The 55135-nt window shown below is 63.0% G+C and carries 53 protein-coding genes and 5 pseudogenes (1 of these 58 only partly in view); 26 read left to right on the top strand and 32 right to left on the bottom strand.

The window, feature by feature from the left end; genetic code table 11:
• The 4 genes from KDK82_RS10485 to KDK82_RS10470 all read left to right on the top strand — a co-directional run.
• Window positions 1–506, top strand: partial view of a CaiB/BaiF CoA-transferase family protein gene (locus KDK82_RS10485; protein WP_088165487.1) — the final stretch only. It extends 784 nt beyond the left edge of the window; 506 of the gene's 1290 nt are visible here — the last part of the coding sequence; the start codon falls outside the window, past its left edge; the stop codon is at window positions 504–506.
• Entirely contained in the window at window positions 491–886 is a 396-nt protein-coding gene (locus KDK82_RS10480; RefSeq protein ID WP_034393376.1) for a cupin domain-containing protein, read from the top strand. Before KDK82_RS10485 ends, KDK82_RS10480 begins: the two co-directional genes overlap by 16 nt.
• 57 nt (window positions 887–943) lie before the next feature.
• Complete coding sequence (locus tag KDK82_RS10475; protein ID WP_013802491.1) at window positions 944–2107, top strand: acyl-CoA dehydrogenase family protein; 1164 nt, start codon at window positions 944–946, stop codon at window positions 2105–2107.
• 167 nt (window positions 2108–2274) lie between these two features.
• Window positions 2275–3228 carry a LysR substrate-binding domain-containing protein gene (locus KDK82_RS10470; RefSeq protein WP_088164820.1) on the top strand — a complete coding sequence of 318 codons (954 nt, stop codon included), beginning with the start codon at window positions 2275–2277 and terminating at the stop codon, window positions 3226–3228.
• Here KDK82_RS10470 and KDK82_RS10465 read toward each other — a convergent pair.
• The 3 genes from KDK82_RS10465 to KDK82_RS10455 all read right to left on the bottom strand — a co-directional run bounded on the left by KDK82_RS10465 (window position 3209) and on the right by KDK82_RS10455 (window position 7369).
• Window positions 3209–3529 carry a hypothetical protein gene (locus tag KDK82_RS10465; protein ID WP_088164819.1) on the bottom strand — a complete coding sequence of 107 codons (321 nt, stop codon included), beginning with the start codon at window positions 3527–3529 and terminating at the stop codon, window positions 3209–3211. The two genes, KDK82_RS10470 and KDK82_RS10465, sit on opposite strands and share 20 nt — an antisense overlap.
• A 195-nt stretch (window positions 3530–3724) precedes the next feature.
• Window positions 3725–4456: a hypothetical protein gene (locus KDK82_RS10460; protein ID WP_088164818.1), complete on the bottom strand. Its 732-nt coding sequence runs from the start codon at window positions 4454–4456 to the stop codon at window positions 3725–3727.
• 420 nt (window positions 4457–4876) lie between these two features.
• Window positions 4877–7369 (bottom strand): PAS domain-containing sensor histidine kinase, encoded by a 2493-nt coding sequence (locus tag KDK82_RS10455; protein ID WP_088164817.1) that lies wholly within the window; start codon window positions 7367–7369, stop codon window positions 4877–4879.
• Between the two features lie 598 nt (window positions 7370–7967).
• Between KDK82_RS10455 and KDK82_RS10450 the strand changes: the two genes are divergently transcribed.
• Together KDK82_RS10450 and KDK82_RS10445 are read left to right on the top strand one after the other, a co-directional pair.
• Window positions 7968–9068, top strand: a complete 1101-nt coding sequence (locus KDK82_RS10450; protein WP_088164816.1) for a porin — start codon at window positions 7968–7970, stop codon at window positions 9066–9068.
• 130 nt (window positions 9069–9198) lie between these two features.
• Complete coding sequence (locus tag KDK82_RS10445; RefSeq protein ID WP_088164815.1) at window positions 9199–10779, top strand: esterase-like activity of phytase family protein; 1581 nt, start codon at window positions 9199–9201, stop codon at window positions 10777–10779.
• Between the two features lie 234 nt (window positions 10780–11013).
• Here the strand turns inward: KDK82_RS10445 and KDK82_RS33140 are convergent, their stop codons facing one another.
• On the bottom strand, window positions 11014–11196 hold the full coding sequence (locus tag KDK82_RS33140; RefSeq protein ID WP_088164814.1) for a hypothetical protein: 183 nt from the start codon (window positions 11194–11196) through the stop codon (window positions 11014–11016).
• A gap of 304 nt (window positions 11197–11500) precedes the next feature.
• Between KDK82_RS33140 and KDK82_RS31975 the strand changes: the two genes are divergently transcribed.
• Window positions 11501–11824 carry a hypothetical protein gene (locus KDK82_RS31975; protein ID WP_143343449.1) on the top strand — a complete coding sequence of 108 codons (324 nt, stop codon included), beginning with the start codon at window positions 11501–11503 and terminating at the stop codon, window positions 11822–11824.
• A gap of 30 nt (window positions 11825–11854) precedes the next feature.
• Here KDK82_RS31975 and KDK82_RS10435 read toward each other — a convergent pair whose 3' ends face one another.
• The 4 genes and pseudogenes from KDK82_RS10435 to KDK82_RS33130 all read right to left on the bottom strand — a co-directional run bounded on the left by KDK82_RS10435 (window position 11855) and on the right by KDK82_RS33130 (window position 13829).
• Entirely contained in the window at window positions 11855–12280 is a 426-nt protein-coding gene (locus KDK82_RS10435) for a hypothetical protein (RefSeq protein ID WP_081816289.1), read from the bottom strand.
• Entirely contained in the window at window positions 12268–13044 is a 777-nt protein-coding gene (locus KDK82_RS10430; RefSeq protein ID WP_256974445.1) for a LysM domain-containing protein, read from the bottom strand. Before KDK82_RS10430 ends, KDK82_RS10435 begins: the two co-directional genes overlap by 13 nt.
• Window positions 13045–13456: 412 nt before the next feature.
• Window positions 13457–13588, bottom strand: a pseudogene (locus KDK82_RS33135) (IS5/IS1182 family transposase); the annotation flags it as partial.
• A gap of 7 nt (window positions 13589–13595) precedes the next feature.
• Window positions 13596–13829, bottom strand: coding sequence for a hypothetical protein (locus KDK82_RS33130; protein WP_256974444.1), 234 nt, complete (start codon window positions 13827–13829; stop codon window positions 13596–13598).
• Between the two features lie 695 nt (window positions 13830–14524).
• On the opposite strand from KDK82_RS33130, the gene KDK82_RS31965 reads away from it, so the two are divergent.
• The gene (locus KDK82_RS31965) at window positions 14525–15310 is read left to right on the top strand and encodes a hypothetical protein (RefSeq protein WP_143343448.1); all 786 of its coding nucleotides are present in this window, start codon (window positions 14525–14527) and stop codon (window positions 15308–15310) included.
• A gap of 366 nt (window positions 15311–15676) precedes the next feature.
• Here KDK82_RS31965 and KDK82_RS10415 read toward each other — a convergent pair whose 3' ends face one another.
• On the bottom strand, window positions 15677–16489 hold the full coding sequence (locus KDK82_RS10415) for a hypothetical protein (RefSeq protein ID WP_143343447.1): 813 nt from the start codon (window positions 16487–16489) through the stop codon (window positions 15677–15679).
• 287 nt (window positions 16490–16776) lie between these two features.
• Between KDK82_RS10415 and KDK82_RS31960 the strand changes: the two are divergent.
• Window positions 16777–17020 (top strand): annotated as a pseudogene (locus tag KDK82_RS31960) (IS5/IS1182 family transposase); the annotation flags it as partial.
• A gap of 18 nt (window positions 17021–17038) precedes the next feature.
• On the opposite strand, the gene KDK82_RS10410 reads toward KDK82_RS31960, so the two are convergent.
• Both KDK82_RS10410 and KDK82_RS10405 read right to left on the bottom strand, forming a co-directional pair.
• On the bottom strand, window positions 17039–17788 hold the full coding sequence (locus tag KDK82_RS10410; protein WP_218827069.1) for an HNH endonuclease signature motif containing protein: 750 nt from the start codon (window positions 17786–17788) through the stop codon (window positions 17039–17041).
• A gap of 166 nt (window positions 17789–17954) precedes the next feature.
• The gene (locus KDK82_RS10405; RefSeq protein WP_088164809.1) at window positions 17955–18203 is read right to left on the bottom strand and encodes a helix-turn-helix domain-containing protein; all 249 of its coding nucleotides are present in this window, start codon (window positions 18201–18203) and stop codon (window positions 17955–17957) included.
• Between the two features lie 229 nt (window positions 18204–18432).
• Between KDK82_RS10405 and KDK82_RS10400 the strand changes: the two genes are divergently transcribed.
• Window positions 18433–18738 (top strand): hypothetical protein, encoded by a 306-nt coding sequence (locus tag KDK82_RS10400; RefSeq protein ID WP_306417380.1) that lies wholly within the window; start codon window positions 18433–18435, stop codon window positions 18736–18738.
• Between the two features lie 109 nt (window positions 18739–18847).
• Here the strand turns inward: KDK82_RS10400 and KDK82_RS10395 are convergent, their stop codons facing one another.
• From KDK82_RS10395 to KDK82_RS10355, 9 genes are all read right to left on the bottom strand, one after another.
• Window positions 18848–19393 carry a PepSY domain-containing protein gene (locus tag KDK82_RS10395; protein WP_088164807.1) on the bottom strand — a complete coding sequence of 182 codons (546 nt, stop codon included), beginning with the start codon at window positions 19391–19393 and terminating at the stop codon, window positions 18848–18850.
• A 142-nt stretch (window positions 19394–19535) separates the two neighbouring features.
• On the bottom strand, window positions 19536–20747 hold the full coding sequence (trpB, locus tag KDK82_RS10390) for a tryptophan synthase subunit beta (RefSeq protein ID WP_088164806.1): 1212 nt from the start codon (window positions 20745–20747) through the stop codon (window positions 19536–19538).
• 424 nt (window positions 20748–21171) lie between these two features.
• Window positions 21172–22068 (bottom strand): 3-hydroxyisobutyrate dehydrogenase, encoded by an 897-nt coding sequence (gene mmsB, locus KDK82_RS10385; RefSeq protein WP_088164805.1) that lies wholly within the window; start codon window positions 22066–22068, stop codon window positions 21172–21174.
• A gap of 37 nt (window positions 22069–22105) precedes the next feature.
• The gene (locus tag KDK82_RS10380) at window positions 22106–22585 is read right to left on the bottom strand and encodes a DUF488 domain-containing protein (protein WP_088164804.1); all 480 of its coding nucleotides are present in this window, start codon (window positions 22583–22585) and stop codon (window positions 22106–22108) included.
• 22 nt (window positions 22586–22607) lie between these two features.
• Window positions 22608–23072 (bottom strand): TfoX/Sxy family protein, encoded by a 465-nt coding sequence (locus KDK82_RS10375; protein ID WP_088164803.1) that lies wholly within the window; start codon window positions 23070–23072, stop codon window positions 22608–22610.
• A 23-nt stretch (window positions 23073–23095) separates the two neighbouring features.
• Window positions 23096–24262 carry an acyl-CoA dehydrogenase family protein gene (locus KDK82_RS10370; protein WP_016446004.1) on the bottom strand — a complete coding sequence of 389 codons (1167 nt, stop codon included), beginning with the start codon at window positions 24260–24262 and terminating at the stop codon, window positions 23096–23098.
• Window positions 24263–24364: 102 nt separating this feature from the next.
• A complete protein-coding gene (locus KDK82_RS10365; protein WP_034367521.1) occupies window positions 24365–24754 on the bottom strand; it encodes a lysozyme inhibitor LprI family protein in 390 nt (129 codons plus the stop codon).
• A gap of 73 nt (window positions 24755–24827) precedes the next feature.
• Window positions 24828–26351 (bottom strand): CoA-acylating methylmalonate-semialdehyde dehydrogenase, encoded by a 1524-nt coding sequence (locus KDK82_RS10360; protein WP_012205523.1) that lies wholly within the window; start codon window positions 26349–26351, stop codon window positions 24828–24830.
• 190 nt (window positions 26352–26541) lie between these two features.
• A complete protein-coding gene (locus tag KDK82_RS10355; RefSeq protein WP_088164802.1) occupies window positions 26542–27102 on the bottom strand; it encodes a MarR family winged helix-turn-helix transcriptional regulator in 561 nt (186 codons plus the stop codon).
• 113 nt (window positions 27103–27215) lie between these two features.
• Between KDK82_RS10355 and KDK82_RS10350 the strand changes: the two genes are divergently transcribed.
• Both KDK82_RS10350 and KDK82_RS10345 read left to right on the top strand, forming a co-directional pair.
• Complete coding sequence (locus tag KDK82_RS10350) at window positions 27216–28196, top strand: tripartite tricarboxylate transporter substrate binding protein (RefSeq protein ID WP_088164801.1); 981 nt, start codon at window positions 27216–27218, stop codon at window positions 28194–28196.
• 49 nt (window positions 28197–28245) lie between these two features.
• Complete coding sequence (locus KDK82_RS10345; protein ID WP_088164800.1) at window positions 28246–29484, top strand: flavin-dependent oxidoreductase; 1239 nt, start codon at window positions 28246–28248, stop codon at window positions 29482–29484.
• A gap of 14 nt (window positions 29485–29498) precedes the next feature.
• Here KDK82_RS10345 and KDK82_RS10340 read toward each other — a convergent pair whose 3' ends face one another.
• The 5 genes from KDK82_RS10340 to KDK82_RS10320 all read right to left on the bottom strand — a co-directional run bounded on the left by KDK82_RS10340 (window position 29499) and on the right by KDK82_RS10320 (window position 34322).
• Window positions 29499–30536 (bottom strand): tripartite tricarboxylate transporter substrate binding protein, encoded by a 1038-nt coding sequence (locus KDK82_RS10340; RefSeq protein WP_088164799.1) that lies wholly within the window; start codon window positions 30534–30536, stop codon window positions 29499–29501.
• Between the two features lie 116 nt (window positions 30537–30652).
• Window positions 30653–31294, bottom strand: coding sequence for a maleylacetoacetate isomerase (maiA, locus tag KDK82_RS10335; RefSeq protein ID WP_088164798.1), 642 nt, complete (start codon window positions 31292–31294; stop codon window positions 30653–30655).
• A gap of 19 nt (window positions 31295–31313) precedes the next feature.
• Window positions 31314–32021, bottom strand: coding sequence for a fumarylacetoacetate hydrolase family protein (locus KDK82_RS10330; protein ID WP_088164797.1), 708 nt, complete (start codon window positions 32019–32021; stop codon window positions 31314–31316).
• 38 nt (window positions 32022–32059) lie between these two features.
• Complete coding sequence (locus tag KDK82_RS10325; protein ID WP_088164796.1) at window positions 32060–33097, bottom strand: cupin domain-containing protein; 1038 nt, start codon at window positions 33095–33097, stop codon at window positions 32060–32062.
• A gap of 16 nt (window positions 33098–33113) precedes the next feature.
• Window positions 33114–34322, bottom strand: a complete 1209-nt coding sequence (locus tag KDK82_RS10320) for a 3-hydroxybenzoate 6-monooxygenase (protein WP_088164795.1) — start codon at window positions 34320–34322, stop codon at window positions 33114–33116.
• Between the two features lie 204 nt (window positions 34323–34526).
• Here KDK82_RS10320 and KDK82_RS10315 point away from each other — a divergent pair, with 204 nt between their 5' ends.
• From KDK82_RS10315 to KDK82_RS10295, 5 genes are all read left to right on the top strand, one after another.
• A complete protein-coding gene (locus KDK82_RS10315; protein ID WP_012205532.1) occupies window positions 34527–35063 on the top strand; it encodes a MarR family winged helix-turn-helix transcriptional regulator in 537 nt (178 codons plus the stop codon).
• 14 nt (window positions 35064–35077) lie between these two features.
• Window positions 35078–35980, top strand: a complete 903-nt coding sequence (locus KDK82_RS10310; RefSeq protein WP_013802476.1) for a LysR family transcriptional regulator — start codon at window positions 35078–35080, stop codon at window positions 35978–35980.
• A gap of 66 nt (window positions 35981–36046) precedes the next feature.
• Entirely contained in the window at window positions 36047–36325 is a 279-nt protein-coding gene (locus KDK82_RS10305) for a type II toxin-antitoxin system RelE/ParE family toxin (RefSeq protein WP_013802475.1), read from the top strand.
• A 12-nt stretch (window positions 36326–36337) separates the two neighbouring features.
• On the top strand, window positions 36338–36640 hold the full coding sequence (locus KDK82_RS10300) for a HigA family addiction module antitoxin (RefSeq protein WP_013802474.1): 303 nt from the start codon (window positions 36338–36340) through the stop codon (window positions 36638–36640).
• A gap of 114 nt (window positions 36641–36754) precedes the next feature.
• Complete coding sequence (locus tag KDK82_RS10295; protein WP_043821927.1) at window positions 36755–37813, top strand: patatin-like phospholipase family protein; 1059 nt, start codon at window positions 36755–36757, stop codon at window positions 37811–37813.
• A 21-nt stretch (window positions 37814–37834) separates the two neighbouring features.
• Here the strand turns inward: KDK82_RS10295 and glyA are convergent, their stop codons facing one another.
• The 4 genes from glyA to KDK82_RS10275 all read right to left on the bottom strand — a co-directional run bounded on the left by glyA (window position 37835) and on the right by KDK82_RS10275 (window position 42564).
• The gene (gene glyA / locus KDK82_RS10290; RefSeq protein WP_088164794.1) at window positions 37835–39109 is read right to left on the bottom strand and encodes a serine hydroxymethyltransferase; all 1275 of its coding nucleotides are present in this window, start codon (window positions 39107–39109) and stop codon (window positions 37835–37837) included.
• A gap of 46 nt (window positions 39110–39155) precedes the next feature.
• Complete coding sequence (locus KDK82_RS10285; RefSeq protein WP_179217882.1) at window positions 39156–40382, bottom strand: aspartate aminotransferase family protein; 1227 nt, start codon at window positions 40380–40382, stop codon at window positions 39156–39158.
• A 69-nt stretch (window positions 40383–40451) separates the two neighbouring features.
• Window positions 40452–41303, bottom strand: coding sequence for a YggS family pyridoxal phosphate-dependent enzyme (locus tag KDK82_RS10280; protein ID WP_088164792.1), 852 nt, complete (start codon window positions 41301–41303; stop codon window positions 40452–40454).
• Window positions 41304–41307: 4 nt separating this feature from the next.
• Window positions 41308–42564, bottom strand: coding sequence for a benzoate/H(+) symporter BenE family transporter (locus KDK82_RS10275; RefSeq protein ID WP_088164791.1), 1257 nt, complete (start codon window positions 42562–42564; stop codon window positions 41308–41310).
• A 191-nt stretch (window positions 42565–42755) separates the two neighbouring features.
• Between KDK82_RS10275 and KDK82_RS10270 the strand changes: the two genes are divergently transcribed.
• Window positions 42756–44270, top strand: a complete 1515-nt coding sequence (locus tag KDK82_RS10270) for a PLP-dependent aminotransferase family protein (RefSeq protein ID WP_034393446.1) — start codon at window positions 42756–42758, stop codon at window positions 44268–44270.
• A gap of 30 nt (window positions 44271–44300) precedes the next feature.
• On the opposite strand, the gene KDK82_RS10265 is transcribed toward KDK82_RS10270, so the two are convergent.
• Window positions 44301–45581 carry a serine hydroxymethyltransferase gene (locus KDK82_RS10265; RefSeq protein WP_170962038.1) on the bottom strand — a complete coding sequence of 427 codons (1281 nt, stop codon included), beginning with the start codon at window positions 45579–45581 and terminating at the stop codon, window positions 44301–44303.
• A 495-nt stretch (window positions 45582–46076) separates the two neighbouring features.
• Here KDK82_RS10265 and KDK82_RS10260 point away from each other — a divergent pair, with 495 nt between their 5' ends.
• From KDK82_RS10260 to KDK82_RS10245, 4 genes are all read left to right on the top strand, one after another.
• Complete coding sequence (locus KDK82_RS10260) at window positions 46077–47039, top strand: diiron oxygenase (RefSeq protein ID WP_088164789.1); 963 nt, start codon at window positions 46077–46079, stop codon at window positions 47037–47039.
• Entirely contained in the window at window positions 47036–48115 is a 1080-nt protein-coding gene (locus KDK82_RS10255) for a 2Fe-2S iron-sulfur cluster-binding protein (RefSeq protein ID WP_088164788.1), read from the top strand. The genes KDK82_RS10260 and KDK82_RS10255 overlap by 4 nt, the downstream gene beginning before the upstream one ends.
• 50 nt (window positions 48116–48165) lie before the next feature.
• Window positions 48166–48870, top strand: coding sequence for a glutamine amidotransferase (locus tag KDK82_RS10250; protein WP_088164787.1), 705 nt, complete (start codon window positions 48166–48168; stop codon window positions 48868–48870).
• Between the two features lie 95 nt (window positions 48871–48965).
• On the top strand, window positions 48966–49334 hold the full coding sequence (locus KDK82_RS10245) for an antibiotic biosynthesis monooxygenase (protein ID WP_012205544.1): 369 nt from the start codon (window positions 48966–48968) through the stop codon (window positions 49332–49334).
• A gap of 213 nt (window positions 49335–49547) precedes the next feature.
• Here KDK82_RS10245 and KDK82_RS10240 read toward each other — a convergent pair whose 3' ends face one another.
• Window positions 49548–49889 (bottom strand): H-NS family nucleoid-associated regulatory protein, encoded by a 342-nt coding sequence (locus KDK82_RS10240; protein WP_034393459.1) that lies wholly within the window; start codon window positions 49887–49889, stop codon window positions 49548–49550.
• A gap of 192 nt (window positions 49890–50081) precedes the next feature.
• A pseudogene (locus KDK82_RS10235) lies at window positions 50082–50300 on the bottom strand (sugar O-acetyltransferase); the annotation flags it as partial.
• Window positions 50301–50775: 475 nt separating this feature from the next.
• On the opposite strand from KDK82_RS10235, the gene KDK82_RS31955 reads away from it, so the two are divergent.
• The 4 genes and pseudogenes from KDK82_RS31955 to KDK82_RS32730 form a co-directional block, all read left to right on the top strand.
• Complete coding sequence (locus KDK82_RS31955; RefSeq protein ID WP_143343446.1) at window positions 50776–51717, top strand: hypothetical protein; 942 nt, start codon at window positions 50776–50778, stop codon at window positions 51715–51717.
• 115 nt (window positions 51718–51832) lie between these two features.
• Window positions 51833–53962 carry an RHS repeat protein gene (locus KDK82_RS10230; RefSeq protein ID WP_088164786.1) on the top strand — a complete coding sequence of 710 codons (2130 nt, stop codon included), beginning with the start codon at window positions 51833–51835 and terminating at the stop codon, window positions 53960–53962.
• Window positions 53932–54000, top strand: a pseudogene (locus KDK82_RS33435) (hypothetical protein); the annotation flags it as partial. The gene KDK82_RS10230 and the pseudogene KDK82_RS33435, both read left to right, overlap by 31 nt.
• Window positions 54001–55135 (top strand): annotated as a pseudogene (locus tag KDK82_RS32730) (hypothetical protein); the annotation flags it as partial.

Here is a 55135-nt window from a genome sequence, read left to right as displayed (position 1 = left end):
GGCACAGCTTCTTCAACGCCATAGGCCAGCCCGAGCGCATGGCCGAGCCCATCTTCGCCACCCACAGCCAGCGCGCGCTGCACATCGATGCCGTCTATGCCGAAGTCTCGCGGCTGATGGCAGGGCGCACCACCGCCGAATGGCGCGCACTGCTGGACGCGGCCGATGTGCCCAACATGCCCATGGCCTCGCCCGAGGATCTGATCGCCGACCCCCAGCACCAGGCCACCGGCTTCGTGCACGAGATCGACCACCCCAGCGAAGGCCGGCTGCGCACCACGGCCAGCCCTACGCGCTGGAGCGCCACGCCGCCCGCAGAACGCGCTGCCCCCGCGCCGCGCCTGGGCGAACACACCCTGCAGGTGCTGCGCGACGCGGGCCTGACCGAGGCCGAACTGGCCGCCTTGCAGGCCAGCCGCGCCTGCAGCCAGGCTGCCGCGCTGCAAGACGCCCCACCACAAACACAAGCACAAACAGAAGGAAACCGCCCATGCCCCGCTACCTGATCCGCGAACAAGACGTGCCCGGCTACAGCCCCGCCAACCACCACGGCACCGTCAACCGGCGCCTGGTCAGTGCCGCCAACGTGGGCGCGCGCCACATGGAGCTGGTACTGGGCACGCTGGAGCAGGGCGGCGGCGCGCTGCCCCATGCCCACCCCGGCATGGAGCAGGCCTGCTACCTGCTGGCCGGCACGGCAGAGGTGGAAATCGACACCCCGGACGGCAAGGAACGCTTTGCCATGCAGCCCGGCGACACCTGCTTCTTCCCCGAGGACTGCATGCACATCTTCCGCGTGACCAGCGCCGAGCCCGTGCGCCTGCTGGTCTTCTACAGCCCGCCTTACGCAGAGAACCCCGAGCGCGTGCGCCGACCGGCAGCCTGAGCGCAGTCACCCCACAGACACAACAAGCGAACAGCAACAAGCAACGGAGAACTCACCATGGACTTTCTGTGGAACGAAGAACAGGAACAGATACGCGACGCCGTCGAGCGCGCCTGCGCCCCCTTTGACGCCGACTACTGGCTGCACAAGGACCACGAAGGCGGCTTCCCGCACGACTTCCACAAGGCGCTGGCCGACGCGGGCTGGCTGGGCATTGCCATGCCCGAAGAGTTTGGCGGCGCGGGCCTGGGCATCAGCGAGGCGGCGCTGATGATGCACACCATCTCGGCCACGGGCGCAGGCCTGTCGGGCGCCTCGGCCGTGCACATGAACATCTTCGGTCTGCACCCCGTCGTCGTCTTCGGCACGGACGAGCAAAAACGCCGCTGGCTGCCCCCGCTGATCGCGGGCACGGACAAGGCCTGCTTCGGCGTCACCGAGCCCAATGCCGGCCTCAACACCCTCAAGCTGCAGACCCGCGCCGTGCGCGATGGCGACGTCTACGTGGTCCATGGCCAGAAAGTCTTCATCTCCACCGCCCAGGTCGCCAACAAGATCCTGCTGCTGGTGCGCACCAAACCCGTGGAAGAGTGCAAGGGCACGGAAGGCCTGAGCCTGTTCTACACCGACCTGGACCGCGAACGCATCGAGGTGCGCGAGATCGACAAGCTGGGCCGCAAATGCGTGGACACCAACCAGCTGTTCATCGACGGCCTGCGCATCCCCGCCGAGGACCGCATCGGCGAAGAGGGCAAGGGCTTCTCGTACATCCTGCACGGCCTCAACCCCGAGCGCATCCTCATCGCCGCCGAGGCCGTGGGCCTGGGCCGCGCCGCCCTGGCGCGCGCCACCCAGTACGCCAAGGAGCGCGTGGTCTTCGACCGCCCCATCGGCCAGAACCAGGGCATACAGCACCCGCTGGCCCAGGCCTGGATGGGGCTTGAGGCGGCCCACCTCATGGTGCAAAAGGCCGCCTTCCTCTACGACAGGGGCCTGCCCTGCGGCGCCGAGGCCAACGCCGCCAAGTACCTGGCAGCCGAAGCCTGCGCCAAGGCCTGCGAAACCGCCATCTTCACGCACGGCGGCATGGGCTACGCCAAGGAATACCACGTGGAGCGCTACATGCGCGAATCCTGGATACCGCGCCTGGCGCCCGTCAGCCCGCAGCTCATCATGTGCTTCATCGCCGAAAAGGTATTGGGCTTGCCTAAATCGTATTGACCCCCTGAGTCGCTTCGCGCCTTCCCCCTTCTCGCTGCGCGGAGGGGGACGACACCCTCGGTGCGGGGCGGCCCTTCCTCGGTGTCTCAAAGTTGAGGTGCGCGGGTTTTGTGGCTGCGAACCATCTGAAGTCCCATGATTTATCAATCTGTATTTCAGAGGTAGCCATGGTGCAAGATGCCATCTCGCTTGCTCCCCATCCGCCGCCTCTCATGAAGACCCACCTGCTGCGCTATTTCGTCGCCCTGGCCGAGGAACGCCACTTCGGCCGCGCGGCCCAGCGGCTGTGCATCACCCAGCCGCCGCTGAGCATGGCGCTCAAGACCCTGGAGCAGGACCTGGGCGCCAGCCTCATGGACCGCGACGCCAAGAACGTGCGCCTCACCCCTGCGGGCGAGGTCTTCCTGGTCGAGGCACGCAAGGTGCTCGCCCAGCTGCAGCACGCGGCCGACGTGGTGCGTGGCGTGGCCGAGGGCATGCAGGGCCGGCTGGACGTGGGCATCACCGGCTCCATGGTCTACCGCCAGGTGCCCGACTTCTGCCGCGCCTTCCGCGCAGAGCGCCCCCTGGTCGAAGTCTGCCTGCATGAAATGTCCACGCGGGAGCAACTGCAGGCCATTGCCAGCGGCCAGATCGACTGCGGCTTTCTCAACATAGCCAACCCGCCAGACGGCCTGCAGACCCTGTCGATCGGCGAGGAACCCTTTGTCTGCTGCTTGCCCGCCACGCATGCGCTGGCGCAGCAGCCCGCCATCGACCTGCGCGAACTGGCCCGCGACACCTTCGTCATGTTCGCCCGCGAAGTGGCTCCGGCCAACTACGACAACGTCATCTTCTGCCTGCAGCAGGCCGGCATCCACCCCCATACCCGCCACGCGGCGCGCCAGTGGCTCACGGTCATGGCCCTGGTCTCGGCAGAACAGGGTGTGGCCCTGGTGCCCAGCTGCATGCAGCGCGTGGGAATGAACGGCGTGGTGTTCGTGCCGCTGCGCGGTCCGCAGCAGGCCATGACGCCCGCTGTCATGGCCTGGCGGGCGGACCAGCCTGCGGCGGTGCTGCAGGCTTTCATTGAGAGGGTGAGGGCGATGGCATCCACCGCCGTCAAGGGTGGTAGGGGTTGAGGGCTGTCACCTCTACAGACCCTTCGCAGTAGTGCATGGCGAAAACCACCAGCTCCTTACCATTCGATTGGGTGATGGCCTCCACGTACCAAAAAGGCACTTTTTCTCCTGGAGAAAACGTCACCTTGGTGATATCGAATGCGTACTGAGGAAACTTCTCTTTCAGTTTTTTCAGTACATTCGTTCGAACCAGATTAAGGTCATGGTTTTCGCAAGCGGTTGCGTTTTTTGCGTCCCCGCATGCGGTGATCAGCAAGAATGCGCCAGCCAACACACTGCACAAAAAGCTGGATCTTGACATGGTTTTTCATATCAGCGGCCTGTGAAGTAATTGGCCAAAGCCGTTGATGGCCGGATACTGGCTGGAGTTATGCGCGGATGTACGGCGTTGTGCGGGCACCATCATCAAAGGCGGGTTGCCATGGTACTTTCTTCTGTTTTAGGCTGAAGAAGGCACCATGGCTTCCTGGTGTCATGCACTTGGTTTATTGTTGCTTCAATAGATTTCCATTATCCCATTTTCACTGGCCGAGTATTTGCTTTCCGAAACTGCTCGAGCAGAAACGGCCTTTCCTCCTGTGCCGGCCAAATGGGGGTACATGTAGCACAGAACTGCGACTTGCAAATTTGCTACTGGAATGCTACCAGCCATGGTGAAACCATTGTTATAGCAATTTGGAATTCCTCGAACTCCAACGGCGAGTGAAAGATCGCCACCTCTCGCGACAGAAAAGTCAACTCCTGCACTTGCAGATACTCTTGTATATGAGCCAGCACGTGGGTAAGGGTCGTAGCTTAGAGATAGAACAGGTCTGTAGTCCCATTGGCCACCAGGCATGTAATAGTAGTTGGAATGTTGCTTAAATGACATTTCCTTTTGAAGGGAAGCCGGTTCACAATGAAGGGGTATATTCCTTTCATCGCTACCAATTACCATTTTTCCAGGAGATTCTGGATTTTTGTCTCCGTACATTTCACACAACCTCTTGTTGAATTCAATTGCTTCATCATTTTGATTGGTGGTTTCGTAGAGATACGATCCATTTGATAGCTTGACTAGATTTATGGTCACAGTACCATTCATTCCAGCCATGCTGCCAGAAATACTTCTGGCGACCATTGGCATGCCGTTCTTTTCAATTTCCTCATTCCCTATCAAAAAATCTTGAGCCATTGCAGATATTGATCCGAGAACAAGTATGAATCCGGTGAGAATTTTACTTAGCATAGTTCCCTCTGTGCTGAAATGTTAATAAGCCTTTGCTGCCACATGGCAGTGAGTGGCGCTATTAGTCTAAGTTCTTTCGCATTTTCAGATCAAGTGCAGACTGCTGTCGTTTTCTGTTTGTTCTTAAAAATAAGATACTTCCTAGGAATTGACGTGAATTGACGATCAAAGGTCTAAACACACGCATTCGGATGGCCTGATGAGCAAGGCTTGCGCTGATTCGCAAGCTTGATGAATCCGTAAGTTCCTGGTGCCGTGCATCCGAGTGCTCTTGCCGCTTTGGCAGTACCCCTCTGTCGTCGGCGATCGAGTCTGCCCACATAGCCACTACGAGGGCCGAGGGAGATGCGATATGGCAGGGTTTGAGCTGCGAGACAGGCGCCCGGAATCTGCGGGTCACCACGGCGCCAGCCGCGCAACTCAGTCCGATGGCACAGCGTCGGTACTGCCCAGAATCTCCGCCACCTTGAGCGCCAGCGCATCCAATGTGAACGGCTTGGTCAGAAGCTGCGTCCCGGGGTGCAGGTTTTCCTGGCTGAGCGGAGATGCCTCGGTGAATCCGGTGATGAAGAGCACCGGCAGGTCGGACCGGGCCAGGCGCGCCTCGTCGGCCAGCTGCTTGCCGTTCATTCCGCCGCGCAGCCTCATGTCCGTGATCAGCATGTCCACCCTGGTTCCTGCACGCAGTACCTGCAGCGCGGCGGCTGCATCGGCCACGGCAAGCACCGTGTAGCCCAGGTCGACAAGCGCCTCGTCGATGAGATGGCGGATCGGGGCTTCGTCATCCACCACCAGCAAGGTCCTTTGGGCAGGCACCACCACCTGCCTTGCCGCATCGACCGCGCGTTCTGCAACGGGCGCGGCGTCGCACCTGGGCAGATACAGGCAGACCGTGGTGCCCTGGCCCGGCTGGGAGAAGATTCTGACCGCTCCTCCCGATTGCCGCGCGAAGCCGTAGATCATCGACAGCCCCAACCCTGTTCCATGGCCCACCGGCTTGGTGGTGTAGAACGGCTCGAAGGCGCGCGCAATGGTCTGCTCCGACATTCCTGTACCCGTGTCGGTGACGCACAGCGACACATAGCCGCCCGGCGGAAGATCCCACTCCCGGGCTGCCGCCTCTTCAAGCTCGATATTGGCTGTCCTGATGGTCAGCCGGCCGCCTTCGGGCATGGCATCGCGGGCGTTGATGCACAGGTTCAGGATGGCGTTCTCCAGCTGCGTTCCATCGATTTGCACATGCCACAGATGGGCTGCCGGCACGATGTCGATATCCACGCTGGCGCCCACCGTCCTGCGAAGCAGGTCCTCCCAATCGGCCAGGAGCGCGGCCATATCGGTGGGCTTGGAGTCCAGGATCTGCCGGCGCGAGAACGCAAGCAGCCGCTGCGTGAGCGTGGCGGCGCGCCGCACCGCCCCCTGCGCTCCATGGATGAAGCGCGTGAGGTTGTCCACCTGGCCGCGCGCCAGCATCCGCTGCAGCAGCTCCAGATTGCCCATGACGGCCGCCAGCAGGTTGTTGAAGTCGTGCGCAAGGCCGCCCGTCAACTGGCCCACCGCCTCCATCTTCTGCGACTGGCGCAGTTGCTCCTGCGCCTTGGCCAGCGCTTCGGCCTTGGCCATTTCGGAGGTGATGTCGCGGCCCACCGCATTGATGCGGCCTGCCGCCGAACGCGTGGACCAGGAGATCCAGCGGTAGCTACCGTCCCGATGGCGATACCGGTTGTCAAACCGGGCATGCGCCATGCCTGTGGCCAGCTCCTGCGTGTCCTGGATGGTGCGTGCCAGATCCTCCGGATGGATGAGATGAAAAAGCGTTGTGCCCAGCAGCTCGTCTTCACGCCAGCCCAATACCTCGGTCCAGGCCGGGTTGACCGCAGTGATGATGCCCTCGAACGTGCAGCGCATCATGATGTCGGATGACAGCTGCCACAGCGCGTTGCGGTCGGCCGTGCGCTCTGCCACCTGTTCCTCCAGCGTGGCATTCAAGCGCTCCAGCGCGGCCTGGGCCTGCTTGCGCTCGGTGATGTCGGAGGCCGCTCCCAGCCAGCCGGTGATGGCGCCTGCGGCATCGAACAGCGGCACGGCGCGCGAGAACGCCCAGCCCACGCTGCCATCAACCCGGTTCACCCGGTGCTCGATCACGTAGTCGGTCTTCGTGCGGATGGCCCGCGCGATCTCCGCGCGCACAAGGTCGCGGTCCTCCGGGGGGATGTAGTCTTCCAGCCAGTTTGTGTTGGACGCCTGCGTGTCGGGGATGAACCCGCCGCCTGCCAGCTGGTGCAGCTCGCTCCAGTCCGCACTGATGGAGTAGCGCACTTCCGACGAGGACCGCACCAGCGCATCCAGCCGTTCCTCGCTCTGGCGCAACAGGTCCAGCGCCCGCCGTTCCGCATCGATGTCCAGAATGGCGATGGCCGTGGCCACGACTTCCTTGTCCGCATTGCGCAGCGGCACCCCGAACACGCGCGTCCATACCTCAAGCCCCTGGGGCGTGTCATAGACACAGTCAACACCCGGCACCACCAGCTCCCCGCGGAACGCGCGGGCGGCCACAAACTGGTCGCGGGGAACGGGCTTGCCATCCTTGTCCCAACTGCGCCAGCGCCCCCGGTCTTCCTCGGCCGACAGCAGCGAAGGGATGGGGGTCTCCGGCAGGAAATGGCGGTAGGCCGGGTTGGACATCAGCACCTTGCCGCCCTTGCTCACCAGGCACAGGCCTATCGGCAGATGCTCAATGAAATCCGAAAACAGCGTCTTCTGGTCCGCCACCTGCGCATCGAAGGGGTCCTTATCGCTGGTGCCCGCGCCCTGCACGGCGCTGGCATGGCCCGCCGTGGCAATCGCCAGCTGCGCCCGCAGCCGGGCGTTTTCAGCCCGAAGCAGGGCAATCTCGTCAGACGCTTGGATCATGGGGGAATGGGGCGGGGCGTTGGGTGGAGGAGAGGGGGCTGCTCGCCGCTGGCGGGGACGGCGATGCTGCCTGGGGATCATAGCTGTGACTGCTGGTGCGACCGATGTTGAGGCTGCAGTCCTCGGTGCGGCAATTCTTGTGGGACTTCGCCCTCCCAGGGACTATGGGGTTGAACTGGCCGTGCAATGGGCTGAATTTGGGTCCCCAATGACCGATCAATCGGTCGACGAACGCTCGAAATGTGCCATTGAAAATATGGAAGTCGAGAACCTTATTGGGAAAATGGCAAAAGAATGCATATTTCCGTCAATTTCTCGAATATGAATCAAACAAATCGGCAATGAATGATCTGCTCCGTCGTGCAGGCTATGGTTGAAGGGTGGCGGCGAGAGGGCTTCCCTGTAGGAAACGTGCCGCAGGCACCGCCGCTGCTGTGACTTTCATGTCACACAGCACAGCTGTCACGAAGAATACTTATGTGTTGCCTAGAGTTCCCGCAGCGGTGGCAGGAGGCTACCGTCATTCTCATTAATAAGTTCAGTTCGTATCTCGCCAATGAAAAATCAAAAAACGTGCTCGCGCATTCTGGGACTCGCGATGGGCACATTCTTCGCCTCTTCTTCCAGCTTGGCCTTGGCACAATCTTCCGTCACCATTTTTGGTGTGGTGGACGTCGGCGTCACCATTGCCAAGTCCGGCAGCAACAGGCTCAATGCGCTGAACTCCAGCCAAGGCAAGACCAGCTTGCTTGGCTTGCGCGGCACGGAGGACCTCGGCGGCGGCAACAGAGCTCAGCTCTGGCTTGAAGGCGGCCTCAACCCCGATGTCGGCACTGGCGGCAGCAGCGGCTCCCTTGGCTTCGAGCGCCGCTCCACGATCGGGCTGAGCAACAATTCCTGGGGTGAAATCCGGCTGGGTCGTGACTACACCCCCAGCTACAACATCTTCACCGCTTTCGCGGGCCCCGACACCACCACCGGTGTGCAGGCCAATCTGTTCCAGACGATCCGCCAGACTGCCTACAACGCCGCCAGCCAAAGCGGCGTGGTCGACCGCACGCGCATCAGCAACGCCGTGGGCTACTTCCTGCCGAGCGACCTGGGCGGTGTCTATGGCCAGTTCTCGGTTTCCTTTGGCGACGAGAACGCCTCCGGCTCTGGCGCAAGCAAGGCCCGCAGGTACATAGGCGGCAACCTGCGCTATCGCTCGGGCCCGCTGAACGTGGGTATCGGCTATGGCCGGATCGACGGCACCGCAGCCGTGGCTTCGCCCAGCGCCATCGCCGCAACCAGCGATCTCGAAGACCTGGTGCTGGGCGCCTCGTACAACTTCGGCAGTTTCCTGCTCAATGGCGGATACAACAGCCTGAAGTGGGAGCCCGTCAACGGCGCAACCTCCGGAAAGGTGGACGGTTTCTACCTGGGCGCAACCATCCCCATGGGGCAAGGCAGCTTGCGCATCAAGTACGCCAGCGCCAAGTTCAGCGGCAACGCCTCTGCCCTCACGCGCAGCGGCGGCAAGGCCGACAAGTATTCGATCGGATATGTCTACGACTTCTCCAAGCGCACCTCTCTGTACGCAGGGCTGGCGCGTGTGAACAACAAGAACGGCGCCAGCGTCGGCCTGATCGGTGGCCCTGCGGGTGTGGCCAACGCCGGCTCGACCGGTGTGGATCTGGGCATCAGCCACTCGTTCTGAACGGCACAGCGCCTTTTCCAGAAACGAAGCCTTCAAGCTTGGGCCGGCCCTTGCCACGCAGGGCCTGCCGATCTGCCTATCTGCCTATCTGCTTATCAGGCTTGCCTCTTCTTCTCAAGACCTACTCGCCATGCGACCCCCCACTTCTTCTTCCTGCCTGATGGCAGTGATCGCCGCCGCGGCTGCCTTGCTGAGCGCCTGCGCCGACACCCGCCCGCTCCAGGTCGCCGGCTCCGAGACGGTGACGCAGACCACCGGCGTCGGCAGCATCCGCGCCATCGTCACGCGTCAGGACGTCCAGTTCGACGACAGGTTCTATTTCCCCTACGAAGGCCAACACCCCGCCACCAAGGCCGATTTCCCCAAGGGCTTTCTGCCAGCCTACGGTTCGGGCCTGGCCTTGAAGGGCAGGCGTGCCGACGGCACGCTGGAGTTCTACGCCATCACCGATCGCGGCCCGAACGCGACCACCGGCCCGGTCACGCAGATCACCGACGGCTCCAATCCCGCGGGCTTTGCCAGTTCCACGGTGTTTCCCTCGCCCAACTTCACTCCGTCCATCGGCGTGATCGCCCTCGGAAAGGACGGAGCCAGGCTCGTCTCCACCCTGCCGCTCAGATTCAGCGCCACACAGAACGCCAACGGCCGCGTGCAGCCACGGGGCATCACAGGCAACACGGGCGAGCAAGTCCTGGACGACTCCTTCACCTATCCCGGCAAGGCCAAGGGCTACAGCGAATTCGGCCTGGACACAGAATCCGTGGTGCTGGATGCCGCACGCAATGTGCTGTGGGTGTCCGACGAATACGGACCCTTCATCGTGAAGATCGACCCGGCGACCGGCATCATCCAGAAGAAATACGGGCCCGGCACTGGCGCGTCCGATCTGCCGGCCATTCTCGCCAAGCGCCGCGCCAACCGTGGAATGGAGGGGCTGAGCATCGATGCGGCCAGCGGCAAGCTGCACGGTTTCCTGCAAAGCCCTCTGGACGACGGCAAGGCCGACTACACCACCGCTGCCGTTGCCGACGCCACTGGCAAGTCGGAGAACGTGCGCGACTACGCTCGCTTTGTCCGTTGGGTGGAGTTTGACCCGACCACAGAGAAAACCCGCCTGTTTGCCTTGCCCGTGGACAGCCGCTGGTACAACCAAGGCAAGACCGGCAATGCCAAGCTGGGTGATGTGGTCTCACTGGGCAAGGGGAAATTCATCGCCATCGAGCAAGGCACGGGCAAGGACAAAAAAGTCTTCAACGACCTGGTTCTGATTGAGTTTCCGGCCAACGCCACCGACATCACCGCGCTGGGCTCCGACCTGGAAAAGAGCAGCCTGACTGGCAAGCCGGTCAATGGCTCGGACTATTCCAAGGTCGTGACGCTCAAGAAGACCCGGCTCTTCAACCTGAACGCCACCGGCTGGGTGGCCGAGAAGGCCGAAGGCCTGGCGCTGGTCGATGACTACACGTTGGCGCTGACCAACGACACCGACTTCGGTGTTTCGCTGGCCGTGCTGGAGGCCAGCGGCAAGGAAATCGAAGGCTCGGACGTCACCAAATGCATGGTGGACGCCGAAGGCAAGATCGTGAACGACGGCCAATGCGCCAAGGGCGCGGCGAGCCTGCGCTTTACCACCAATGACGTCAACGATCGCACGCAGCGACTGTGGATCTTTGGGTTCAGCAAGAAGCTGAGCGAATACGGCTCTCCCTGAACGACTGCGACTGCGACTGCATGGCATAGGCAAGACAACGGGGCCACGGCGATCCAGGGCGGTTCGTCCAGCTCGGTAGTCGCCACGCCGAACCAGCTCGCAACGCGCAGCCCTGGCGCCCACAAACTGGTCCCTGGGGATAGGCTTGCCTTCCTGGTCCCAACTGCGCCAGCACCCCCGGTCTTCCTCGGGCGCCACAAGCGATGGTGGAGGGCTTTCCGGCAGGAAATGGCGCTAGGCCGGATTGGACATCAGCACCTGCCCACCCCGGCTCACCAGGCACAGACCTATAGGCAGATGCTCGATGAAATCCGAGAACAGCGTTTTCTGGCCTGCCACCTGCGCATCGAAGGGGTTCTGATCGCTGGCGCCCGCAGCCTGCACGGCGCCGGCCTGACTGGCCGTGGCACTCGCCAACTGCGCCCGCCGCCAATCTCTTCAGAGTCTTTGACCATTGGGGGGGATAGGGCGCGGCTTCGGGTGGCGGAGGGGGCAGATCGCCATCGTTGAGGGCGTCGATTCAGCTTTGGGGCTCATAGCGGTGAGCTGCCGGGCATACTTGGCTTGTCGGAGGCGTTTTCAGGAGCTATTGATGATGTGCTCGTCTATAGGCCCAGGGCAGCACTGGCAACGTTATCAGCCATCGGCCAATCGCATCGCGCGGCGCTTGAAGGCGGCCCCAAGCTTGGGACCGCGGTAAATTAACCGTATAAAAGCAATGATGAAAATTTTCTTTGTATGTATCGGGTTCATGATTTCCGGATTCACGCATGTGAGTGAAGCAACTTCACCGGCAATTCAAGATTTGCAGGAAATAAGAAAATCTGCAGATGAGTTCTTGAAATTGGAAAACAAACGCCAGAAAACAGACTTCACCACTGCTCGTGTCAACCCAAAGATACTGGTCGAGCAATGCGCTACTTCGCCTGAGTCAGGTTGGGCACCCACAGACATTGGTCTACCCAGAAAAAGCGTTCAAGTCGTTTGCAAATCGTCATTGCACGATAAAAAGGGGTGGCGTGTTCTGGTGCCAGTTGGAAAATAAATCACAACAAAACAAAAGCGATGGTTGCGCCTAATCCGGCCCAACCATCGGGCACGACAATACTTGCCTTTCCGGTAACGAAGAATTGCTCCAGTCCGGAAAATTCCTTTTTTGGAAACCTTCCAAAGACTGGTAGCCATTCACATTCCAGTTGTAGCCGCTGGTATGTTCGACCTCGACGACAGAATAACGGCATTGACGACTGCGATTTTTTAAAAGAAAAACAATTCGTTCATTGCTACCATTGAAGCTCTTTTCCAGGACTTCGTAGTGCGTCGACTTGCAGATGCTATAAGCTGAATTCCATTCGATTGTCTTGGCGCGCACATGGAGCGCACCAGAACATGCTCTTCCAGTCCCTTGAAATACGCCAGCAAAAGCATCATCAGCCGCCGCCGCCATGCCCGATAGGCTGCCGATGGATGCGAACAACGCCAAGACTGTTAGTTCACGCATATCTCTACCTTTCCTTTTCGGATCAACGTCAGAGCATAGTCAAGCTTCTTGGCATACATTGAGTCGCCGACATTGTAGTACGTTGCAATGCTTGATGTCGTGATGATCTTCCAGCCTGTAATGACCTTCTTCAGTGAAGCCTTTTGGTATTTTAATACCTGTCCAGGTCTCAATACATGCGCAGCAGGATTGAGTTTTTGCATTGTTTCGACAGTGCTGCCTGTTGCTTTTGCAATCTTGGCAATGCTGTCTCCCGCTTGCACTTTCACTTCACGGATGGTGCTGTCCGGGTCTGGAACGCTCTTGACCGCATAATTCGCCATGCGCATCAACAAATAACCAATTCCGGCTCTGATGTTGTACGCAGGAATTGCTATTGCTGTGCTTGCTGTCAATTTATTTTTCCAGGCAGATGGAATGATCAGGTCTCCACCTTCTTTTCCAGACAAAAGAGAACCCAGCCCTGGATCGCCAGGATTGCCTATCTGCATTAAATTTGACCCCCACTTTCTTGCTTCCGCGCCCGTCTCGACCCACGCCATGGCCTTGATAAGCTGCCAATCGAGTGGCAAATATCCTGCTTTACCAGAGAGATGGCGGTTATACTCATTGACCGCCATCTGAATTTCACAATCCCAGGTATTCCATTTGGCATTGCCCTCTGCCTTGTTAATGCCATCCTGCCATTTTTCGAAGCCTGTCTTCGGCTGTGCTTGAGCCGCCATATAAGTCCTTTCTGGTTGAGTTGTCCATGTGATCAGCATGCTTGCGCACGGCAGGCAGTTGTTTGAGCCATACCGCCAGCAATTCTTGCGAATGGCAATCAGACTCGTGAAGTTGCGTGCGTGGGTGCCGTTTGATGGATGTGGTCGTGGCAATCGGGCGGGCGGCTCTCACTCATACCGGCTGCGCCTCAGTGAGCGCCTTGGCTCGGGACTTCAATGGCAGGTGGAAGGGAGTCTGCAGGTCGACGTCAACGTCGGGCAGATGATATGCAATCAAGAATGAGAGTTCAAGAACTAATTTCGAGAATCCCAATGCCTTGATTCGCGTGCCGTGCCTTTTGCTTTGGTGGGCTTGTCAGAAACCGAAGCTTTCAAGAAGAATGGAAGCCATATGCCCCGCCAAGTCTATGCGCAGCTTGGCAAAGCCTGCAAACCAGCCGTGCGTTCAGCGCCACTTGTACGGCCGCTTGCTGCTCTCAATACCTCGTCTGGCAATACGGCTTGCGATGTCCCGCTGTCTCAGATGGATGCGGCAACGTAGGTAGTCATAGCCTTTGTTGGCGTGCAGTTTTATTGGGCGTCTGTCGGCTTCAATCTACTTGATCGTGTTCACGCAGTCGCCGCCAGCAAGTCATGCCGTTGCCATAGCCCAGCGACTGTGGAAGGTCGTCCCTGGGCGCCAGCAGCGAGGGCACGGACCCGTCAGACAGGAAATGGCGGTAGGCCGGATTGGACATCGGCACCTGCCCACCCCTGCCGACCAGGCACAGGCCTATCGGCAGATGCTCGATGAAATCCGAGAACAGCGTCTTCTGGTTTGCCACCTGTGCATCGAACGGGCCTGACCGCTGGCGCCCGCGGTCTGCACGGCGCTCGCCTGTCCGGCTCCGTGGTAATCGCCAACTGCGACCGCAGCCTAGCGTTTTCCTCGCGAAGCAGGGCAAGCTCTTCAGACTCTTGGAGATGGAGGGATGGTGCGCGGCTTCGGGTGGAGGAGGGGGATCAAGTCGCCGTTGGGTGGGAATGCGAATTTGCTTTGGGGATCATAGCTGTGAGTGGCTTATCAGGCTGGCTGTGTGAGCGAAGAGGCCCCAGCGCGGCTTCCTCTGGCATCTACACAGAGCAGCGATGCCTCTATGTCGCAAGCTTGGATCTGCTGCAATGACTAGTAGGTACTACCCATGCCTGCCGATGACTCACTGTCAAGACAGGGACGTAGGCAATCCATGACTACCGGACTGTTTCTATCGATGCTGTCAGAAGTCGACTCATTGCATTAGTTTAAAATCGTTTGCGATGCTATCGATGTCCTTTGTGCTGAGTTACTATGTGAATGCCCATATTTAAATTACTTAGTTGGAGAATTAAATTTATGCATATTGGTGGTTACAGAGATAGTACGATACATAATCTAATTTTCAAACAAGATAGATTCCCCTCTTCTTGTTTGCTATGCGCTAGTGGTAGCTTGAATAAAAATGGTCATATAATCCCAGAGCTCGTTCTAAGATGGACTGGGATGAAATCTAAGAAGAATAATTTCTTCTTTTATCCGATGGACCAAGAGTTATTTAAAACCCTCGAAAATCAGATAATTCAGAACAATGGACTTGGTTTGCCAGTAAGTGATCTTCTCAAGTACCCCATGCTTTGCGATGATTGCGAGCAAAAATTCTCAAAATATGAGAAGCATTTCACCGATAAATATTTTAAGAGATATTATAGGGGTAATGAAGTTGGTGAACTTGATGATGCTGTGTATTTTCTTGTAATCAGTATTGCTTGGCGAGTAATTGTTTCGACAAAAATTATGATCGGACAGGAGGCTTTGGAAGGAGTATGTCATTATATTGAGAATATGATGAAAGATATTCTGGAATGTGAATCTTTTCCGGTAAATGAAAAAAAATATGGTCCGGAGGTCGCATATTTCACAGTTGAAGATATAAAAGAATTCGTGGGCGAAAAAAGTGTATCAACTTCTGCAATAGACTTTTCCATCCAGCAGAATATATTTGCGCACAATATTTTTGATAAACGCTTGGAAAATGGATTTAAACAAAGATCTGTTTTGCCTGTTGTATCTGTTTTTCTAAAACTTGGAAGATATTATTTTGTGGTATGTCTTCATGATTATTTTGAGAAAATAGATTGTAATATCGAAAGAGAGAGGGTGTCAGACAGTTTAAATTTATTCAAATTTCGCATGAATGAAGATTTAATAAGCCTTATTAGATTTGCTGGGGGTAATAAAATATACGGATTGGAAAATTATAGTTTTAAGATATTTGATTTAGATATTTGAAATTTTATACACAATAATTACTGTGGATCGATCATGAGCATTCGACGTTTCGCAGAGATAAGGTGTTGATTCAACGCACCCCCTCTAGAGCGTTCCGCCGTCAGATATTAGAGAGGAGCCACTGCAATTTCTATGGTGAAGAAAGTGCACCCCTGAGCCTTGGTTTTTGCGTAAACGCCTAACACGAGGGGGTGAGGTGCGAACTGCCCTGCCGAAAAATTTAGGCCCTGGAGCATATCCCGTATTATCGAGCTTTGGATGGTTTTCGAGGTGTACGGGTGCGGCTTAAATCGATGCGAATTCACGACCCAAAGCGGTCAAAACAAAGGAGAAATGTTGTGGCAGAAGGACTGTTTTAGCTGGTTTTTAATAAATATCTTCAATTTTTTCGAATGTAAACTTCATTGCCTTCTTTGCATCCCGTTCTGACTTTTCCTTCTCCGCTGCCTTCTGCCTTGCGAACTGGCGTACGCCCTCGGCGATATCTTTGGGTATGGTCACGTACTTGACCACCTCATCGATTATCTCGGGATTAAGGAAAAACGGCGAATTGCCAGCCTCCCAGTCCGGGTGAATTTTTACGCCTTTACGCCGTGATAAGCCGAAGAACAGATTCTTCCAGATTAGTGCTTCACGGGCTGGATGATCTTTATTTTCGACAATCTGTTCTAGGAAGCCTCCCGTAATACATGTCCCCTTTTCGTATTCGTCCTTTGCTTGATGTATACGTTCAATCTCATGGGGCAGCATGTTCACGGCATTACCGTTCATGTCGGTGCTTTCGTAGTCTAGCGACTGACAGTACCTTCTGAGTTCCCAAACTGCGCGATCAAATCGAATGATGTCGAGTGGCTCAATGTCGTACGAAACCAAATAGTACCGATCTTCTGCTCCATCGTCTTCGAGATTCTTTATAAAGCTAACTGTGGCCGCAGTGAGATCGATTTTAAACTTGCCGTGTTTATTTATTCTCTCTATACCGGGAAGTGCGCTATGTCCTAAATTTTTGGCATCTATGCGATTTAGCAAAAGAATGCCTTTGACATATTTCTCTAGGCAGTGCAGAGCGGACCACCTGTAAGGTTGTATTAGTCGTGCTCTATAAGCCATCCGCGCAGTAATGTAGTCCTTGTCTGCTGTCTCGCGGAAGCTTCGGATGGCAAATTGGTTGACTAGCATGTACATAGGTCGAGACATTCTGATCCTCAAAAATAGCAAGTCTTTGATTGCATATGTGAGTAAAGATACATATCTTGGTCGGGGGCAAGGCAGCAGTGCGCCGCCAATATACAGGTGGCATGCATAATTCCCTTTGAAAGGGGCGATGCCCTAAGCTGCTCGATGGTTAAAATTGGCTTAGGGGTACCGCAAAGGTGCCACCAGAGAATTTTGCTTATAACCATCTCGCGACTGTCTCGGTGCGACTCAGAGTAGATGGGTCAAGGCTCACCGAGTCGATGCGCGATGGCTATGACTACCGGCGTTGCCGCACCCACCTGAGACAGCGGGGCATCGCCAGCCGTATTGCCAGACGAAGTATAGGGAGCAACAAGCGACTGGGCAGGCATCGCTGCGGGGAGAACGCAAGGCTCGTTTGCAGGCTTTGGCAAGCTAGGCATAGGCTGCGAGAAGCGTCTGGACATCCACGAATCTTTGCTGAAATTAGCGGCAGCTATCATCTGTTCGCGCTTAGTGGGTCGGTGGTGTTAGCGGCTCTTAGCCGCTGCGCTACCGAACCATTGCGCGGTTCGCTAATGCCTTCGCCACCCTGCTAAGAATCTGCTGCGGAAGCTTCTTTCCTTGGAATTCCTCAATGTAAAGGCTGCCCTCACAGAGTCCGTTGAAGGTGGGGTGCCCGGTCACTGGTGAAAAAACGAGGAGGCCCCTGTCGAACAAGCGGTGCAGGTCGGTCCGCAGGAGGAAGACGTTCGCGAGCGCATCACTTCCAGACTGGTGCACCTCAAGTATGTGCGCCACATCGAGTGCCTCCTTCGCGGTCTCGCCAGAAAGTGCGCAGCAGCCACTGTCTAGGCCATACAGCTTGTTGCGAAGTGCGCTAGCCTTTTTCCGCCGAATTCGCTTGACCTCTTCAAATACTATTTCATCAACGGTTAGCGGTTCTCCGAGAGCTAGGATTTGGCAACCCTTGGCATGGCCAGAATAATCATCGTCTTTATTGTCCAGCCAGTGGGCGGCGGCGCTTTGCTTCGATCCGAGATCAAGCTCATAGGTGGCTTTCCCATACCTTGTGTCGAAATCCCATAGGGATTGATTTTCATCTCGAAGATAGTCGAGAATTACCCTAAAACGTTTGTTGTCTAGATTGACTACTTTGCAGTGTGTTAAATACTGTACCCAGCCGGGATCGTGACCCAGCCAGCGCTCACGAGTCGTCGGCCTTGAGCGTGCCTTCGACAGGTCGATAGTTAAGTATTCAACGGCACCGTACCATTCCGTAGCTATGGAGATGTATCTCATCATTTATCAATTTTATTTTGATCGAAGATCTTGGTAGTAGTTATTTTAATGTCAACAAAGAATTCAGAAATTCGTGCAGAATCCATTCCCATCTTGGGCTAGGGTCTGATTTAATTTTCTTTATTTAATCGGTGATGACTTTCTGCTTTAGGTTGACCAAAATCCTTCAATAGGTGCTACTTCCAGATAGTTTTGCTCGCCTATCCACCTCACCCACCACATCCCCCGGCGCAACCCCCAACACCTTGCACAGCTTGAAAACAGACCGCAAGCTCGGACATTTGCTACCAAGCTCCAACTGGCTGATGTAGTTGCGCGCCAGCCCGGCCTCGGCGGCAAGGGTCTCCTGGGACAGTGCACGCTCATTGCGTAGCTCACGCAACAGGCTTCCAAAGGCTTTATCAAGTTCTGTCATATTTGCTCACTAAAGTGAGCAAAGCTTCCCGGTTTGCGTGCAGACAGTCTTCCACCTATAGTTGGAGTTTTGTAAAGCGACGACGACACTCCCAGCAGGTGGGCGTCGCATTTGCCCAGTGATCTTGGGCGCTGAGCAACTCTCGACAGGAGCGCAGATGGAGCAGCAAGCCTTAGCCACCACACCCCCACCCAAACTCGAAGACCTCGCCATAGACGCCGTCCTGCACATGGGCGCTGCGCTGGATGTGCTGGATCTGCACGCTCGCCACAAGGTCACGGCCATCAATTGCGTGTGCCGCGATCTGCTGCGCATCTACTACGTGAAGGCCGATCAGGCGCAGTCGCTGGAGCCTGAGGACAAGGAACTGGTGAGCCTACTGCACGATACGGCGGTGAACCTGGGCTATGCCATTGAGGTGGTGGAGCATCTCAATGGCGATGAGGCCGACGACCCCATTCTTTATGCCGTGAGCTACCTGCTCAGGGCCGCGAAGCGGTTTGCGGATGAGGGGGTGTCGGTGGCGTTGGCCTGAAGAGTGCAGCAGGCGTGGATGGCCTGCGAATATGGCAGGACCGAGGCAAAAAATGGGCGTAAAAAAGCGCGCCTCATGCTGAAGCGCGCTGCCGGGTTGGGGTCGAGACTCAGTCCTTCTTGGCCCGGATGACTTCGCCGCCCACGGCGTCGATCTTGACTTCCATGAGCGTGCCGTTGGCCTGCAGCACTTCGACCTGGTAGCTGGTCTGGCCCCAGTGGGAGTCCAATTCCGCGCTGACGGGCGTGCCCGGGGTGTGGCGGGTGGCGGCCTGGATGGCTTGCTCTATGGTGGATTTGGCCTTTTCCAGGCGCTGGCGGTCCTTGCGCTTGGCGGCGCCGTCGTTCTTGTGCTGGGCGGCCTGGCCGGTGATGGCGTTGACCCAGACTTCCACGCTGTCTCCGGCCGGGGTGATGACTTCGATTTCGTAGCGCGGGCCCATGCCGTCGCCGTCGTCCAGCTGGGCTTCGATGGCCTTGCCGGGCACGGCCTGGGTGGCGCGGGTGATGGCCTGTTCCAGCGGGATCTTGGCCTGGCTGGTGATGGTCTGCCATTCGGCCACCGACTTGGCTGCGGCGGGCAGGGCGGCGGTGGCGCAGGTCAGGGCCAGGGCGATGGAGAGGGCGGCAGTGCGGGCGAGCGGGGCAGGCTTCATGGGTGTGGCTCCTTCCGGGAATGGGGTTGGACAAGACAACGGTCGGGGCCATTGTCTCCACCGTCCCGGAGAGCGGTTGTCGGAGAGGGCGCCCTTTGCCCCCTCCGGTGTGCTGCGGTTTGATCCAGCGCAGGCTCTGCGTTCAGAGGCCCAGCACCTTGGCCACGTAGTCGGCGTCCTTGTCGCCCCGGCCCGAGAGGTTGATGAGGATGTGCTGGTCCTTGGGCAGGCCGGGCGCCACGCGCATGGCCCAGGCCACGGCGTGAGCGCTTTCCAGCGCGGGGATGATGCCTTCCACGCGCGACAGCTGCATGAAGGCGTCCAGGCATTCCTTGTCGGTGACGGATTCGTACTGCACGCGGCCCAGGTCCTTGAGGTAGCTGTGCTGCGGGCCCACGCCCGGATAGTCCAGGCCCGAGGCAATGCTGTGCACGGCAGCCGGCGTGCCGTCTGCGTTTTCCAGCACGTAGCACTTCATGCCGTGGATTTCACCGGGCTTGCCCATGCTGAGGGTGGCTGCGTGGCGGCCGGGCTTGTCCGTGCCTTCGCCCGAGGGCTCCACGCCGACGAGCTTGACCGAGGCATCGCCCAGGAAGGCCGTGAAGATGCCCATGGCGTTGGAGCCGCCGCCCACGCAGGCGGCCACATGGTCGGGCAGCTTGCCGTGCCTGGCCTGGAATTGCTCGCGCGCCTCGCGGCCGATGATGCTCTGGAAGTCGCGCACCATCATCGGGAACGGGTGGGGGCCGACCACGGAGCCGATGGCGTAGATGTAGTCCGTGGGGTTGGTGAGGTATTCCTCGAAGGCGCTGTCCACCGCTTCCTTGAGCGTGGCCGCGCCGCGCGTGACGGGCACGAGCTTGCAGCCCAGGATGCGCATCTTGGTGACGTTGGGGTGTTCCTTCTCGATGTCCACCTGGCCCATGTGGATCTCGCAGGGAATGCCCACCAGCGCGCAGGCCGTGGCCAGGGCCACGCCGTGCTGGCCGGCGCCGGTTTCTGCGATGACCTTCTTCTTGCCCATGAACTTGGCCAGCAGGGCCTCGCCCAGGCAGTGGTTGATCTTGTGGGCGCCGGTGTGGTTGAGGTCTTCGCGCTTGAGGTGGATCTGTGCGCCGCCGAGCTGCTCCGACAGGCGCCGCGCGTGGAAGATGGGGCTGGGGCGGCCCACGTAGTCGGCGAAGAGCTGGGCCAGTTCCTGCTGGAAGTCTTGGCGTTTGGTGATCTCGGCGTAGGCGGTGTTGATGTCGTCCATGGCCTGCTTGAGGTGGGGCGGGACCAACTGGCCGCCGTAGGGGCCGAAGTAGCCTTCCTCGGTGGGCATGGGGGCGAAGTTGGGGGGTGTAGTGGTCATGGTTGCTGGCGGGTGTTCTGTGGAATGGCTGATGGTGGCGGTGGCAGCTTACGTAGGGCTGCCATGGGTCTGAAGAGAGAAAACCCCGGTCGGGGTTTCTTGTTTTTGACCCTGCCGGGTGGTTGTTTTTCGAGGCCGGGTTTCGGCCCGGCAGCCGACTGCCCTTTCTTGATTCGCCAAGAAAGGTCAGATCAAAGAAGGCGACCCGAATGCCCGCGACCCCTTCGCTGCGCTGCGGGGCAACCTGCGTCGGGCCGCCTGCGGGGTTCGCCGTGAAACTCGTTGCGCGCTGCGCGCTTCACTCAAACATCACGGCGAGTCAGATGACGAGGTAGTCCTGTCCTTCGGCAGGACTGCAACCCCGCAGGCGGCCCGACGCAGGCGCGGGCATACGGGATTGGGAGCGGGTTCGGGTGCCTGGCGGTCAGCCGTTCTTTTGCAGGGAGCGGATGACGCTGGAGAAGTCCAGGGCGCCGTTGCCTGCGATGGAGTGCATGGCGTACATGGCGCGGGCCATGCCGCCCAGGGGCGTGGAGGCCTTGACGGCCATGGCGTTTTCCTGGGCCAGGCCCAGGTCCTTGAGCATGAGGTCGGTGCCGAAGCCGCCTGCGTAGTTCTTGGAGGCGGGGGCGTTTTCGTGGACGCCGGGGAAGGGGTTGTATTTTTCCAGGGCCCAGTTGCCGCCCGAGCTGCGGCGCATGATTTCGCTGAGGACCTTGGGGTCCAGGCCGTTGGCCACGCCCAGGGCGATGGCTTCGCTGGTGCCGATCATGAGGATGCCCAGCAGCATGTTGTTGCAGATCTTGGCGGTCTGGCCCGCGCCCACGGCGCCGGCGTGGAAGATGTTGGCGCCCATTTTTTCGAGCAGGGGGCGGGCGCGCTCCAGGTCGGCGTCGCTGCCGCCGACCATGAAGGTGAGGGTGCCTGCAATGGCGCCGCCCGTGCCGCCGGAGACGGGTGCGTCGATGAAGGCGATGCCTGCGGCCTGTGCGGCCTTGGCGACCTTTTGGCTGGTGGCGGCGGCGATGGTGGAGCTGTCGATGATGAGCGCGCCCTTGGCAATGCGCTGCAGGAGGCCGGCCGCGCCGTCACGGCCGAGGAAGAGGCCTTCCACGTGCTGGCTGGCGGGGAGCATGGAGACCACGGCTTCGGCGCCCTGCACGGCGTCTTCGGCGCTGGCGGCAATGGTCACGCCCTCTGCAGCGACCTTGGCGCAGGCGTCTTTGGACAGGTCGAAGGCCTTGACCGTGTGGCCTGCTTTGTGCAGGTTGATGGCCATGGGGCCGCCCATGTTGCCGAGTCCTATGAATGCGATCTGCATGTGCTTGTCTCCTGTGTTGTGAAGCTTGTGGTGTGTCTCAGTGGCCGGTGTCGCCGGTGTACTTTTCGCCGGGTTTCATGTCGCCGGTGTCCTTGTCGCCGTTCGCAATGTCGGCGCCGCGTTCCTTGAGCAGGGAGCGCAGGATGCCGCGGTGGCAGCGCGCCTCCTGCTCGCAGTAGCAGCCGATGGCGAAGGCGCTGTGCTGCGAGAGGGCGGCCAGCAGGTCCAGGGTGCGGCTGGCGGCGGGTTCGGCCATTTCCTTGCGGAATTTGCGCACGAATTGCTGCCAGAGCTTGTCTGCATCGGCCTGCTGGCCGTGGTCCTGCAGCCGGTGCGATTCGAGCGCGGTGTGCATGGTGTCGGGCTGGGGCGAGAGTTCGGGGTACCAGACGTCGTAGTAGTCGCGGCTGGCGAATTCGACCTTGGGCACGCCGCGCGGCGGGCGGCGCACGGTGCCTATGCGCAGGCCTTCATCGGCGTGACGGGGGCTGCCTAGCTGGACGATGCGGATGGGCATGGGACTCTCCTGCAAAGGGGGCTTATTCGTCGCCGAAGATGGGGTGCTTGCGTGTGCGGCGCCCGGCCGGGGCGGGCGGCGCTGGCGGCGTGTTTGCATCGGCGGGCGCGGGTTCGCTGGCCTGGGGCTTGCGCTTTTTCGGGGGCGTGGCCTTGGCGTGGGGGTTGAAGGCCAGGGCCTGGGCAATCCAGTGCTGCCACTGCTGGCGCGTGGCGTAGGCGGCGGGGCCGATGAAGAAGTAGCCGTCCATCTGGCCCTTGGACGAGAGCGGGCGCAGGCCCGGCGTCTCGGCCACGGCCGCGTGCTGCGAGGGCGGCAGGCGCACCAGCAGTTCGTCGTCTTCCACGCCCAGGCACAGCTTGCCGTTGACCATGAAGACATGGCAGCCGAACATGCGCTTTTCCTGCACGTCGTCGCAGCCGGCCAGGGCTTCGCGCACGGCGTCTATGAGGTGCAGCGTGGTGTCGGAGAGCGGGCGGGCGGGCATGGCGTGGGCTGGATGTGGATGAATCAGCGGATCATGTCCGGCGCATCGCCTTCCAGCATGCGCCGCGCGATGATGACGCGCATGATTTCGTTCGTGCCTTCGAGGATCTGGTGCACGCGGGCATCGCGCATGAGGCGCTCCAGCGGGTATTCGCGGATGTAGCCGTAGCCGCCGTGCAGTTGCAGGGCTTCGTTGCAGACCATGAATCCGGCATCGGTGGCAAAGCGCTTGGCCATGGCGCAGTAGGTGGAGGCGTCGCGCGCACCGGCATCGAGCTTGGAGGCGGCCAGGCGCACCATCTGGCGCGCGGCCACGAGTTCGGTGGCCATGTCGGCCAGCTTGAACTGCAGGGCCTGGAAGCTGGCAATGGGCTTGCCGAACTGCTTGCGCTCGTGCATGTACTGCTGGGCCTGGGTCAGCGCGCCCTGGGCGGCGCCCACGGAGCAGGTGGCGATGTTGATGCGTCCGCCGTCCAGGCCCTTCATGGCGATCTTGAAGCCTTCGCCCTCGCGGCCCAGCAGGTTCTGGGCGGGGATGCGCACGTTGTCGAAGCTGATGACGCGCGTGGGCTGGCTGTTCCAGCCCATTTTTTCTTCCTTCTTGCCGTAGCTGATGCCGGGCAGGTCGGCGGGCACGGCAAAGGCGGAGATGCCGCTGGCGCCCGAGCCTGCGTCGCCCGTTCTGGCCATCAGCACCAGCATGTCGGTGCTGCCCGCGCCACTGATGAAGGCCTTTGCGCCGTTGATGATGTATTCATGCCCCGCCAGCTCGGCCCGGGTCTTGAGCGAGCCGGCGTCCGAGCCCGCGCCGGGTTCGGTCAGGCAGTAGCTGGCCAGCTTGCGGCCGCTGGTCAGGGCCTCGCCCCATTCGGCGCGCACGGCGTCGGTGGCCCAGGTGCCCAGCATCCAGGTGGCCATGTTGTGGATGGTGATGAAGGCGGTGGTGGAGGGATCGACGGCGGCCAGTTCCTCGAAGACCATGGTGGCGTCCAGGCGCGGCAGTTGCAGGCCGCCGGCGTTCTCGGGCGCGTACAGGCCGCAAAAGCCCAGTTCGCCCGCCTTGGCGATGGCCTCGCGCGGGAAGATGGATTCACGGTCCCAGTGCGCGGCATGGGGCGCGAGTTCGGCCTGGGCAAAGGCGCGGGCCGATTCGGCAAAGGCGCGCTGGTCGTCGTTGAGTTCGAAGTCCATGGCTGGCTTGTCTCCTGCGTTGGGCTCTGGGGCCCTTGTTGTTCTGGGGGTGGCTTTCGGGGCCTGTGGGCGCCTGTCGATGCCTGTCGGTGCGTGCGGCGGTCAGTGCTGCAGCCAGCGCTCCAGCGCCTGCATGCGCTCCTGTGTCGCGGCCGTGAGGCATTCGTGGTACAGGCGCGGTCCTTCGGGCTGGGTTTCGCTGTCGCGCGTAGCGGCCTTGCAGCGTGCCGTGCGGCCCTTGATCCAGCCGTTCTGGTCGTGGCGCAGGCCCGTGCGCTTGCCCTGGGGCAGTTGCTGCATGACGTCGAGGTAGCGGATGTTGAGCGCGGTGTCGGCCTCCTGGAAGGCCTGGACCGCGCAGGCATTGCGGCTGGCGGCGGCGGTGGAGGCCGGGTCGCAGGCTGCACCGGCCTGCGCGTGAAGGGTCAGGGGCAGGGCGGCCAGGGCGGTGAGCAAGGCGGCACCCAGGCCCCGAGAGAGGGAGGCGGTCATTGGAAAACGCATGCCGCCATCATCCCAGAGCCGGGGCCTGCCCCGGATCAATCCAGGCCCGCCCACCCGTGCATCAGCGCAGGCTGATGGTGGTGTTCACGCCCTGGCTGGTGGTGCTGTCGTCGAACCAGCGCGCCGTGACGGTCTTGGTCTGCGTGTAGAACAGCACGACCTGCTTGCCGTAGGGGCCCAGGTCGCCCAGCTTGGAGGCGCGGCTGCCCGTGAAGGAGAACAGCGGAACCGGCACGGGAATCGGCACGTTGATGCCGACCTGGCCCACGTCGATGTCTTCCTGGAACTTGCGCGCCGCGGCGCCCGACTGCGTGAAGATGGCCGTGCCGTTGCCGTTGGGGTTGGCGTTGATGAACTCGATGGCCTCGTCCAGGCTGTCGGCAGCCGCCAGGCAGAGCACGGGGCCGAAGATTTCCTGGTCATACACGCTCATGCCGGGCTTGACGCCGCTGAACACGGTGGGGCCGACGAAGTTGCCCTTGTCGTAGCCGGCCACCTGGGGCTTGCGGCCGTCCAGCTCCAGCTTGGCGCCGTCGGCCAGGCCGCGTTCGATAAGGCTTTCCACACGCGACAGCGCCGCGCAGGACACCAGCGGGCCCACGTCGGTGCCGGGCTCGGTGCCGCCGCTGACCTTGAGGGTCTTGGACTTTTCCACCAGCTCGGGAATCCACTTCTGTGCATCGCCCACCAGCACGGCCACCGACAGCGCCATGCAGCGCTGGCCTGCCGCGCCGAAGGCTGCGCCCAGCAGGGCATTGAGCGTTTGCTCCTTGTTGGCGTCGGGCATGACGATGGCGTGGTTCTTGGCGCCCATCATGCATTGCACGCGCTTGCCGGCCAGGCTGGCGCGGTTGTAGACATGGGTGCCGACCTTGGTGGAGCCCACGAAGCTGATGGCCTTGATATCGGGGTGGTCGCAGATGGCGTTGACCACGTCCTCGCCGCCGTGCACCACGTTCAGCACGCCGGGCGGAATGCCGGCTTCCAGCGCCAGCTCGCACAGGCGCATGGTGACCATGGGGTCCTGCTCGGAGGGCTTGAGCACGAAGGTGTTGCCCGTGGCAATGGCCATGGGGAACATCCACAGCGGAATCATGGCCGGGAAGTTGAAGGGGGTGATGCCCGCGCACACGCCCAGGGGCTGCAGCACGGAATAGGTGTCCACGCCGTTGGCCACGTTGTTGGCCAGCTCGCCCAGCTGCAGCGAGCCGATGTTGGCCGCATGCTCCACCACTTCCAGGCCGCGGAAGACGTCGCCCTCCGCGTCAGGCAGGGTCTTGCCCTGTTCTGCGGTCAGCAGGGCGGCCAGCTCCTTCATGTTCTCGCGGATCAGCTGCTGCAGCTTCAAGAAGATGCGGGCGCGCTGGCCAATGGGGGTCTTGCGCCAGGTCTTGAAGGCTTCCTTGGCGTTGGCGACGGCGGCGTTGACCTCGTCGGGCGTGGCAAAGGGCACGCGGGCCAGCACTTCCTGCGTGGCCGGGTTGACCACATCGCGCCATTGGGTGCTTTGGGATTCGACCAGCTTGCCGTTGATCAGCAGCTTGACCGTGGGCGCCAAAACCTTGGCGGACGTGGATGCATTCATGGCTTGTCTCCTGTTGCGGTGGTGTCAGCCCGGCATGCGTGCGCCGGGCGTTCATCGCATGGTAGCTGTGCGGTTTTTCGCAAGCAATGGAGATATGTGCAGTCTTCATGTGCGTTTTTGCACAGGTTGGCGCAAAAAAGAGCATGGCCTGCGGCAGGCGCAGGCCATGCTGGTTCAGGCGGTCAGCGACTCAGTCCGTGCCGGTGGCCGGCAGGCGGGCGTCGTCGGCAGGAGCAGCCACAGGAGCAGGGGGCTGAACGGCGCGGGCGCCGGGCTTGCGCAGCGGCTCCAGCTTCACGCGGGCATTGGCGCCCAGGCCGGACTCCAGCTTGGCCAGCAGGCGCAGCAGCTCCTGCAGCTCGCCGTCTTCCAGCGGGGACACCAGACGGTGGTAGGCCTGGTCCACCAGCGGCACGCTGGCGGCCAGAAGGGCGCGGCCCTTGTCGGTCAGCGTCAGTTCGTGCTGGCGGCGGTCGCGCGTGCTCAGGGCGCGGTGCACGTATTCGCGCTCTTCCAGCCCGCGCACCAGGCGCAGCGTGGTCACCTTGTCAAAGCCCATGGCGCGCGCCAGGGAGCTTTGGTCGGAGCCGGGGGAGGCGTCGATCAGGACCAGGGCGCCGTACTGTGGCGGCGTCAGCCCCAGGGGGCGGCATTGCTCTTCAAAAATGCCGACCGAAATCTGGTGGGCGCGCCGCAGCAAAAAGCCAGGGCGCTGATATAGCGGCAGTGGTGCAGGCGTCATCGTGTCCATATGCGTCTAGTATTCTTGCAGAGGTGTCCAGTATTCATTCGATTTCCACCAATTGTGCCCATTCTGGTGCATGATTACCATGCGTTTGCATGCTAACTACAAAAGAGGTCTACATGCGAAATTTTGTTGGCAGACGGCAATTTTTGAAGACGAGCGGATTGGGAGTATTGGGTTTACCCGTAGCAGGTGCCATCGCCAGTACCGAGAGTGTGCCTCTGAAATTGATTGTGCCTTTCACTCCGGGGACTGGAATCGACACGATAGCGCGAACCATCGGACCTTTGCTGGCCAAGCGCCAGGGCCGGCCCGTGGTGGTGGAGAACAAGCCGGGCGCCTCTGGAAATATCGGCACCGAGGCCGTTGTGCGCTCGCCCGCCAATGGCCAGACGCTTTTGGTGACAGTGAATACCCTGGTGATGAATGCATCGCTGTATCCCAAATTGCCATTCAATCCGCTGACAGACCTCGAACCCGTGACGCTGACCAGTTGGGGGCAGTTGATTTTGGTGACGCCCACGGCCTCCGCCTATCAGACGGCGGCCGATCTGGTGAAGGCGGCCAAGGCCTCGCCGGGCCGCATCAATTACGCGTCGCCGGGAGTGGGCACTCCGCACCATATGGCGATGGAGCTTTTCAAGAGCACGGCCGGGGTGTCGATCACGCACATCCCATATCGCGGAACAGGGCCGGCGCTGACGGACCTGCTGGGCGGCCAGGTGGAATGCATGTTCCTGCCCATTCATGTGGCCTTGACGCATGTGAAGGCCGGCAAGCTGCGCGCGCTGGGCATTGGCAGCCAGCGGCGCCACCCGCTGCTGCCCGATGTGCCCACGCTCAAGGAGGCCAAGGCGGGCGATGTGAACGTGGATATGTGGTACGGCGTGTTTGCGCCGGCCGGCATGCCGGCGGACCAGGTCGATGCCCTCAATCGCGAGATTCGCGCGATTTTGGCGTCGGAGGAAGTCCGGCATGCCTTCGCGCCCCAGGGGATGGATCCGGCAGGCAGCACGCCGGCCGAGTTCAAGGCCCTGGTGCAAAAGGACGCCCGGCGCTGGGCCGAACTGGTCAAGGCGCGGGGGATTACCGCCGAGTAGGCGGGACGGGCGCCCAAGGCGCCCTGGAGGAAGCATGGAGAGTCAGCGGATGAAAGTAGCGATCGTGGGGGGCGGCATCGGAGGCCTGTGCCTGGCATTGGCCCTGCATCAAAGAGGCATTGCCTGCGAAGTCTTCGAGGCCGTGCCCGAGGTCCGCGAGATCGGCGCGGGCATTACCCTGCTGCCGCATGCCATGCGCGAACTCAGCGACCTGGGCCTGCAGCCGCAGCTGGAGGCCCAGGCGATCGAGAACCTGGAAAGCGTGTTCTTCAACCGCTATGGCCAGTTCGTCTACCGCGAGCCGCGCGGCCGCCATGCGGGCTACGAGCTGCCGGAGCTGGGCATACACCGGGGACGCCTGCACCGCGTTCTCTTCGAAGCCGCCGTGCAGCGCCTGGGCCCGGGCGCAGTGCACACGGGCCACCGCTGCGTGCGCGTGGACCAGTCGGCCCATGGCGCCACCGTGCATTTCGCGCCGGATGCCCAGGGCCATGTGCCGCGGTCCGCCACGGCCGACATCGTCGTGGCCTGCGATGGCGTCAACTCCGCCGTGCGGCGCCAGTTCTATCCGCAGGAGGAGCTGGCCTTCGGCGGCATCAACACCTGGCGCGGCGTCTCGCGCTTCAAGCCCATCCTCACGGGCAAGAGCTATCTGCGCATCGGCTCGGTCGATACCGGCAAGATGGTGATCTATCCCATCGAGGACAACGTCGACGGCCAGGGCATGCAGCGCATCAACTGGGTGGCCGAGATCCGCGACCCGCAGATGCGCATGAACGACTGGAATCGCGCCGGGCGCATGGAGGATGTGCTGGAGATTTTTGGCGGCTGGAGCTTCGACTGGCTGGATGTGCCGGCCCTGATCCGCTCGGCCGAGACCATCTTCGAGTACCCCATGGTGGACAAGGACCCCGTGGACCAGTGGAGCTTCGGCCGCGTGACCCTGCTGGGCGATGCCGCCCACCCCATGTATCCGCGCGGCTCCAACGGCTCGGCCCAGGCCATGCGCGATGCGCGGGTGCTGGCCGACCTGCTTGCTGCCGATCCGCAGGGCGACCCGCTGGCGCTGCTGGCCGCCTATGAGGCCAGCCGCCTGCCCGCCACCAGCCAGGTGGTGCTGACCAACCGCTCCACGCCGCCCGACTTCATCATCATGAAGGCGGACGAACTCAGTGGCGGGCAGCCCTTCGGCCATATCGACGAGCTGATCAGCCAGGATGAGCTGCGCGCCATTGCCCGCCATTACGAGCAGGTGGCGGGGTTTGCGAATCCGCAGTCGCAGGGCTGAGGCAGGCGGCGGGATCAATCCAGGCTGATATTGGCCTTCTGGATCAGCAGCTTGTACTGGTCCGCCTTGGTCCTGGCGAATTTCTCCATTTCCGGCACCTCCCAGGTGATGGGCTGGAAGGCGAAGGTGGCGAATTTCTCGCGCACCTGCGGGTCCTGCAGCACGGCGACCACGTCGGCATGGATCCTGTCGCGCAGGGCGGCGTCCACGCCCTTGGGCGCCAGCAGGGAGACAAAGGAGTTCACGATGAGGTCGGCGGGGCCGCCCGATTCGGCCACGGTGGGCACGTCGGGCATCTGGGCGATGCGCTGGGGCGCGGCCACGGCCAGGTAGCGGATCTTGCCGGACTTGTAGATGCCCTGGCTGGAGGGGAGGCTGGCAAAGCTCCAGGCCGGATCGCCATTGGCCACCGAGGTGTAGAGCTGGCTGACCTCGCGGTAGGGCACATGGGTCATCTTGCTGCCGGTCAGGAAGTCCAGCCATTCACCGCCCAGGTGGCCGGGGCTGCCCACGCCCCAGGAGCCGTAGCTGACCTTGCCGGGCTCGGACTTGGCCGCCTTGATCAGGTCGCCCATGCTCTTCCAGGGCGAGTTCGTGGGCACGGCCACGAAGAAGGGCGTGAGGAACAGCGGCGCCACCGGGTCGAAATGTTGCAGCGGATGGAAGTTGCGCTGCTTGTAGAGGTAGGGCAGGGCGGAGACATGTTCGCTGTCGAGCTGCAGCAGGGTGTAGCCGTCGGGCTTGGCGCGGCGTGCGGCTTCGATGGCGACAAAGCCGCCGCCGCCTGGGCGGTTGTCCACGGTCACGCCCTGCTTCCAGCGGGCGGCCAGTTTTTCTCCCACGATGCGCAGCACGGCGTCAGGGCCGCTGCCCACGGCAAAGGCCGTGATCACGGTGACGGGGCGCGTGGGAAAGCTGGCGGTGCTGCTGGAGCCTGCCTGCGCCCAGGCGCAGTGCAGCGGGGCGATGGAGGCCAGCAGCAGGGCGGCGCCTGCAAGGGCCTTGCGGCGGGAGGGGGCGGCGCCGAGGCGGCTGGATGGGGATGCTTTCACAGTCTGTCTCCTGTTGGATCTGCTTTTTTCACTGCTTGCAATGCCCCGGTCCTTCTGGCGAGGACTCGGGGCGGGGTAAGGCTGCCGGCGAAGGCGCGGCGGGGTTCAGGCGAGGTTCAGCCGGCGTCAGGCTGGGCCAGGGGCGCGGCCTGCGCAAAGGCGGGCAGGGCGGCGCAGGCCCTGTCCACAGCGCTGATCAGCGGCCAGCGGTCCAGGTCCACGCCAAAGCGGCGTGCGCTTTCGATCTGGGGCACCAGGTAGACATCGGCCAGCGTGGGTGCGTGGCCGAAGCAGAAGTCGCCGCGCCGCGTGTCCTGCGCCAGCAGGGCCTCGATGGCGTCAAAGCCGTCGGCAATCCAGGCGGCGCACCAGGCGTTGATGGCGGCTTCATCCGCACCGAACTGGCGGCGCAGGGTCTGCAGGATGCGGCGGTTGTTGATGGGATGCACGTCGCAGCCCACGATGGCGGCCAGCGCGCGCACCTGGGCGCGGTCCTCGGGGTCGGCGGGCAGCAGCGGCGGCTCGGGGTGGCGCTCCTCCAGCCATTCGATGATGGCCGGCGACTGGATCAGCGTGCGGCCATCGTCCAGCGTCAGCGCCGGCACCAGGCCCTGCGGGTTGACCTGCTTGAACGGCGCCTGGGCCTGCTCGTCCACGCGCAGGTCCACGGGAAAGTAGTCAGGGCGCAGGCCCTTGAGGTGGAGGGCGATGCGCAGGCGGTGCGAGGTGCCGCTGCGGAAAAAGCTGTAGAGCTTCATGGTGGTGGTCTCCCCGGTTTTATTCAGGCTGGCCCACGGTGAGCGCGATCTCGCCCACGCCCTGCACATGGCCGGTGATGCGGTCGCCCGGCAGCACGGCGCCCACGCCTTCGGGCGTGCCCGTGTAGATGAGGTCGCCGGGTTGTAGGTGATAGAAAAGCGAGAGGTCGGCAATGATTTCGCGGATGTTCCAGATCAGCTTGTCCACGTCGGACTGCTGCCTGGTCTCGCCATTGACGGCCAGTGCAATGGCGCCGGATTCGATCGCCTGGCCCGGCATGGGCACGATCTCGCTGGCCACCGAGGACTGCTCCACATCCTTGCCCAGGTCCCAGGGCCGGCCCTTGTCGCGCGCCACCAGCTGCAGGTCGCGGCGCGTCATGTCCAGGCCGCAGGCGTAGCCGTAGATGTGTTCATGCGCCTGGTCCGCCGCAATGCGAAAACCCGCCTTGCCGATGGCCACCACCAGTTCCATCTCGAAGTGGTAGTTGTTCGTCTCTGGCGGGTAGGCCACGGTGGCACCCGATTCGGTCAGGGTGCAGGGCGCCTTGGTGAAGTAGAAGGGCCGCTCCACGCTTTTGTCCACGGGGCGGCCCATCTCGACGGCATGGGCGTGGTAGTTGCGGCCCACGAAGAATAGGCGGTTCACGGGCAGGCGCTGCGTGCTGCCGCGCACGGGCAGGGATTGGACGGGGGGCGGGGTCCAGAGGTATTGGGGGGCGGTCATGGTATTGGCGATGAGGGAGTAAAGAGACATCGGAGGATTCAAGGCCGAACCTCGTAGAGGCCCAGCTTTCGGTGCAAAGGCGCCTCGTCGGCCAGGAAGAGGAAGGCGGGCTCGCTGGCGCTGGCATTGGCCAGCGTGGCGGGCGCCCAGCCGGGCACGCAGCAGGTGTCCGCCGTGGCCAGGTCGAAATGGCGGTCCACGGCGGCCACGCTGGCGCCGCCCTCGATGACGTGGAACACGCAGGCCGGCGAGCGCGCGGGCAGCTGCAGCGTCTGGCCCGGGCGCAGCATCAGCGCGTAGAAGCCCAGGATGTTTTCGCAGTCGGCACCGGTTTCGGGGTTGGTGTAGGCCAGCTGCACGCAGTCCAGGTCCGGCCGGTCGGCGGCCAGCTCCAGCAGCGCGGCGCGCGCGTCCTTCCAGGGGTAGCGCAGCATGGGGTAGGCCTTGGCGCTGCGTGCGAACACCTGCGTGGGTGCCAGGCCGCCGCGCGCATAGGCGCGGTCGCCACGGCCGGGCAGGGCGGGCTGGCGCGGGCCGTCCACGTGGTAGGTGACTTCCAGGTAGTAGGCCAGGGGCAGGTCCAGCACATCGAGCCAGACCACGGGCTCGTCGCCGTCATGGCCATGCTCGTGCCACAGGCCCGTGGGCGTGAGGATCAGGTCGCCGCGCTCCATGGGGCATTTCTCGCCGTCGACCAGGCTCCATGCGCCCTGGCCTTCCACCACCATGCGCACGGCATTGGGCGTGTGGCGGTGCGAGGGCGCCCACTCGCCGGGCAGCAGCAGCTGCATGCCCAGGTAGATGGAGGAGCTGGCCTGCATCTTCTCCAGCCCATGGCCGGGGTTGGCCAGCACCAGCACGCGGCGCTCGGCCTTTTCGATGGGCGTCAGCTCGCCGGCCTGCATGAGCAGCGGGCGGATGGCCTGGTAGGGCCAGGCAATCGGCTGGGTGCGCGGGCGCGGCGTGTGCGGCGGCATCACGTTGCGCAGGCTGGGCCACAGCGGCACCAGGTTGTTGCGCGTGAGTTCGTCGCGGTAGTCCTGGGGCAGGTCTTCCAGGCGGCCAAGTTCTTGCATGGCGGTCTCCTTGTGTTCAGTCTTCGGCGAGGCAGGTTTCGGCCTTCCAGCCGTACAGCCATTCCATGGCGTCGTAGAAACGCTGGGGCGTGCGGCCCTTCCAGAGGTCGTTGCGCACCAGGCGCTCCACGCCGCTGGCGTGGAAGATGCGGCCCATCTCGCGCGCGGACAGCACCACGCGCGCCGTGCGGGCAATGCGCGATCGCTCGTACAGCCGCAGCGCCTGCGGCCAGTCGTTGCCGCAGTGCTTGAGCGCCTGGCCCAGCGTCACCGCGTCTTCCAGCGCCATGCAGGCGCCCTGGGCGATGTACTGCAGGGTAGGGTGGGCCGCATCGCCCAGCAGCGTGGCGCGGCCGAAGCTCCACTGGCCAATGGGCTCGCGGTCGGCCGTGGCCCAGCGCTTCCAGCTTTTGGGCAGGTCTATGAGCTGGCGCGCGCGCGGGCAGCAGTCGCTGTAGTAGCTTTGCACCTCTTGGCGGCTGCCTTCGCGCACGCCCCATTCCTCCTGCTCGCGGCTGTGGAAGGTGACGACCACGTTGTACTGCTCGCCGCCGCGCAGCGGGTAGTGCACCAGGTGGTAGTTGGGGCCGACCCAGATGCTGGCCGCGTTCCAGCGCAGGTCCTCGGGGAAGTCCTTCTTCTCCACCACGGCGCGGTACACCACATGGCCGGAGACACGTGCCGCATCGCCCACGTACTGCTGGCGCACCACGGACTTCACCCCATCGGCGCCGATCAGCGCCTGGCCCACATGGACCTGGCCATGCTGGTCGCGCACGGTGACGGTGTCGCCCTCCTGCTGCACGGCTTCGATGCGGGTGCCCGTCAGCGTCTCGATATGGCCGTGGGCGCGCGCGCCTTCGAGCAGCGAGGTGTGGATGTCGGCGCGGTGGATCACCGCATACGGGTTGCCAAAGCGGGCGCGAAACGCCTCGCCCGTGGGAATGCGGCCGACCAGCCGCTCATCGAGCGCGTCGTGCATCACCATCTCGTCGGTATAGACCGCGCGGCCCCGGGCCAGCTCGCCAATGCCCAGCGCGTCAAAGGCCGCGAATGCGTTGGGCCCCAGTTGTATGCCGGCGCCGATCTCGCCCAGCTGCGGCGCCTGCTCCAGCACCTTGACGGCGAATCCCTGGCGTGCCAGGGCCAGCGCGGCCGCCACGCCGCCAATGCCGCCGCCTGCCACAAGAACGGGCAGCGCCCGGGAAGAAATGCTGGTGCTCATGGATGTCCTGTGCTTCGTGGTGCGTGTCGCCCGCCTGCGAGGCAGCTGCGTCGCGAGTAATTAAACAGTATGCTGACGATGAGTGTAGTGTTGATTTGCATCAGGCCAGCCTGGGGTTTACCTGGATGCAGGCAAAACGGTGGTGGACAGCGTGTCCGGTTGAATCACCTGTCCGCCAGCCAACGCCAACGGAGGGCGCGGTTCATGCGAACATCTGCGCTTGCCCGCAGGGACCCGGAAAAGAGCGCAATGGCCATGGACTACCAACCCGCAGAACTAGAAAACTACCCCGGCTACCACATCCGCCGCCTGCAGCAGATCGCGGTAGCCGTCTTCATGGAGGAGACCCAGGAATTCGGCGTGACCCCCGTGCAGTACGCGGCGCTGTCTGCCGTGCTGCGCCAGCCCGGCGTGGACCAGCGCACGCTGGCGCGGATGATCGGCTTCGATACCTCGACCATTGGCAGCGTCATCGACCGGCTGGAGGCGCGCGGCCTCATGGTGCGCAACACCAGCCCAGCCGACCGGCGCGTGCGCCTGCTGTCGGTCACCGCAGAAGGCGCTGCGCTGCTGGCCGCTGCCGAGCCCTCGGTGCTGCGGGCCCAGCAGCGCATGCTGGAGCCGCTGCCGCAGGAGCAGCGGGGCCTGTTCATGGACATGATGGCCGTCCTGGTGCGGCAAAACGACGAGCTGGCGCGTGCGCCCAGCACGCTGGCCGCGCGCCGTGCCGCTGCCGACTGAGGCGGCCTCGACCAATGGACTGGGACCACCTGAGATTCTTTGGCGAACTGGCACGCAGCGGCAGCATGGCCGCCGCCGCGCGGCAACTGGGCGTGGAGCACACCACGGTGTCGCGCCGCATCCAGGCCCTGGAAAAACAGCTGGGGGCCGTGCTCTTCGAGCGTGAAGCGGGCCAATGGCGGCCCACGGAGGCCGGCCGACAGCTGCTGGGCGTGGCAGACGCCATGCAGCGTGCCGCCGCCGGGCTGGAGCGCATGCCGCTGGCGGCGGAATCCACCAGCCAGGGCCCGTCCGGCCTGGTGCGCGTGGGCGCCACCGAGGGCTTCGGCACCCAGCTGCTGGCCCCGCAGCTGGCCGCGCTGACGCAGCGCCATCCGCTGCTGAGCATCGACCTGCTGGCCCTGCCGCGCCTGCTGCACCTGTCGCGGCGCGAGGCCGACATCGTCATCTCGCTGGAGCGCCCCACGCGCGGCTCGGCCGTGGTCACCAAGCTCACCGACTACCGGCTGTTCCTCTACGGCCAGCGCGAATACCTTGCGCGCCGCCCCCTGGTGGCGCGCACCGAGGACCTGCGCCACCACAGCTTCATCCACTACGTGGACGACCTGCTGTTCACGCGCGAGCTGCAACTGCTGTCCACCCTGTTCCAGCCCGAGCGTTTTGCCTTTCGCAGCACCAGCATCACTGCCCAGTATGAGGCCGTGCGCGCAGGCGCCGGCTTGGCCGTGCTGCCTGCCTTCATCGCCGACCGCGACCCCGTGCTCAGCCGCGTGCTGCCCGCCGAGGCCTGCTTCACCCGCACCTTCTGGATGAGCATGCCCTCGGATGCCCGGCAGGTTCAGCGCATTGAGGCGGTCTGGGGGTTTTTGAGGGAGGCTGTGCAGGGGATGCGGGAACTGCTCAGTCCCCGGAGTTGATGCAAGAGGGCCTAACTGCAGGCGGGGTAAACATCAGCTGATAACGGGAGTCGTTATTATTGATCCATGATCCTCGATTTCAGATGTGCAGACACCCAGGCATTGATGCTTGGCAAGCGCGTTGCGCGGTTCGCCAACCTGGAGGCCGCTGCCATGCGCAAGCTGGTGCAGTTGAACGCCGCGACCTCCCTGGAGTTCCTGCGCATTCCGCCAGGCAACAGATTGGAGGCTCTTCAAGGAAGCCGCAGGGGCCAGTACAGCATTCGGATCAATGAGCAATGGCGCCTTTGCTTCGTCTGGGCAGATGGCCATGCCAGCCAGGTTGAGATCGTGGATTACCACTGAAAGGACTACAACATGACCCGCGAAGTCAAATGGCCGCACCCAGGAGAAATCCTGATGCAGGAGTGGCTCGAACCCATGGGCCTGAGCCAGTACGCGTTGGCAAAGGCCATCGATGTGCCGCCCCGGCGCATCAACGAGATCGTGAAGGGCATGCGCGGCATCACGGCGGATACGGCGCTGCGCCTTGCGGTCTTCTTTGGCACGGACGCGCAAAGCTGGCTCAACCTGCAGTCCGACTACGACCTTGCCGAAGCCCGCGATGCCATGGCGGACGTGCTGGCGCGAATCCAGCGGTTTGAGCCCTCGCATCCCTGAGCGACTTCAGGATGCCCTCTGCCGCCCGCAGCATGATGCGTCGCCGGCGGTGGTTTGCCCCTGCCGCTATACTGCCCGCCCCGAATCTCGTCATCCGACAGCAGGATCCCTGGCATGCGCCTGAAAGCCCTTTTGCGTCCACTGGTGTATCTGAGCCTGGCGGGGCTGGCCGCTTGCGGCAGCAACCCGCCCAGCCCCTCGGCGGCCACGCCCGAGTCCACGCCCACCGCGCCGGGCACACCCGTGGCGCCCATCAGGATCGGTCTGGCCCTGGGCGGCGGGGCCGTGAAGGGCTTTGCCCATATCGGCGTCATCAAAATGCTGGAAGCCAATGGCCTTGCGCCCGCGGTGGTGTCCGGCACCAGCGCGGGCAGCGTGGTGGGGGCGCTGTATGCGAGCGGCATGAACGCCTTCGAGCTGCAGGAAAAGGCCGTGGCGCTGGATGAGACCAAGATCCGCGACCTGCAGCTGTCCTCGGGCGGCCTGCTGGTGGGGCAGAAGCTGGAAGACTATGTGAATGAACAGGTGGGCCGCAAGCCGCTGGAGCAGCTGGCCAAGCCCTTCGTGGCGGTGTCCACGCGGCTGGAAGACGGCGAGCGCACCGTGTTCGCGCGCGGCAATACGGGGCAGGCGGTGCGTGCCTCCAGCAGCATTCCGGGTGTGTTCCAGCCCGTGGCCATCGGCAAGTTCCACTTCGTCGATGGCGGCATCACCAGCCCCGTGCCCGTGGACGCCGCGCGCCAGCTGGGCGCCGACCTGGTGATTGCCGTGGACATCTCCAACAAGGCCCGCGGCAAGGCGCCCGAGAACATGCTGGGCGCACTGGGCCAGTCCATTGCCATCATGGGCCAGAAGCTGGGCCAGGCCGAGCTGGCCCGCGCCGACATCACCATCCGCCCCAAGGTGCTGGACATCGGCCCGGCCGACTTCACCCAGCGCGCCAGCGCCATTCTTGAGGGCGAGAAGGCCGCCGTGGCCGCCATGCCCCAGATCCGCGAGCGCATCGCCCAGCTGCAGGCCGAGCGCGCCAAGGCCGCGAAGCTGGCCCAGCAAAAGGCGGCCGAAGCCCAGCACCAGGCCTGCCTGGACCAGCGCTCACGCATGCAGAAGCTGGCGGAGATGGCGGGGATGGACGGCGCCTGCGCCAATCCCAACCTCAACGCCAACCCTTGATCCACCACGGCTGCGCGCGGGCTATCCGTACACCGGATAGCGGCTGCACAGCTCCGTCACCTGATCGCGCACCTGCGCCGCCACCTTGGCAAAGCGGGCGCCTTCCTGCGCGTCCAGCGCATCGAGCACATCGCACAGCCAGCCGGCCAGCTGTTCGCACTGCGCCTGGCCGAAGCCGCGCGTGGTGACGGCGGGCGTGCCTATGCGCAGGCCCGAGGTCACGAAGGGCGAGCGCGGGTCGTTGGGCACGGTGTTTTTGTTGGTGGTGATGTGCGCTTCGCTGAGCGCGGCGTCGGCATCCTTGCCGGTGTAGCTGCGGTCGGACAGGTCGATCAGCATCAGGTGGTTGTCCGTGCCGCCCGAGACGATGCGGTAGCCGCGCTGCTGGATCACGGCGGCCATGGCGCGGGCGTTGGCCAGCACCTGGCGCTGGTAGGTCTTGAACCCGGGCTGCAGCGCCTCCTTGAAGGCGACGGCCTTGGCGGCGATCACATGCATCAGCGGCCCGCCCTGCACGCCGGGGAACACGGCCGAGCTCAGGCGGCGGTTGAAGGTTTCGTCCTGTCCCTTGGACAGGATCAGGCCGCCGCGCGGGCCGCGCAGCGTCTTGTGCGTGGTGCTGGTGACCACATGCGCGTGGGGCAGGGGGCTGGGGTATTCGCCCGCGGCCACCAGGCCTGCGACATGGGCCATGTCCACCCAGAACACGGCGCCCACCTTGTCGGCAATGGCGCGCATGCGGGCCCAGTCCTTGTGGCGCGAGTAGGCAGAGAAGCCGCCGATGAGCATGCGGGGCCGGTGCTCCAGGGCGATGCGCTCCATCTCGTCGTAGTCGATCAGGCCCGTGGCGGGGTCCAGGCCGTAGGGGACGATGCGGTAGTGGCGGCCCGAGAAGTTGGACGGGTTGCCATGCGTCAGGTGGCCGCCCTGGGCCAGGTTCATGCCCATGACGGTGTCGCCGGGCTGGGCCAGCGCCAGGAACACGGCGGCATTGGCCTGGGCGCCGGCATGGGGCTGCACGTTGGCGTAGTCGCAGTCGAACAGCGCCATGGCGCGTTCCACGGCCAGGCGCTCGGCCACGTCCACGTTCTCGCAGCCGCTGTAGTAGCGCTTGCCGGGGTAGCCCTCGGCGTACTTGTTGGTGAAGACCGAGTTCTGCACCGCCATCACCAGCGGGCTGGCGTAGTTTTCGGAGGCGATGAGTTCCACATGGTCTTCCTGGCGGCGTTTCTCGCTCTGGATGGCCTTGGCCAGCTGCAGGTCGAAGTCGGCCAGGGTCAGGGATGCGTCGTACATGGGTGAGTGGTTCCTGTGTCGGGGCAAGGGCTGGGGGAATCGATGGTCATGCAGCTGCCAGCTGGCCTGCGGCGGGGGCGCCTGCCTGCGCGGCGCTGGCCGGCTTCAGCAGGCAGGCCAGGCGGGCGACGATGTCGTCGATCTGGCGCTCGTCGCATATCAGCGGCGGCAGCAGGCGGATGGTGGATTCGCGCGTCACCGTGATCAGCAGGCGCTGCTGCGCCAGCGCGCGGCCCACCAGGTCCTGGCAGTTGCGGTTCAGCTCGATGCCCACCATCAGGCCCTGGCCGCGCACGGCCAGCACGTCGGGGTGGCCGTGCAGCGCCTGCTGCAGGCCGTTGAGCAGGCGCCGGCCCAGTTGCCTGGCGCGGCCGGGGATGTCCTCGCTCTCCATGATGTCCAGCACCGTGCAGCCCACGCGGCAGGCCAGCGGGTTGCCGCCGAAGGTGGAGCCATGCTGGCCGGGCGAGATCAGGTCGGCCGCAGGCCCGCGCGCCAGGCAGGCGCCGATCGGAATGCCGTTGCCCAGGGCCTTGGCCAGGGTCATCACATCGGGGGCGATGCCCGCATGCTGGTGGCCGAACCAGGCGCCGGTGCGTCCCAGGCCGGTCTGGATCTCGTCCAGCATCAGCAGCCAGCCGTGCCGGTCGCACAGGCTGCGCAGCTGGCGCAGGTAGTCGGGGCTTGCCAGGCGGATGCCGCCTTCGCCCTGCACGGGCTCGATCAGCACGGCCACGATGTCGCCATGCTGGGCGGCGGCGTGGTGCACGGCCGCGATGTCGTCATAGGGCACGCGCACGAAGCCCGGCATCAGCGGCTCGAAGCCGCGCTGCTTGGCCGGGTTGCCTGTGGCCGACAGCGTGGCCAGCGTGCGGCCGTGAAAGCCGTTGTCCATCACCAGGATCTGCGGCCGCGCCACCTGCCTGCGGTGGCCATGCAGGCGCGCCAGCTTGAGCGCGGCCTCGTTGGCCTCGGCGCCGGAGTTGCAGAAAAAGGCCGTCTCCATGCCGGCCAGGGCGCACAGGCGCTGGCCCAGGCGTTCCTGCCAGTCGATGCGGAACACGTTGGAGGTGTGCAGCAGCAGGCCGGCCTGCTCGGCGATCACGGCGGCGATCTCCGGATGGGCGTGGCCCAGGGCGGTCACTGCCACGCCGGCAATGGCGTCCAGGTATTCGTTGCCGTGCTCGTCCCACAGCAGGGCTCCACGGCCACGGACGAAGGAGACGGGCTGGCGGGCATAGGCCTTCATCAGGCGGGAATCAAGGGGTTGCATGGCTTTTTGCATGTCAAGGTCCTCAAGCGGGGTCAGGGTTGAATCGAAAAGGGTGGCGAGGGGGCGCGTTCAGGGCAGTGCCAGGGCCGCGGGATCGGGGCCGCCTGCGGGCCAGTAGAAGCTGTCGGGCTGGGCGCGGGCACCGAAGATGGCCTGGCCCACGCGCACCACGGTGGCGCCTTCCTCGATGGCGATCTCGAAGTCGCCGGACATGCCCATGGACAGCTCATCCAGCGAGATGCCCGCCGGCGCGCTCTGGCGCAGCTGGTCGCGCAGGCTGCGCAGCAGCACGAAGCACTGGCGCACGCGCTCGGCCTCGCTGGAGAACAGGGCCAGCGTCATCAGGCCGCGCACGCGCAGCGCACTGAAGGCGGGCAGGGCCTGGACAAATCCCTGCACCTCGTCGGGCGGCAGGCCGTACTTGCTGGCCTCGCCCGAGGTGTTGACCTGCACGAACACGTCCAGCGCCCGGCCTTCGGCCTGCAGGCGGCGGTCCAGCGCCTCGGCCACGCGCAGGTTGTCCAGCGCCTGGAACTCGCTGGCAAAGCGCGCCACCAGCCTGGCCTTGTTGGTCTGCAGGTGGCCGATGACGGACCACTGCAGATCGGCCAGGTCCTGCATGGCCTCCCACTTGCCGAAGGCTTCCTGCACCTTGTTCTCGCCCAGCATGCGGCAGCCCGCCGCGTGGGCCAGGCGCAGGCTGGACTCGGGCTTGGTCTTGCTCACGGGCAGCAGGCGCACGCTGGCCGGGTCGCGCCCCGCGCGGCGGCAGGCAGCGGCCATGCGCGCCTGCACGGTGGCCAGGTTGTGCCGGAAATCGTCCACCGTCTCGGCCTGGGGGTAGCGGCCGTGCTGGTCGTGGCGGGTCAGGGTGTCGGCGGCTTGGGCGGTGCCGCCGGTGGTGTCTTGTGTCGCAAACATGGTTTCAGCTCCTTTTGATGGCGGCATCGGCGGAGGGCACGTTGCCGGTGCCCGCCTCGCTGCGGACGGCCCGGCGCGGCCACTGGCCGTTGAGCACGGCATGGGCCACCAGGCCAATGACCAGGCCCCAGAAGGCGCCGCCTATGCCCAGCATGGAAATGTTGGCTGCGGCGGCCAGGAAGGTGATCAGCGAGGCCTCGCGGGTTTTGGCGTCGGCCAGCGCATTGGCCAGGCTGCCGCCTATGGTGCCCAGCAGCGCCAGGCCGGCCAGCGTGGTGATGAAGGTGGCCGGGAACGCCATGAACACGGCCGCCAGCGTGACGCCGAACACACCCACCAGGATGTAGAACACGCCCGCAGCGATGCCCGCGATCCAGCGCCTGGACGGCTCTTCATGCGCCTCCTTGCCCGTGCAGATGGCGGCCGTGATGGCGGCGATGTTGAAGGCGTGCGAGCCGAACGGCGCCATCAGCAGCGAGCCCAGGCCCGTCAGCGTGACGATGGGGTTGGCGCTGGTCTTGAAGCCGTCGTTACGCAGCACCAGCATGCCGGGCATGTACTGGCCGGTCAGCGTGATCAGGAACAGCGGCAGGGCCACGCTCAGCAGGGCGTTGAGCGTGAACTCGGGCCGAGTGAACACGGGCGCGGCAAAGCGCAGCTGCAGCCCGGACAGGTCCACACGGTCCTGCGCCAGCAGGAACGCCAGGCCCAGCGCCAGGATGCCGACCACCGCATAGCGCGCCGTGAGCCGCTTGAGCAGCACATAGGCCACGATCAGCAGGCCGGCCAGCAGCGGGTCCACGCTCATGCCGCCAAAGGCCTTGATGCCGAACTGCAGCAGGATGCCCGCCAGCAGGCCCGAGGCCACGCCGGGCGGAATCAGCCGGATCACGCGCTCGAACCAGCCCGACAGTCCCAGCACCACGAAGGCCGCGGCCGACACCACATAGGCGCCCACGGCCTCTGCATACGGCGTGGTGGCCAGGGCCGTCACCAGGAAGGCGGCGGCCGGCGTGGACCAGGCCGTGATGATGGGCTCGCGCGAGAGCCAGCTCAGCACCAGCCCGGTGACGCCCACGCCAATCGAAATCGACCACACCCACGAAGCCGTGAGTTCCGGGCTCAGGCCGGCCACCTTGGCTGCCTGGAACACCAGGATGAAGGTGCCGCCGTAGTTGACGATGACCGAGATCAGCCCGGCCACAACGGGGTGGATGAGGTCGCTGAAGCTAAGGGGTGAGTGTGTGTCTGATGAAGGCATGGTCTTCTCGTTTTCCTTGGGGGTTGGATTCCTGGCTGTCTTCGGAAAGGGGTATTTGAGCGCCGAAGTGGACTGAATGATCCATACACTTCGCTCTCTTGTTTCAGACCACTTTGCAATGGGCGCGCGGCGTTTGCGTCAGTACAATGGCCTGCCAAAGAGGTGCAATGAGATGAAAGGCGGCAGACCGCATGAGCAAGACCTTCGAGCTTGAGACCCTGAAGATCCGCATGGGAGATGCCGACCTGCGCCAGCTGGACCTGCACCAGCGGGTGCAGCGCGCCATGCGTGCGCTGATCCTGGATGGCGCGCTGCTGCCGGGCCTGAAACTGCCGGCCACGCGCTCGCTGGCCGACTCGCTGGGCATTGCCCGCGACACGGTGGAGAACGCCTACACCCAGCTGCACCGCGACGGCTTCATCGTGCGGCGCCAGGGATCGGGCAGCTATGTCTCCGAGACCATCGGCACGGAGCTGCGGGGCCGGGCGGCGCGGCGCGGCCGGTCGCCCGAGCACGAGCGCAGCGCCCAGGTGGCCGCAGCGGGCAGGGCCGGTGCCGGCCTGAGCCGGCGCGGCCAGGCCATTGTTGACGGCGGCGGCATCGCCGACCAGCAGACCATTCGGGCCTTTGCCACCGGCCTGCCCGAGACGCGCACCTTTCCCACCGATGTCTGGGAACGGCTGCAGCGCCAGGCGCTCAAGGACTACCGTGCCAGCGTCCTGCTGCACGGCGACCCGCAGGGCGCCGAGCCGCTGCGCAAGGCCATTGCCACCTACCTCAACCTGGAGCGCGGCGCCAAGGTGGACGCCGGGCAGATCGTGGTGCTCAGCAGCACGCGGCAGGCGCTGTTCCTGTGCGCGCAGCTGCTGGTGGATGCGGGCCGGCCCATCCTGCTGGAGAACCCGGGCTACTTCGGCGCCCGCAAGGCCTTCGAGTCGGCCGAGGCCAAGGTCCTGCCCATCGATGTGGACGCGCAAGGCATTCGCACGGACCTGCTGCATGCCGACCGCAGCGGCGCCACCTGCGTCTACGTGACGCCGTCGCACCAGTACCCCACGGGCGTCACCATGCAGCTGGAGCGGCGGCTGGACCTGATCCGCTGGGCGTTTGAGAGCGGGCGCTGGATCATCGAGGACGACTACGACAGCGAATTCCACTACGACGGCATGCCCACCGCCTGCGTGCAAGGCCTGGACAAGCACGGGCGCACCATCTACATCGGCACCTTCGGCAAGACCCTGTACCCGGGCCTGCGCATGGGCTACATGGCCTTGCCGCAGGAGCTGGTGCGCGCCTTTGTCCAGGCGCGCAGCATCATGGACGGGCACACGCCCCAGATCCAGCAGCTGACGCTGGCGCGCTTCATGGAAGACGGCCACTACAACTCCCACGTGCGGGCCATGCGCAAGCTGTACGCGGGGCGGCGCGAGGTCATCCTCGAATCCATAGGCAGGCACCTGGCCGGCATCGTCACCGCGCCACGGCCCCAGGGCGGCATGCAGGTGCCCTGCCTGCTGGAGCCCGGCTGGTCCGAGGAAGACACTATCCGCCGCGCCGCCGCGGCCGGCGTGCTGCTGCAGGGGCTCAGCCGCCTGTACGCGGGCGAGCAGCGGCAGCCGGGCTGGCTGCTGGGCTATGCCTCGCTCACGGCCTACGAGATCGAGGCCGCCGTGCTGCGCCTGGCCAACGCGCTGCGAAAACCCTGACAGGTTGGGAGAAGCCGGACGCTGCATGCCTCAATAGGGCAGGGGAAAGCGCCCGGTCAGGTCGGACACGCCTTCGTGGATGGACTTGAGCGTGCGCGCGTTCATGGTGCCGCTGCGTATGCCGCCCAGCGTGGCAAGAATCATGTCGCCGATCTCGCGGAACTCGTCGGCGCCCATGCCGCGCGTGGTGCAGGCCGCGCTGCCCACGCGGATGCCCGAGGTCACCAGCGGCCGCGCGCCGTCGCCGGGCACGGCGTTCTTGTTGACCGTGATGCCGATCTGCTCCAGCGCCGTTTCGGCGGCCTTGCCCGTCAGCTCCCAGGGGCGCAGGTCGATCACGCCCAGATGGCAGTCCGTGCCTGCGGAGACCACGGACAGTCCGCCCTGCGAAAGCCGGTCGCACAGCACGCGGGCGTTGTCCACCACGGCCCGCGCATAGGTGCGAAAGGCGGGCTTGAGCGCCTCGCCCAGCGCCACCGCCTTGGCCGCCACCACATGCATCAGCGGCCCGGACTGCAGGCCCGGAAACACGGCGGCGTCTATGCGCCTGGCGATCTCGGCGTCGGCCGAGAGGATCATGCCGCCGCGCGGCCCGCGCAGCGTCTTGTGCGTGGTGGTCGTGGTCACGTGGGCGTGCTCCACGGGCGAGGGGAACACGCCCGCGGCCACCAGCCCCGCCACGTGCGCGATGTCGGCCATGAAGATGGCGCCCACCCGGTCGGCAATGCGCCGGAACTCGGCCCAGTCCATCTGCCGTGAATAGGCCGAGCCACCGGCAATGATGAGCCTGGGCCGCTCCTTCAGCGCAATTCGCCGCACCTGGTCCATGTCGATGCGCTGGGAGCGGGCGTCCACCTCGTAGCTGATGGACTGGAACCACTTGCCCGACACGCTCACGCGGGAGCCATGCGTCAGGTGCCCGCCCGAGCGCAGGTCCAGCCCCATGATCTTGTCGCCGGGCTCCAGGAACGCCAGGTACACACCCTGGTTGGCCTGGCTGCCCGAGTGCGGCTGCACGTTGGCGTGCGCGCAGCCGAACAGCGCCTTGGCACGCGCAATGGCCAGGTTCTCCACGGCATCGGCATTGGCGCAGCCGCCGTAGTAGCGCACGCCCGGATAGCCCTCTGCGTATTTGTTGGTCAGCACCGAGCCCTGCGCCTCCATCACCGCGCGGCTCACGAAGTTTTCAGAGGCAATCAATTCAATCGAGCGCGACTGGCGAATCCGCTCGGCCGCGATGGCATCCCAGGCCTCGCTGTCTGCCTGTTGAAGATCCAGTGAATTGATTTTGGGGAGCGATAAATCGTCCATGTCGCATTGGCTGTCTTGGAGGCGCTGAAGCACGGGAATCGGCAGCGCCCGGGTTATGAAAGGATTTGGAAACCAGGACGCATCGGTAATGGGCAGTCTACAAAGTGCAGCTGCCTTGATTCCGACCATGTTTCAGCGGGTGAGCAGACCAATTAAGGTGGCATGCCAATGTAAACCGTTGAAAAAAGCGGTCTGGTTCATTGACGAAAATAGGTCTGTTTGAATCCACGCTCTCTCCATAGAATTCGCCGCCAGACGTTGAAAGTCATGAGATCCAATACCGCCACGAATCATCCGCAATCTGCAGTGGAGGAGATTGATTCAAGGTGGAATATGACAGAGTGAAGAAATCCATGACAACGTATCTGCCATCTGCAGCGACATTTGAAGCGCTATTTGCAGCGCCATTGGTGATTGCCGCAGATGGAGAAAGCGGGGGGAGGGAATAGGCGATTTGACTCAGATCAATCAAGTTCAATTGCACGGAGTTGAAAAATGAATCTCGATATCTCTCGGACAGATGACGCCGTGCGCGATGCGCTCAAAAAGCTGTCCCTGCTCTGGAAGTCAAGAGCGGCCGTGAATCAGGACCTGCCTGATTACTGCGGCTTGGCGTTCGACCCCACCCGGCAGGACTTCACCGCCTCGCTGCTGCCGTTTCGCGATCACCAGGCATGGGTGGAGGCACCCCAGCACCTGCGCGACCAATGCCTGTCCTACGCCTGGGGCATCTACAACCTCAAGACCATCTACATCGAGTGCAACGTGGTCACGCCGGCCTGCGAGGACATCATCAAGACCCCGCCGCCCAGCGCCAACCGGGCGCTGCTGCAGGACGTCATGTCCCAGGCCCTGCTGGACGAGGCCCTGCACACCCGCATGTCCATCATGGCCTGCAACTACATCTACGAGATGCGCGGCCTGGCGCCGCTGGACTACGCGGACTTCAACCTCGTCGGCTGGCGCAACGGCGTGCTGGCGCAGTGCGGCGCGGAATGGGAGCGCCGCCTGGCCCGCTTCGCCATCGCCTGCGCCAGCGAAACCCTGATCACCGACTACCTCAAGACCATGGCCGAGGACCGCAGCATCCAGCCCATCTGCCACGAGGTCACCCGCACCCACGCCGTGGACGAATGGAGCCACTCCAGCGTCTTCAGCTCGGTGGCCACCGACATCGTCCAGGGCCTGAGCAACCGCGAGCGCAGCTACCTGCGCTCCATCATCCTCAAGACCGTGCAGATGTTCGCCAACAACGAACTGGGCGCCTGGTCCACCGTCTTCACCATGGTCGGCATGCCGCATGCGCGCGACATCCTGCACGACGTGGGCGACAGCAACGAGATCGGCGTCTACACCGACTCGGTGCAAAGCCTGATCGACCGCATCGGCCTGGCGGGCCGCAACCTGGGCGGCAGCGTGGCGCTGGTGTCCTCGGTCCTCGAGGAGATGCAGGCATGAGCGCCGCCCTCCAGGCAGGCAGCACGCTGGCGCGCTGCGCCGCGGCACGGGCAGAGGCGGGCGGCGTCATGGTCTACACCCTGCGCGTGCAGGGCGCCTCGGCGCAATTCCTCGGAGGCCTGCGGCCCGGCCGGCATGTGGCCATCGAGCATGCCGACGCCAATGGCGCCGTGCAGCAGCGGCTGTACTCCATCACCCGCTACGAGCCCTGCAGCGAGCACGACGGCGCCGGCCAGTTCGACATTGCCGTCAAAAGCTCGGGCCGGGGCAGCGTCTCCGACCACATGCATGCGGTGCTGCGCGCAGGCTCCACGCTGCCGCTCGGCCACGTGGCCGGTGACATCACGGCCGACCTGGTGCTGGGCCTGGACTCCCTGGTCATGCTGGCCGGCGGCATCGGCCTGACCCTGCCGCTGGCGCTGCTGCGCGAACTGGATCGGCTACAGCAGCAGGGCCACCGCGTGCCGCGCACCACGCTGCTGCTGTGCTTTGCGCGCATGGCCGACATTCCGTTCCTGCAGGAGCTGCAGCAGCTGTGCGAAACGGCCCCCTGGTTCGACCTGCGTATCCACATCACGCGTGAAGACATTGCCGCCCACGGCCCCTTCGTGCCAGGCCGCCCCTCGCAGCAGTCCCTGCTGGCGCTGGGCCAGCCCCAGGCGGTCGTCATCTGTGGTGGCCATGCCTTTGCGCAGACCTTTCGCGAGCATGCGCGGGCCTGCTTTCCCGGTGCCATACAGCACATCGAGGCCTTCACGCCGCCTGCCGCATCCACGGCCCAGCCAGGCGAGACCGCGCAGGCATGCCAGCTGCAGATCGCGCACAGCGGGCAGATTGTCGAAGCCGCGTCCGGCAAAAGCCTGCTCGAAATCCTGGAAGGCGTGGGCATTGCCATCCGCAGCCAGTGCCGGGCCGGCATCTGCGGCAGCTGCCGCATCCGCATCACGGGAGGCAGTTCACGGCTGGAGGCGGACTTTTGCCTCAGCGACAGGGAAAAGGAAGCCGGCTATGCCTTGGCCTGCTGCACCTTCCCCTCGGCAGGCCATATCCACGTCGATCTCAAGCCCGGCGCCTGACTGGCTCCGCACGTTCCAAGCCACCCTCTTGTATCCACCTGAGTTTTCCCATGAAAAAAGCCATCGCGCTGCGCCACATCCACTTCGAAGACCTGGGCACCCTGCATGCCGAGTTCGCCAGCCGCGGCTACGAAGTGCAGTACGTCGATCCCAGCATCGGCGAGCTTGACACCCTGGACCTGGGCCGTGCCGACCTGCTCGTCGTGCTGGGCGGCCCCATAGGTGCCTATGACGAGGCGCTTTATCCCTTCGTCGCCCAGGAGCTGGCGGCCGTGCGCCGCTGGCTGGACAGCGGCAAGCCGCTGCTGGGCATCTGCCTGGGCGCGCAGCTCATTGCGCGCGCGCTCGGCGCCAGGGTCTACCCGCTGGGCGTCAAGGAAATCGGCTTTTCGCCGCTCACGCTTACCGATGCGGGCCTGGCCTCGCCCCTGGCCAAACTGGACGGCGTGCCCGTGCTCCATTGGCATGGCGACCAGTTCGACATTCCCGAAGGCGCCGTGCACCTGGCTGGCACCGCCATCGGCGCCAACCAGGCCTTCGCCGTGGGCCCGCAGGTGCTGGGGCTGCAATTCCATCTGGAGGCCGATGCGGCCCGGCTGGAGCGCTGGCTGGTCGGCCATGCCTGTGAGCTCGGCATGGCCAAGGTGGACCCGCGCACGCTGCGCGCCGATGCCCAGAAATACGGCGGCCTGCTGACCCTGGCCGCGCGCAATGTGCTGGCCGCCTGGCTGACCAACCTGGAGCGCAGCCGCTGAACCTGCGGCGCCGCCCATTCACCCATTTCCCCCACGCCGGAGCCGCCGCTGCGCGGCGCCGGAATCTCTGTTCCCGAAAAAAAGGAGAGTTGAAGATGGTTGTCGTACTGTTCGAACTGCAGGCCTTGCCCGGCCAGAACCAGACCTATGTGGACCTGGTCAACAAGCTCACCCCCATGCTCAAGCCCATGGAGGGATTCATCTCCGTGGAGTGCTTCCAGAGCACGCTCAACCCCGAGAAAGTCATGTCCGTCACCACCTGGCGCGATGAGGAAGCCGTCGTCCAGTGGCGCAACGTGGAAGCCCACCTCAGCGCCCAGCGCGCCGGCCGCGACAAGATCTTCAAGGACTACCGCGTGCGCGTCACCCAGGTGCTGCGCGACTACGGCCTGAACGACCGCGCGCAGGCGCCTGCCGACAGCATCATGGGCAAGGCAGGCAGCTGCCCGGTCAGCCACGCCTGAGGGCTGGCGGTGCCGCAAAGGCCCGGCTGATCCCCCTGCCGGAGCGCGATGCACGCCCTCGAAAGATGCCGGCAGTGACTACGCTGCCGGCGCCAGGCCGGAAAAAAAGCCCGCTGAATGCTCAGAGGGCTTTTTTTCGGAAGGCACAGATTCCTTCGCATCGGAACTCCACCGCACCGCACGGCATCCTGCGTGCCGCCGTGTGCAGCGCTTTCAGTTGCGAGCTGCCGCTGCCGCCATTTCGGCGAGAAACGGACCTTGGGCCGCTTCGGGTTTGCTCTCGATGAGGAAGTCGTCGCGATCCTGGTCCTTGATCCAGTTCGGAGGCTTGCCTCGACCTGTCCACGTCGCTCCCGTAGCCGGATCGCGATACTTCGCCGGCGCACTGGTTTTTTCAGGGATGTAGGGGAACACTTGCTGTTGGGTGAACCCGAAATCGGTCACCAGCTTCTGGACCTTGGACAGGGCAGCGTCGGCCGCCGAGGTGCGGGCCTTGGCAATTTCCATGTCCAGCGCGGCCTTGGCCGCAAGGAGTTCTTTGAGGGACTGTGTCATAGGGGTGCGAAATTTTTGAAGCCAGATTATGGGGCTGTTCGGGCGAGACATGCCTGTCTTCAGGGTCATGCCGGGCGACAAAAAGGCTGTTTGCCCGTCAGAGCTCTTTGCTGTGCCATCCGTGATCGCATGCCCGACGCGGCAGGGCACCCCTGCGGCTATCACGCCCGGCGGAATGTCCTTCGTGACCACGCTGCCCGAACCGATGATGGAAACGTCGCCAATGGTCACTCCCGGGTTCAGGTGGCAGCCCGTGCCAATCCAGACCCGGCTGGCAATCCGCACCTGCCAGGGAAAACAGCCACCTGCCGCGCTCTCGGCGGCATGGACCGAATGGATGGGCGTGTAGATACCCACGCCCCGGGCCAGCAGCACGTCGTTGCCGATATGGATGCCGCCTGTGTCGAGCATGATGCAGTCGAAATTGGCGTAGAAGTTTTCGCCAATTTCTTGACTCGTTTGTGACCATGGCTTTCCCTCGATTGCGACACAATCCACCTCTTGTATACCGCTGAAGGCGATGGCCTGTGACAGCGCTTCGCCAATGGTTCGAATTCTTTGAAGACTGACGTGCCGAAACCATGGCCTACTGGATTGTCGTCGAACAAGATGTCCGAACTGGTGCAATGCCAGCCGCTATCTGCCGGGAGCCACATTCCAGATCTCGAGAAAAGGCTTTGCCGTGCTCTGCTTGGAGTTCGGATCTCACATGTTGCGGCTCTCATCTGCAGCGCAGCTCAAGCAGTATGCTCGTGTGCTCTCCATGCGACTGATGCCTATGTAAAGGCAGTTGTCCCACTCTGGTTTTTGCAGTGCCGATGTAGCTGGCGGCCATGCAGGTACTTGGTTTCTGCCAGAAGTTCATAAAACGCTATAGCTATCTAATATGAGATTGATTAATATTTTTATAGTGTCCTTGTCTGGTTTGATGTCGGTCCCTTCGATGGCGCAGAATTATTGCGCCACATATCCCAATGAAGCGAGTTGTTGCAACCCTGAATTTGATAATTGCGTTCCAAGGGAAATATATTTGCGATATGGACATAAGGCCGGAGATTTTTGCGTGCCTGGCTATCCCTCGACCGTTTCGTGCGGTGGAACAGCATCTCATGCTGCAAACTATTCTTCTCCCGAGGAAGCTCTAAGGTGGCGCATGGGTTTTATGAGTGCTTACTGGGATAGTGGGAGCTCTAAGCAATGCAAGCCATTGAGATTGGAAGGGCCTTATGGGAATTGGTCTGGAGATATATCGGCATTGAGGCTGCATGAGATCCAATCCCAGAATTGGGGCACGGTTGTTTCTCAAGAAGGAAGTCCTTACCCAGAGCCTGGTCCTATATCGTGTGCAACGCCAAGGGAATTGACGGATCAATTTTATATCACCAGATATTTGGTCGAAGAAGAATGCGAGGCCGGATTTTTACCTGCAAATAGAGTGCCGGATGATGTCAGGGTTTGCAGCAAGAAGGGGTTGTGGGAAATCAAGATCAGTGGGCCGGAAGTTACGCAATCACTGCCTTCTTTGGCTGGGCCTATCATGCAAGATATTTTGGTTCGACGTGGTGGTAAGCCTGCTGCCTTCACTGACGTGTCGATTAGCCTAAAAGAAGAAGGTTCTGCCTCATTTCAAAATTTCTCATTAAAAACCAATGTCAACGGTGAGGCTCAATTGTTGTATATTCCGCCATACCTAAAATCCACAACTGTGGAAATGAAGGCGGAATGCTCAAAATGCATTGAAGTGGCCAAGAAGAATATCAAAGTATTGATGAGTGATTTGAGTGTTGATGAAGAATCCCCTGCATCTTGTAGGCGGCGTGATTTCTAATGCGGGTAAGTGCCTTTGAAAGAGTTTTATTGAATTTAATGTGAGTGAATTGTTGGAGGGTGCCGGGTGAAGCACTTGAATTGCCGTTGATGATTGTGTTGTTTAAAGACAAACTATGAATAAAAATCTGAAAATTCTGCGCAAGCTGTCGATTTTTCCATTGAAGTCGTGCTCTCGCTCGTTGGTCGTCTTGGGTGTATTTTGTCTATTTTTTAACTTTGCCAAGGCACAAAGCATTCCCTCAGGTCCCGAGAATTTCCAGGTCCAAACGGATTGGATAGATCAAAGCCCCAACCCACTCACTGTCAGCCATATCTACCGAAGTTTTGGCGGCCCTGATGAAGATGCAGATATTGGCATGGGTAAAGGCTGGGTACACTCTTGGTCGGGACGCCTCAAGCTGCCTACGGAATATAGATCAGGCCACCCTTCCAGCATCAGCATCCTGCTGCCCGATGCCAGTTCAGTGCTATTTCTGAAAGAGCCTGGCGAGCAATCTCCATGGCATGCCGCCACTGGGCCTGATTTGTTATTGGGTTCGGTGGGAGGAAGTTGGAAGTACTATCGCGCCAGCGACGACAGTTGGTGGAACTTCGACAGTCAGGGTTGGCTGACTAACGTCACTTTGCGCAATGGCTGGTACTACAACATATTGCAAAATGACGGCAAGGTTTTGTCTGTGACAAATTCCTTCGGTCGACAGGTGGGTTTTGGTTACCGGGCAGATGGCAAGCTAAATTCCGTTGCATTGCCTGACGGCAATACAGTGAGCTATGACTACGACGCGAAGGGAAATCTCAGTTCCGTCAAGGTCAATGGCTTTCAGACTCGAACATACAGCTACGAAAGTAGTGTTTCTCCGGGCCTCTTGACTGCCATTGGCGATTCCCAGGGTAATCAGGTGCTGGGATTTGTTTATAACTCCGATGGCTCGCTCAAACACACATCAAGGGCTGGGGTAAGCGGTGTCTACAGCGTCTCTTATTCAGGCGCTGCCAGTATAGGAACGGCAGGCATGCTGGTGGCCCCCGGCGCTGATGATCCCAACTGGTACAAAGCCTCGGTCACCACGACAGCCCCGGATGGCAACGGCGCCACGCGCCACTACCAAGGATCGGCTGCCGGCGTGCGCTTGGTCGGGCAGAGCAAGGCCACTTTCTGGGCAAAGTTCAAGGAGGAGTTGAATGCTGATCTTCTTCCAGCCTATATCGAAGACTTTAAAGGGAACAGAACTTCCTACCAGTGGAATGCCAATCGCCAATTGATCACCAAGGTTGTGGCTGCTTCCAATCGCACGGAGGCCCAAAGCACTCAAATTGATTGGCATGACACCCTGGCCTTGCCCACTCTTATCACGGAGACCGGCCGCACGACCAAGCTCAGCTACGGCGGTGGCGGCGGACTGGTGGGCGCCGCCCTTACGGACAACGCCAGCAATACCACCTACTCAAGCGCCTGGAGCTACAACGCCCAGGGCCTGCCCGGGGGCTATACCGATGCTGCCGGGCAGACCCTGTTTGGCTATGACACCCGGGGTAACCTCAACAAGGTCACCAACGCCCTGGGACATGTCCACCAGTTCGCCCATGATGGCGCGGGCCGGATCCTGACGGCCATGGCCCCTTCGGGCCTGGAGCGCAGCTACAGCTACAACCCCCGGGGGCAGCTCACGCGCGTCAGCGTCGGCGGGCAGCAAACCACGTTGACCTACCTGCCCAATGACAGGCTGGGCACGATCACCTTCGCCAACGGCCATGCCATCACCTACCAATATGACGACGCCCGGCGCATCAATCGCTGGAGCGACAACCGTGGCAACTCCGGCCAGTACGTTCTGGACCAGTGGGACAACCGCACCAGTGAGCTCATCAAGGACAGCGCGGCCCAGACAGCCCTGCAGATGCAGCGCTCCATCAACGGCATCAATCGCATCAGCAGCGAAACCATAGGCGGCAACCAAAGTACTGCTTTGACCTATGACGCCAACGGCGATCTGGCCACGGCCAGCAACGGCCTGGGGCAGACCACCACGCTGGACGTCGATGGTCTGCGCCGCCTCACCAAAATCACCGACCCTCTCAACGCAAGCGCCACACTCAGCTACAACGCCCTGGACGCCGTCACCGCCGCCCAGGACTTCAAAGGCGTCACCACCACCTACACCCGCGACGCCCTGGGCAACGCCAAGGCCGAAGCCACCCCCGACGCCGGCACATCACCGCTACCTATGACGCCCTGGGCCTGATCGCGACCGCCAAGGACGCCGCAGGCCGCACCCTCGCCGTGCAGCGCGACGCCCTGGGCCGCCCCACCCAACTCCAGTACGGCAGCACGGCAATCTCCACGATGCGCTACGACCTGCCCGGCACCACCTACAACGGCCCCGGCGCCCCCAAGGCCAGCACGGGCCACCTCAGCGAAATCCAGGACCCCGGCGTCACCACCCAATACCAGCGCGACATCCTGGGCCGGGTGCTGCGCAAGAGCCAGATCCTTGCCAATGGCGACACCAAGTCGCTGATCCACTCCTATGTACCTGCCGGGCAGGGCGGAGGCGGAGAACTGCAAAGCATCACCTACCCCAGCGGCAAGCAGGCCACCTACCTGTACGACAGCACCGGCCAGATCACGGGCCTGCAGTGGAACGGCCAGCCCCTGGTCACCGGCCTGGCCTGGAGCCCGCTGGGACAGCCCACCGCCTGGCAATGGGCGGGCTTTGTGCAGCAGCCCGGCGCCACGGCAGCCCTGGACGAGCAGCGCAGCTACAACACCGCAGGCCAACTGGCCAGCAGCAAGCTGCTGAACCTGACCTGGGATGCTGCAGGCCGCATCAGCCTGATCCAGCAGCAGCACATGCTGCCGGGTACGGCCGCAGCCCAGCAGGCCAAGCTGTCCAGCGCCTTCAGCTACGACGCCGTGGGGCGCCTGACGGCCAGCGCGCACAGCGCGCCTGCGGGCCTCACCCTGCCCACGGGCTGGAGCCTGGCCGACACCATCGAGCTCAGCGCCTCCGGCTATGCCTGGGACGCCAACGGCAACCGCACCCAGGTGCACTACAGCAATGCCCTGGCATCGGGCACGTCCACGCTGCAGCGCAACTACCAGACTGCTGCGGGCACCAACCGTCTGCAAAGCTATGCCCAGACGCTGCAGCGCCCGGGCAGCGTGGCGCAGAACAGCAACGTGACCTTCAGCTACGACGCTGCGGGCGCCCTGGTCAAGAAGGGAGACAACCACCTGCACTACGGCGCGGACGGCCGCATCGCCAAGGCCGGCGAATACGCGGACGCGGCCGACGCACGAGCGGTCAGCTACGTCTACAACGCCCTGGGCCAGCGCGTGCTCAAGAGCGATGCCCGGGGCGCAGGTCAACCGGCCACGCTGCAGACCCTGTATGCCGAAGACGGCATAGGCAGCA

This window comes from Delftia sp. K82, assembly GCF_002193035.1.
GTDB classification, from domain to species: Bacteria; Pseudomonadota; Gammaproteobacteria; order Burkholderiales; family Burkholderiaceae_C; genus Comamonas; species Comamonas acidovorans.
The sequence above is the reverse complement of the archived record's forward strand: the minus strand, read 5'-3'. Positions and strand labels throughout refer to the sequence as shown.

What these genes read in the sequence shown, in the direction of transcription:
- KDK82_RS10480 (WP_034393376.1), top strand. Translation starts at nt 491, where the DNA reads ATGCCCCGCTACCTGATCCGCGAACAAGACGTGCCCGGCTACAGCCCC.
- KDK82_RS10475 (WP_013802491.1), top strand. Translation starts at nt 944, where the DNA reads ATGGACTTTCTGTGGAACGAAGAACAGGAACAGATACGCGACGCCGTC.
- KDK82_RS10470 (WP_088164820.1), top strand. Translation starts at nt 2,275, where the DNA reads ATGGTGCAAGATGCCATCTCGCTTGCTCCCCATCCGCCGCCTCTCATG.
- KDK82_RS10465 (WP_088164819.1), bottom strand. Translation starts at nt 3,529, where the DNA reads ATGTCAAGATCCAGCTTTTTGTGCAGTGTGTTGGCTGGCGCATTCTTG.
- KDK82_RS10460 (WP_088164818.1), bottom strand. Translation starts at nt 4,456, where the DNA reads ATGCTAAGTAAAATTCTCACCGGATTCATACTTGTTCTCGGATCAATA.
- KDK82_RS10455 (WP_088164817.1), bottom strand. Translation starts at nt 7,369, where the DNA reads ATGATCCAAGCGTCTGACGAGATTGCCCTGCTTCGGGCTGAAAACGCC.
- KDK82_RS10450 (WP_088164816.1), top strand. Translation starts at nt 7,968, where the DNA reads ATGGGCACATTCTTCGCCTCTTCTTCCAGCTTGGCCTTGGCACAATCT.
- KDK82_RS10445 (WP_088164815.1), top strand. Translation starts at nt 9,199, where the DNA reads ATGCGACCCCCCACTTCTTCTTCCTGCCTGATGGCAGTGATCGCCGCC.
- KDK82_RS31975 (WP_143343449.1), top strand. Translation starts at nt 11,501, where the DNA reads ATGAAAATTTTCTTTGTATGTATCGGGTTCATGATTTCCGGATTCACG.
- KDK82_RS10435 (WP_081816289.1), bottom strand. Translation starts at nt 12,280, where the DNA reads ATGCGTGAACTAACAGTCTTGGCGTTGTTCGCATCCATCGGCAGCCTA.
- KDK82_RS10430 (WP_256974445.1), bottom strand. Translation starts at nt 13,044, where the DNA reads ATGCTGATCACATGGACAACTCAACCAGAAAGGACTTATATGGCGGCT.
- KDK82_RS31965 (WP_143343448.1), top strand. Translation starts at nt 14,525, where the DNA reads ATGAAATCTAAGAAGAATAATTTCTTCTTTTATCCGATGGACCAAGAG.
- KDK82_RS10415 (WP_143343447.1), bottom strand. Translation starts at nt 16,489, where the DNA reads ATGCTAGTCAACCAATTTGCCATCCGAAGCTTCCGCGAGACAGCAGAC.
- KDK82_RS10410 (WP_218827069.1), bottom strand. Translation starts at nt 17,788, where the DNA reads ATGAGATACATCTCCATAGCTACGGAATGGTACGGTGCCGTTGAATAC.
- KDK82_RS10405 (WP_088164809.1), bottom strand. Translation starts at nt 18,203, where the DNA reads ATGACAGAACTTGATAAAGCCTTTGGAAGCCTGTTGCGTGAGCTACGC.
- KDK82_RS10400 (WP_306417380.1), top strand. Translation starts at nt 18,433, where the DNA reads ATGGGCGCTGCGCTGGATGTGCTGGATCTGCACGCTCGCCACAAGGTC.
- KDK82_RS10395 (WP_088164807.1), bottom strand. Translation starts at nt 19,393, where the DNA reads ATGAAGCCTGCCCCGCTCGCCCGCACTGCCGCCCTCTCCATCGCCCTG.
- trpB (WP_088164806.1), bottom strand. Translation starts at nt 20,747, where the DNA reads ATGACCACTACACCCCCCAACTTCGCCCCCATGCCCACCGAGGAAGGC.
- mmsB (WP_088164805.1), bottom strand. Translation starts at nt 22,068, where the DNA reads ATGCAGATCGCATTCATAGGACTCGGCAACATGGGCGGCCCCATGGCC.
- KDK82_RS10380 (WP_088164804.1), bottom strand. Translation starts at nt 22,585, where the DNA reads ATGCCCATCCGCATCGTCCAGCTAGGCAGCCCCCGTCACGCCGATGAA.
- KDK82_RS10375 (WP_088164803.1), bottom strand. Translation starts at nt 23,072, where the DNA reads ATGCCCGCCCGCCCGCTCTCCGACACCACGCTGCACCTCATAGACGCC.
- KDK82_RS10370 (WP_016446004.1), bottom strand. Translation starts at nt 24,262, where the DNA reads ATGGACTTCGAACTCAACGACGACCAGCGCGCCTTTGCCGAATCGGCC.
- KDK82_RS10365 (WP_034367521.1), bottom strand. Translation starts at nt 24,754, where the DNA reads ATGACCGCCTCCCTCTCTCGGGGCCTGGGTGCCGCCTTGCTCACCGCC.
- KDK82_RS10360 (WP_012205523.1), bottom strand. Translation starts at nt 26,351, where the DNA reads ATGAATGCATCCACGTCCGCCAAGGTTTTGGCGCCCACGGTCAAGCTG.
- KDK82_RS10355 (WP_088164802.1), bottom strand. Translation starts at nt 27,102, where the DNA reads ATGGACACGATGACGCCTGCACCACTGCCGCTATATCAGCGCCCTGGC.
- KDK82_RS10350 (WP_088164801.1), top strand. Translation starts at nt 27,216, where the DNA reads ATGCGAAATTTTGTTGGCAGACGGCAATTTTTGAAGACGAGCGGATTG.
- KDK82_RS10345 (WP_088164800.1), top strand. Translation starts at nt 28,246, where the DNA reads ATGAAAGTAGCGATCGTGGGGGGCGGCATCGGAGGCCTGTGCCTGGCA.
- maiA (WP_088164798.1), bottom strand. Translation starts at nt 31,294, where the DNA reads ATGAAGCTCTACAGCTTTTTCCGCAGCGGCACCTCGCACCGCCTGCGC.
- KDK82_RS10330 (WP_088164797.1), bottom strand. Translation starts at nt 32,021, where the DNA reads ATGACCGCCCCCCAATACCTCTGGACCCCGCCCCCCGTCCAATCCCTG.
- KDK82_RS10325 (WP_088164796.1), bottom strand. Translation starts at nt 33,097, where the DNA reads ATGCAAGAACTTGGCCGCCTGGAAGACCTGCCCCAGGACTACCGCGAC.
- KDK82_RS10320 (WP_088164795.1), bottom strand. Translation starts at nt 34,322, where the DNA reads ATGAGCACCAGCATTTCTTCCCGGGCGCTGCCCGTTCTTGTGGCAGGC.
- KDK82_RS10315 (WP_012205532.1), top strand. Translation starts at nt 34,527, where the DNA reads ATGCGAACATCTGCGCTTGCCCGCAGGGACCCGGAAAAGAGCGCAATG.
- KDK82_RS10310 (WP_013802476.1), top strand. Translation starts at nt 35,078, where the DNA reads ATGGACTGGGACCACCTGAGATTCTTTGGCGAACTGGCACGCAGCGGC.
- KDK82_RS10305 (WP_013802475.1), top strand. Translation starts at nt 36,047, where the DNA reads ATGATCCTCGATTTCAGATGTGCAGACACCCAGGCATTGATGCTTGGC.
- KDK82_RS10300 (WP_013802474.1), top strand. Translation starts at nt 36,338, where the DNA reads ATGACCCGCGAAGTCAAATGGCCGCACCCAGGAGAAATCCTGATGCAG.
- KDK82_RS10295 (WP_043821927.1), top strand. Translation starts at nt 36,755, where the DNA reads ATGCGCCTGAAAGCCCTTTTGCGTCCACTGGTGTATCTGAGCCTGGCG.
- glyA (WP_088164794.1), bottom strand. Translation starts at nt 39,109, where the DNA reads ATGTACGACGCATCCCTGACCCTGGCCGACTTCGACCTGCAGCTGGCC.
- KDK82_RS10285 (WP_179217882.1), bottom strand. Translation starts at nt 40,382, where the DNA reads ATGCAACCCCTTGATTCCCGCCTGATGAAGGCCTATGCCCGCCAGCCC.
- KDK82_RS10280 (WP_088164792.1), bottom strand. Translation starts at nt 41,303, where the DNA reads ATGTTTGCGACACAAGACACCACCGGCGGCACCGCCCAAGCCGCCGAC.
- KDK82_RS10275 (WP_088164791.1), bottom strand. Translation starts at nt 42,564, where the DNA reads ATGCCTTCATCAGACACACACTCACCCCTTAGCTTCAGCGACCTCATC.
- KDK82_RS10270 (WP_034393446.1), top strand. Translation starts at nt 42,756, where the DNA reads ATGAGCAAGACCTTCGAGCTTGAGACCCTGAAGATCCGCATGGGAGAT.
- KDK82_RS10265 (WP_170962038.1), bottom strand. Translation starts at nt 45,581, where the DNA reads ATGGACGATTTATCGCTCCCCAAAATCAATTCACTGGATCTTCAACAG.
- KDK82_RS10260 (WP_088164789.1), top strand. Translation starts at nt 46,077, where the DNA reads ATGAATCTCGATATCTCTCGGACAGATGACGCCGTGCGCGATGCGCTC.
- KDK82_RS10255 (WP_088164788.1), top strand. Translation starts at nt 47,036, where the DNA reads ATGAGCGCCGCCCTCCAGGCAGGCAGCACGCTGGCGCGCTGCGCCGCG.
- KDK82_RS10250 (WP_088164787.1), top strand. Translation starts at nt 48,166, where the DNA reads ATGAAAAAAGCCATCGCGCTGCGCCACATCCACTTCGAAGACCTGGGC.
- KDK82_RS10245 (WP_012205544.1), top strand. Translation starts at nt 48,966, where the DNA reads ATGGTTGTCGTACTGTTCGAACTGCAGGCCTTGCCCGGCCAGAACCAG.
- KDK82_RS10240 (WP_034393459.1), bottom strand. Translation starts at nt 49,889, where the DNA reads ATGACACAGTCCCTCAAAGAACTCCTTGCGGCCAAGGCCGCGCTGGAC.
- KDK82_RS31955 (WP_143343446.1), top strand. Translation starts at nt 50,776, where the DNA reads ATGAGATTGATTAATATTTTTATAGTGTCCTTGTCTGGTTTGATGTCG.
- KDK82_RS10230 (WP_088164786.1), top strand. Translation starts at nt 51,833, where the DNA reads ATGAATAAAAATCTGAAAATTCTGCGCAAGCTGTCGATTTTTCCATTG.